Annotated in this window: 55 protein-coding genes and 1 tRNA gene (2 of these 56 running past the window's edge); 32 read left to right on the top strand and 24 right to left on the bottom strand. The window is 71.5% G+C overall.

All coding sequences use genetic code 11. The features are described from left to right. The 5 genes from IF04_RS0100245 to IF04_RS0100265 all read left to right on the top strand — a co-directional run. On the top strand, positions 1-676 hold the 3' portion of the coding sequence (locus IF04_RS0100245) for an energy-coupling factor transporter transmembrane component T (RefSeq protein WP_051830515.1). It extends 521 nt beyond the left edge of the window; only the last 676 of its 1,197 coding nucleotides appear in the window; its start codon lies beyond the left edge, outside the window; its stop codon occupies positions 674-676. Beyond that, positions 673-2,316, top strand: coding sequence for an ABC transporter ATP-binding protein (locus tag IF04_RS0100250; RefSeq protein ID WP_030248981.1), 1,644 nt, complete (start codon positions 673-675; stop codon positions 2,314-2,316). The genes IF04_RS0100245 and IF04_RS0100250 overlap by 4 nt, the downstream gene beginning before the upstream one ends. After that, positions 2,313-3,167, top strand: a complete 855-nt coding sequence (locus IF04_RS0100255; RefSeq protein ID WP_030248984.1) for an ECF transporter S component — start codon at positions 2,313-2,315, stop codon at positions 3,165-3,167. Before IF04_RS0100250 ends, IF04_RS0100255 begins: the two co-directional genes overlap by 4 nt. 314 nt (positions 3,168-3,481) lie before the next feature. Then, entirely contained in the window at positions 3,482-4,081 is a 600-nt protein-coding gene (locus IF04_RS0100260; RefSeq protein WP_030248986.1) for a CGNR zinc finger domain-containing protein, read from the top strand. A 262-nt stretch (positions 4,082-4,343) separates the two neighbouring features. After that, positions 4,344-4,790: an aggregation-promoting factor C-terminal-like domain-containing protein gene (locus IF04_RS0100265; protein WP_425428341.1), complete on the top strand. Its 447-nt coding sequence runs from the start codon at positions 4,344-4,346 to the stop codon at positions 4,788-4,790. A gap of 67 nt (positions 4,791-4,857) precedes the next feature. Here IF04_RS0100265 and IF04_RS0100270 read toward each other — a convergent pair whose 3' ends face one another. Both IF04_RS0100270 and IF04_RS0100275 read right to left on the bottom strand, forming a co-directional pair. Continuing rightward, positions 4,858-5,463 (bottom strand): DinB family protein, encoded by a 606-nt coding sequence (locus tag IF04_RS0100270; RefSeq protein WP_078599667.1) that lies wholly within the window; start codon positions 5,461-5,463, stop codon positions 4,858-4,860. Positions 5,464-5,545: 82 nt separating this feature from the next. Next, the gene (locus tag IF04_RS0100275; RefSeq protein ID WP_030248995.1) at positions 5,546-6,715 is read right to left on the bottom strand and encodes a steroid 3-ketoacyl-CoA thiolase; all 1,170 of its coding nucleotides are present in this window, start codon (positions 6,713-6,715) and stop codon (positions 5,546-5,548) included. Positions 6,716-6,973: 258 nt separating this feature from the next. On the opposite strand from IF04_RS0100275, the gene IF04_RS0100280 reads away from it, so the two are divergent. From IF04_RS0100280 to proP, 5 genes are all read left to right on the top strand, one after another. Next, positions 6,974-8,206 carry a cytochrome P450 gene (locus IF04_RS0100280; RefSeq protein ID WP_030248998.1) on the top strand — a complete coding sequence of 411 codons (1,233 nt, stop codon included), beginning with the start codon at positions 6,974-6,976 and terminating at the stop codon, positions 8,204-8,206. Between the two features lie 278 nt (positions 8,207-8,484). Further along, on the top strand, positions 8,485-9,105 hold the full coding sequence (locus IF04_RS0100285; RefSeq protein ID WP_030249000.1) for a DUF6230 family protein: 621 nt from the start codon (positions 8,485-8,487) through the stop codon (positions 9,103-9,105). Beyond that, positions 9,096-9,536, top strand: coding sequence for a DUF6114 domain-containing protein (locus tag IF04_RS35390; RefSeq protein WP_051830517.1), 441 nt, complete (start codon positions 9,096-9,098; stop codon positions 9,534-9,536). The genes IF04_RS0100285 and IF04_RS35390 overlap by 10 nt, the downstream gene beginning before the upstream one ends. 44 nt (positions 9,537-9,580) lie before the next feature. After that, entirely contained in the window at positions 9,581-10,285 is a 705-nt protein-coding gene (locus IF04_RS0100295; protein ID WP_030249005.1) for a hypothetical protein, read from the top strand. Positions 10,286-10,752: 467 nt separating this feature from the next. Continuing rightward, positions 10,753-12,093, top strand: a complete 1,341-nt coding sequence (proP, locus tag IF04_RS0100300; protein ID WP_245654250.1) for a glycine betaine/L-proline transporter ProP — start codon at positions 10,753-10,755, stop codon at positions 12,091-12,093. Positions 12,094-12,416: 323 nt separating this feature from the next. Here the strand turns inward: proP and IF04_RS0100305 are convergent, their stop codons facing one another. Then, the gene (locus tag IF04_RS0100305) at positions 12,417-12,617 is read right to left on the bottom strand and encodes a hypothetical protein (RefSeq protein ID WP_030249010.1); all 201 of its coding nucleotides are present in this window, start codon (positions 12,615-12,617) and stop codon (positions 12,417-12,419) included. 179 nt (positions 12,618-12,796) lie between these two features. Between IF04_RS0100305 and IF04_RS0100310 the strand changes: the two genes are divergently transcribed. The 5 genes from IF04_RS0100310 (at position 12,797) to IF04_RS0100325 (ending at position 15,316) form a co-directional block, all read left to right on the top strand. Continuing rightward, positions 12,797-13,051 carry a hypothetical protein gene (locus tag IF04_RS0100310; RefSeq protein WP_030249013.1) on the top strand — a complete coding sequence of 85 codons (255 nt, stop codon included), beginning with the start codon at positions 12,797-12,799 and terminating at the stop codon, positions 13,049-13,051. Continuing rightward, a complete protein-coding gene (locus tag IF04_RS0100315; RefSeq protein ID WP_030249014.1) occupies positions 13,023-13,538 on the top strand; it encodes a DUF6879 family protein in 516 nt (171 codons plus the stop codon). Before IF04_RS0100310 ends, IF04_RS0100315 begins: the two co-directional genes overlap by 29 nt. A gap of 21 nt (positions 13,539-13,559) precedes the next feature. Next, a complete protein-coding gene (locus tag IF04_RS37015) occupies positions 13,560-14,408 on the top strand; it encodes a helix-turn-helix domain-containing protein (protein ID WP_078599672.1) in 849 nt (282 codons plus the stop codon). A 67-nt stretch (positions 14,409-14,475) separates the two neighbouring features. Continuing rightward, entirely contained in the window at positions 14,476-14,802 is a 327-nt protein-coding gene (locus IF04_RS0100320) for an antibiotic biosynthesis monooxygenase family protein (protein WP_030249017.1), read from the top strand. Positions 14,803-14,806: 4 nt separating this feature from the next. Further along, positions 14,807-15,316 (top strand): GNAT family N-acetyltransferase, encoded by a 510-nt coding sequence (locus IF04_RS0100325; RefSeq protein WP_245654224.1) that lies wholly within the window; start codon positions 14,807-14,809, stop codon positions 15,314-15,316. Between the two features lie 18 nt (positions 15,317-15,334). Here IF04_RS0100325 and IF04_RS0100330 read toward each other — a convergent pair whose 3' ends face one another. Beyond that, positions 15,335-17,395 (bottom strand): MFS transporter, encoded by a 2,061-nt coding sequence (locus IF04_RS0100330; protein ID WP_030249022.1) that lies wholly within the window; start codon positions 17,393-17,395, stop codon positions 15,335-15,337. Between the two features lie 313 nt (positions 17,396-17,708). On the opposite strand from IF04_RS0100330, the gene IF04_RS37020 reads away from it, so the two are divergent. Both IF04_RS37020 and IF04_RS0100340 read left to right on the top strand, forming a co-directional pair. After that, the gene (locus tag IF04_RS37020; RefSeq protein WP_051830519.1) at positions 17,709-18,584 is read left to right on the top strand and encodes a peptidoglycan-binding domain-containing protein; all 876 of its coding nucleotides are present in this window, start codon (positions 17,709-17,711) and stop codon (positions 18,582-18,584) included. 178 nt (positions 18,585-18,762) lie between these two features. After that, positions 18,763-19,428, top strand: a complete 666-nt coding sequence (locus IF04_RS0100340) for an HAD-IA family hydrolase (protein WP_030249028.1) — start codon at positions 18,763-18,765, stop codon at positions 19,426-19,428. Between the two features lie 67 nt (positions 19,429-19,495). On the opposite strand, the gene IF04_RS0100345 is transcribed toward IF04_RS0100340, so the two are convergent. Together IF04_RS0100345 and IF04_RS0100350 are read right to left on the bottom strand one after the other, a co-directional pair. Further along, positions 19,496-20,077, bottom strand: a complete 582-nt coding sequence (locus IF04_RS0100345; RefSeq protein ID WP_030249030.1) for a TMEM165/GDT1 family protein — start codon at positions 20,075-20,077, stop codon at positions 19,496-19,498. A 183-nt stretch (positions 20,078-20,260) separates the two neighbouring features. Then, positions 20,261-21,019, bottom strand: coding sequence for an ABC transporter permease (locus IF04_RS0100350; RefSeq protein WP_030249033.1), 759 nt, complete (start codon positions 21,017-21,019; stop codon positions 20,261-20,263). A 230-nt stretch (positions 21,020-21,249) separates the two neighbouring features. Here IF04_RS0100350 and IF04_RS0100355 point away from each other — a divergent pair, with 230 nt between their 5' ends. From IF04_RS0100355 to IF04_RS0100365, 3 genes are all read left to right on the top strand, one after another. Beyond that, on the top strand, positions 21,250-21,894 hold the full coding sequence (locus IF04_RS0100355) for an HNH endonuclease family protein (protein WP_030249036.1): 645 nt from the start codon (positions 21,250-21,252) through the stop codon (positions 21,892-21,894). A gap of 210 nt (positions 21,895-22,104) precedes the next feature. After that, entirely contained in the window at positions 22,105-23,805 is a 1,701-nt protein-coding gene (locus IF04_RS0100360; protein WP_030249038.1) for an alkaline phosphatase D family protein, read from the top strand. 193 nt (positions 23,806-23,998) lie between these two features. Next, entirely contained in the window at positions 23,999-24,472 is a 474-nt protein-coding gene (locus tag IF04_RS0100365; protein WP_030249040.1) for a DoxX family protein, read from the top strand. Positions 24,473-24,552: 80 nt separating this feature from the next. Here the strand turns inward: IF04_RS0100365 and IF04_RS0100370 are convergent, their stop codons facing one another. Beyond that, on the bottom strand, positions 24,553-25,149 hold the full coding sequence (locus IF04_RS0100370; protein WP_037957900.1) for a superoxide dismutase family protein: 597 nt from the start codon (positions 25,147-25,149) through the stop codon (positions 24,553-24,555). 233 nt (positions 25,150-25,382) lie between these two features. Between IF04_RS0100370 and IF04_RS0100375 the strand changes: the two genes are divergently transcribed. Next, positions 25,383-26,021, top strand: coding sequence for a DedA family protein (locus IF04_RS0100375; protein WP_030249046.1), 639 nt, complete (start codon positions 25,383-25,385; stop codon positions 26,019-26,021). A gap of 32 nt (positions 26,022-26,053) precedes the next feature. On the opposite strand, the gene IF04_RS0100380 is transcribed toward IF04_RS0100375, so the two are convergent. Beyond that, the gene (locus IF04_RS0100380) at positions 26,054-26,998 is read right to left on the bottom strand and encodes a universal stress protein (RefSeq protein ID WP_030249049.1); all 945 of its coding nucleotides are present in this window, start codon (positions 26,996-26,998) and stop codon (positions 26,054-26,056) included. A gap of 298 nt (positions 26,999-27,296) precedes the next feature. Between IF04_RS0100380 and IF04_RS0100385 the strand changes: the two genes are divergently transcribed. After that, positions 27,297-28,511, top strand: coding sequence for a methyltransferase (locus IF04_RS0100385; RefSeq protein ID WP_051830521.1), 1,215 nt, complete (start codon positions 27,297-27,299; stop codon positions 28,509-28,511). Positions 28,512-28,552: 41 nt separating this feature from the next. Here IF04_RS0100385 and IF04_RS0100390 read toward each other — a convergent pair whose 3' ends face one another. Next, entirely contained in the window at positions 28,553-30,121 is a 1,569-nt protein-coding gene (locus tag IF04_RS0100390; protein WP_078599674.1) for a glycosyltransferase family 39 protein, read from the bottom strand. A 136-nt stretch (positions 30,122-30,257) separates the two neighbouring features. Between IF04_RS0100390 and IF04_RS0100395 the strand changes: the two genes are divergently transcribed. Then, a complete protein-coding gene (locus IF04_RS0100395; RefSeq protein ID WP_245654225.1) occupies positions 30,258-31,136 on the top strand; it encodes an alpha/beta fold hydrolase in 879 nt (292 codons plus the stop codon). 130 nt (positions 31,137-31,266) lie between these two features. Here the strand turns inward: IF04_RS0100395 and IF04_RS37025 are convergent, their stop codons facing one another. The 4 genes from IF04_RS37025 to IF04_RS0100415 form a co-directional block, all read right to left on the bottom strand. Continuing rightward, positions 31,267-31,977 carry an STAS domain-containing protein gene (locus IF04_RS37025; protein ID WP_245654226.1) on the bottom strand — a complete coding sequence of 237 codons (711 nt, stop codon included), beginning with the start codon at positions 31,975-31,977 and terminating at the stop codon, positions 31,267-31,269. A 281-nt stretch (positions 31,978-32,258) separates the two neighbouring features. Beyond that, on the bottom strand, positions 32,259-32,849 hold the full coding sequence (locus IF04_RS0100405) for a hypothetical protein (protein ID WP_157847590.1): 591 nt from the start codon (positions 32,847-32,849) through the stop codon (positions 32,259-32,261). 309 nt (positions 32,850-33,158) lie between these two features. Next, complete coding sequence (locus IF04_RS0100410) at positions 33,159-34,550, bottom strand: FAD-binding oxidoreductase (protein ID WP_030249064.1); 1,392 nt, start codon at positions 34,548-34,550, stop codon at positions 33,159-33,161. 111 nt (positions 34,551-34,661) lie between these two features. Continuing rightward, a tRNA-Val gene (locus IF04_RS0100415) sits at positions 34,662-34,733 on the bottom strand. Between the two features lie 233 nt (positions 34,734-34,966). Here IF04_RS0100415 and IF04_RS0100420 point away from each other — a divergent pair. The 5 genes from IF04_RS0100420 (at position 34,967) to IF04_RS0100440 (ending at position 38,956) form a co-directional block, all read left to right on the top strand. Then, positions 34,967-36,226: a coiled-coil domain-containing protein gene (locus IF04_RS0100420; RefSeq protein WP_051830526.1), complete on the top strand. Its 1,260-nt coding sequence runs from the start codon at positions 34,967-34,969 to the stop codon at positions 36,224-36,226. Between the two features lie 100 nt (positions 36,227-36,326). Continuing rightward, entirely contained in the window at positions 36,327-37,040 is a 714-nt protein-coding gene (locus IF04_RS0100425; RefSeq protein ID WP_078599679.1) for a DUF4383 domain-containing protein, read from the top strand. Positions 37,041-37,089: 49 nt separating this feature from the next. Next, positions 37,090-37,728: a bifunctional 4-hydroxy-2-oxoglutarate aldolase/2-dehydro-3-deoxy-phosphogluconate aldolase gene (locus IF04_RS0100430; RefSeq protein WP_030249073.1), complete on the top strand. Its 639-nt coding sequence runs from the start codon at positions 37,090-37,092 to the stop codon at positions 37,726-37,728. Next, entirely contained in the window at positions 37,725-38,699 is a 975-nt protein-coding gene (locus IF04_RS0100435) for a sugar kinase (protein WP_030249076.1), read from the top strand. Before IF04_RS0100430 ends, IF04_RS0100435 begins: the two co-directional genes overlap by 4 nt. A 47-nt stretch (positions 38,700-38,746) precedes the next feature. Further along, positions 38,747-38,956 carry an FmdB family zinc ribbon protein gene (locus IF04_RS0100440; protein WP_030249078.1) on the top strand — a complete coding sequence of 70 codons (210 nt, stop codon included), beginning with the start codon at positions 38,747-38,749 and terminating at the stop codon, positions 38,954-38,956. Positions 38,957-38,972: 16 nt separating this feature from the next. On the opposite strand, the gene IF04_RS0100445 is transcribed toward IF04_RS0100440, so the two are convergent. Genes IF04_RS0100445 through IF04_RS0100455 form a run of 3 tightly spaced genes read right to left on the bottom strand, consistent with a single transcriptional unit; the run spans position 38,973 to position 43,418 of the window. Then, complete coding sequence (locus IF04_RS0100445) at positions 38,973-39,779, bottom strand: HAD family hydrolase (protein WP_030249081.1); 807 nt, start codon at positions 39,777-39,779, stop codon at positions 38,973-38,975. Continuing rightward, complete coding sequence (locus IF04_RS0100450; protein WP_030249084.1) at positions 39,776-42,238, bottom strand: phosphoribosyltransferase; 2,463 nt, start codon at positions 42,236-42,238, stop codon at positions 39,776-39,778. Before IF04_RS0100450 ends, IF04_RS0100445 begins: the two co-directional genes overlap by 4 nt. Beyond that, complete coding sequence (locus IF04_RS0100455) at positions 42,231-43,418, bottom strand: HpcH/HpaI aldolase/citrate lyase family protein (RefSeq protein WP_030249086.1); 1,188 nt, start codon at positions 43,416-43,418, stop codon at positions 42,231-42,233. Before IF04_RS0100455 ends, IF04_RS0100450 begins: the two co-directional genes overlap by 8 nt. 239 nt (positions 43,419-43,657) lie before the next feature. Between IF04_RS0100455 and IF04_RS0100460 the strand changes: the two genes are divergently transcribed. Beyond that, complete coding sequence (locus IF04_RS0100460; RefSeq protein WP_030249090.1) at positions 43,658-44,719, top strand: TerD family protein; 1,062 nt, start codon at positions 43,658-43,660, stop codon at positions 44,717-44,719. Positions 44,720-44,786: 67 nt separating this feature from the next. Here IF04_RS0100460 and IF04_RS0100465 read toward each other — a convergent pair whose 3' ends face one another. The 6 genes from IF04_RS0100465 to IF04_RS0100490 all read right to left on the bottom strand — a co-directional run bounded on the left by IF04_RS0100465 (position 44,787) and on the right by IF04_RS0100490 (position 49,275). After that, positions 44,787-45,521 carry a TerD family protein gene (locus IF04_RS0100465; protein ID WP_030249093.1) on the bottom strand — a complete coding sequence of 245 codons (735 nt, stop codon included), beginning with the start codon at positions 45,519-45,521 and terminating at the stop codon, positions 44,787-44,789. Positions 45,522-45,624: 103 nt separating this feature from the next. Continuing rightward, positions 45,625-46,758, bottom strand: a complete 1,134-nt coding sequence (locus tag IF04_RS0100470; protein ID WP_030249097.1) for a DUF475 domain-containing protein — start codon at positions 46,756-46,758, stop codon at positions 45,625-45,627. 54 nt (positions 46,759-46,812) lie between these two features. Beyond that, positions 46,813-47,388: a TerD family protein gene (locus IF04_RS0100475; protein ID WP_030249100.1), complete on the bottom strand. Its 576-nt coding sequence runs from the start codon at positions 47,386-47,388 to the stop codon at positions 46,813-46,815. A 100-nt stretch (positions 47,389-47,488) separates the two neighbouring features. After that, entirely contained in the window at positions 47,489-48,064 is a 576-nt protein-coding gene (locus IF04_RS0100480) for a TerD family protein (RefSeq protein ID WP_030249103.1), read from the bottom strand. A 151-nt stretch (positions 48,065-48,215) separates the two neighbouring features. Continuing rightward, positions 48,216-48,674 (bottom strand): peroxiredoxin, encoded by a 459-nt coding sequence (locus IF04_RS0100485; RefSeq protein WP_030249107.1) that lies wholly within the window; start codon positions 48,672-48,674, stop codon positions 48,216-48,218. A 160-nt stretch (positions 48,675-48,834) separates the two neighbouring features. After that, entirely contained in the window at positions 48,835-49,275 is a 441-nt protein-coding gene (locus IF04_RS0100490; protein ID WP_030249110.1) for a DUF3052 domain-containing protein, read from the bottom strand. A gap of 527 nt (positions 49,276-49,802) precedes the next feature. Here IF04_RS0100490 and aceE point away from each other — a divergent pair. Further along, entirely contained in the window at positions 49,803-52,535 is a 2,733-nt protein-coding gene (gene aceE, locus IF04_RS0100495; RefSeq protein ID WP_030249113.1) for a pyruvate dehydrogenase (acetyl-transferring), homodimeric type, read from the top strand. 81 nt (positions 52,536-52,616) lie between these two features. Here the strand turns inward: aceE and IF04_RS0100500 are convergent, their stop codons facing one another. Together IF04_RS0100500 and IF04_RS0100505 are read right to left on the bottom strand one after the other, a co-directional pair. Continuing rightward, positions 52,617-52,973, bottom strand: a complete 357-nt coding sequence (locus tag IF04_RS0100500; RefSeq protein WP_030249117.1) for a peptidase inhibitor family I36 protein — start codon at positions 52,971-52,973, stop codon at positions 52,617-52,619. 192 nt (positions 52,974-53,165) lie between these two features. Continuing rightward, on the bottom strand, positions 53,166-54,767 hold the full coding sequence (locus IF04_RS0100505) for an MFS transporter (protein ID WP_030249119.1): 1,602 nt from the start codon (positions 54,765-54,767) through the stop codon (positions 53,166-53,168). A 113-nt stretch (positions 54,768-54,880) separates the two neighbouring features. Between IF04_RS0100505 and IF04_RS0100510 the strand changes: the two genes are divergently transcribed. Then, the gene (locus IF04_RS0100510; protein WP_245654227.1) at positions 54,881-55,546 is read left to right on the top strand and encodes a TetR family transcriptional regulator; all 666 of its coding nucleotides are present in this window, start codon (positions 54,881-54,883) and stop codon (positions 55,544-55,546) included. 145 nt (positions 55,547-55,691) lie between these two features. Then, positions 55,692-56,069, top strand: partial view of an alpha/beta hydrolase gene (locus tag IF04_RS0100515; RefSeq protein ID WP_030249125.1) — the 5' portion only. It continues 837 nt past the right edge of the window; 378 of the gene's 1,215 nt are visible here — the first part of the coding sequence; it begins with the start codon at positions 55,692-55,694; its stop codon lies beyond the right edge, outside the window.

Here is a 56,069-nt window from a genome sequence, read left to right on the forward strand (position 1 = left end):
GCTCTACGAGGCGGGCGTGGCCGTCGTCGTGGCGATGACCTTCGCCCCGAACCTGGTCGCGGACGTCCAGCGGCTGCGCGCGGCGCGCCGGCTGTGCGGCCGCCCCGACCGCGGCGTCAAGGCGCTGCTCCAGGTCGGACTGCCGGTACTGGAAGGTGCGTTGGAGCGTTCGGTGGCGCTCGCCGCGGCGATGGACGCCCGCGGATACGGGCGTACCGCGCAGGTCCCGCGCGCCGTCCGGCACACCACCACGGCCCTCACGCTCGGCGGCCTCCTCGGCATCTGCGCCGGTACGTACGGACTGCTCGCGGCCCAGGGCGCCGGGTACGGGCTGCCGGTGCTGGCCGCCGGGCTCGCCGCCGCGCTCGCCGGGCTGTGGCTGGGCGGCCGCCGCTCGGTCCGCACCCGCTACCGCCCCGACCGCTGGGGCCCACGTGCCTGGCTGGTCGCGGGCTCCGGCGTGGCGGTGGCCGCGCTGATGATCTGGGCGGGCTCGTACGCGCCCGCGGCCCTGCACCCGCCGGCCGTACCGCTGACGGCGCCGGAACTCCCGCTCTGGCCCGCGCTCTCGGTGCTGGCCGGACTGGTGCCGGCGTTCGTCGCTCCGGTACCGGCGAGTGCCCCGGCGGCAACCGCCGAGCGACGTACGAAGAACCCGAAGGAGAGGACGACGTGATCCGGTTCGAGCAGGTGTCGGTGACCTACGGGGACGCCGGCGCGCCCGCCGTCCAAGGGGTCGATCTGACCGTCCCCGAGGGCGAACTCTGCCTGCTGGTCGGCCCGTCCGGTGTCGGCAAGTCGACCGTGCTGAACGCCGTCTCCGGCCTCGTCCCGCACTTCACCGGCGGCACCCTGCACGGCCGGGTCACCGTCGACGGCCGTGACACCCGCACCCACCGGCCGCGCGAACTGGCCGACGTGGTCGGCACGGTGGGCCAGGACCCGCTCTCCCACTTCGTCACCGACACCGTCGAGGACGAGCTGGCGTACGGCATGGAATCGCTCGGCCTCGCCCCCGACGTGATGCGCCGCCGCGTCGAGGAGACCCTCGACCTGCTCGGCCTCGCGGGGCTGCGCGACCGGGCCATCAGCACCCTCTCCGGCGGCCAGCAGCAGCGCGTCGCCATCGGGTCCGTGCTCACCACGCACCCCAAGGTGCTCGTCCTGGACGAGCCGACCTCCGCGCTGGACCCGGCCGCCGCCGAAGAGGTACTGGCCGTGCTGCAGCGCCTGGTCCACGACCTCGGCACGACGGTGCTGCTGGCCGAGCACCGGCTGGAGCGCGTTGTCCAGTACGCGGACCAGGTCATCCTGCTGCCGGCGCCCGGCGCCGCGCCCGTCATCGGCGAGCCCGCCGAGATCATGGCCGTCTCCCCGGTCCACCCGCCGGTCGTCGCCCTCGGCCGGGCGGCGGGCTGGTCCCCGCTGCCGCTGACCGTACGGGACGCCCGCCGCAAGGCCGGCGCGCTGCGCGAGCGGCTGGCGGGACGGACCCCGGCGGCTCCGGGCGCCGCGGCCGGTGCGCCGCCCGCTCCCGGGGACGCCGCCCCGGTCGCCGAGGCCGCCGGACTCTCCGTACGCCGCGGCCGCATCGACGCGCTGCACCGCGTCGACCTGGCCGTACGCCCCGGCGAGACCGTCGCCTTGATGGGCCGCAACGGCGCGGGCAAGTCCACGCTGCTGAACACGCTGGTCGGCATGCACGAACCGGCCGCGGGCTCGGTACGGGTGGGCGGCGCCGTGCCGCACCGCACCGGGCCGCGCGAGCTGCTGCGCCGGGTCGGGCTGGTGCCGCAGGAGCCGCGCGACCTGCTGTACGCGGACACCGTCGGCGCCGAGTGCGCGGCGGCGGACGCCGACGCGGGCGCGGCACCGGGAAGCTGCCGGGCGCTGGTCACCCGGCTGCTGCCGGACGTCCCGGACGGCACCCACCCGCGCGACCTCTCCGAGGGCCAGCGGCTCGCCCTCGCGCTCGCCGTGGTCCTCACCGCGCGGCCGCCGCTGCTCCTCCTCGACGAGCCGACCCGCGGCCTGGACTACGCGGCCAAGGCCCGCCTGGTGGAGGTCTTGCGCGGGCTCGCCGCCGAGGGCCACGCGATCGTCCTCGCCACCCACGACGTCGAACTGGCCGCGGAGCTCGCCCACCGCGTCGTCATCCTCGCCGACGGCGAGATCGTCGCGGACGGCCCGACCGCCGAGGTCGTGGTCGCCTCCCCGGCCTTCGCCCCGCAGGTCGCCAAGGTCCTCGCGCCGCTCCCCTGGCTCACCGTCCCCCAGGTCACCCGCGCCCTGACCGAACTGGAGCACACGGCATGACCAGGGAACACGGCATGACCGGGGCACACGGCACAGGCCCACGGACGGGCAGGAGGGTGCGGGCCGTGCGGCTCGGGCCGCGTTCAGTGGCCGCCCTCGTACTGGTCTCCGTCCTCGGCGTGATGGCCTTCGGCTGGCCACTGCTGGCGGACTCCGCGTCCGGCCTCGCGCACTCCAAGGACGCCCCCTGGCTCTTCGCCGCGCTGCTCCCCCTCCTCCTCGCCGTGGTCGTGGCGACCATCGCGGACGTCGGCCTGGACGCCAAGGCCATCGCGATGCTCGGCGTACTCGCCGCGGCCGGTGCCGCGCTGCGCCCCCTCGGCGCGGGTACGGCCGGTATCGAGCCGATGTTCTTCCTGATGGTGCTGTCGGGCCGGGTCCTGGGCCCCGGCTTCGGCTTCGTGCTCGGCGCGGTCTCGATGTTCGCCTCCGCCCTGCTCACCGGCGGTGTCGGCCCCTGGATGCCGTTCCAGATGCTGTCGATGGGCTGGGTGTCGATGGGCGCGGGCCTGCTCCCGGGGCCCGACCGGCTCCGCGGCCGCCGCGAGATGCTGCTGCTGGCGGTCTACGGCACGCTCTCCTCCCTCCTCTACGGCCTGGTCATGAACCTCCAGGGCTGGCCCTACATCGCGGGGCTCGCCTCCGGCGTCTCCTTCGTCCCCGGCGACCCGCTCCCCGACAACCTCGCCCGCTTCGTCGCGTACTGCCTGGCCACCTCCCTCGGCTGGGACCTCCCCCGCGCCCTGGTCACGATCGTCCTCACCCTCACCGTCGGCCCCACCGTCCTGAAGGCCCTCCGCCGCGCCACCCGCCGCGCGGCCTTCGACGCCCCGGTGTCCTTCGCCCCGTAGCCGGCTGCTACGCGCGCTCCCGGCCGAAGAACTCCGCTCGCCCAGGCGGGCCACGGTCCCGCGGGTGCCTTCGAAACTGACGGCGCAGACCTGGTCGATCCAGCGCCGCCGGCCTTCGGTCCCCGCCCACGGGGCGCGATACGCCTCGGCGTACTGCAGCTGATGCTCGGTGAAGGGGGTGCCGAGGACGGCGGCGTCGAGGAGGGCGATCCCGGCGGCCGGTACGCCTTCGACGAGGTGCGCGCTCATGACGATCCCTCCGGAGCTAATGGTTATTCTCGGCGTTACCCCCTTACGCCACCATGGAGTAAGACGTGAAACTTCCTTTTTCCGATTACAGCATCGGGGCGGGTATCGCGACCGACCTGGTCAATACCTCTGCCCTGGTCCGCAGGAGCACCGGCGAGGTGCTCGTCGACCCGGCCGCGCTCGGCCGCTTCCTCGGCGAGCACCGCATCCCGGTCGAGGCCGCGGCCGCGGGCAGTCACCCGAGCGAAGCGGACCTGGAGCAGGTGCTCGCGCTCCGACGGGAGCTGCGGGCACTCCTGGAGTCCGACAGTGCGGATCAGCTCGCCGAAGGCGCGAACGCGCTGGTCAGGAAGGCGGGCGTGGGGCCGCTGCTGGCCCGGGACACGGACGGCCACTGGCAGTGGTACGTCAGCACCGGACCGCGGACCCCGCTCGCCGACGAGCTGGCGGCACTGATCGGCACCGGCCTGCTGGGCGTGCTGCGCACCCTGTCCCACGACCGCGTCCGCCACTGCGCCTCGCCCGAGTGCGACGGGATGTTCGTCGACACGAGCAAGGCGGGCCGGCGCCGGTACTGCATGCCCGACCTGTGCGGCAACCGCCTCAACGTCGCCAGGCACCGCGCCCGCCGGCTCGCGGACGCGGCGGAGGCGGACGACGCGTGAGGGCACCGCCCCTCGCCGCCCCCTCCCCTCTGTGAAGCCCCGCACAAGGACCTTGGTCACATACGAGGCCCGGTAGCAGAAACCGGCACGGGCCCCGCCCCGGCTTCCGGCCCTGTTCCCACAGCCAGGTACGAGGTGGCTACGTAACAACGGTGCTTGCCCGCACCCCGAGCCACCTCCCACGGTGAAGTGGTCGCCGGGTCCGCAAACCTCACCGCGCCCGGCGGCGCCTCCCCCGTACCCGTCGGAAGGTCCTTCCTCCGTGCTGTCCCCCGTGTCCTCGGCCGCCGGCCGTACCGCTCCCCGTTCCGTCACCCGCCGCCGGGCCGCGGGCGCCGCCGCCGTCGGTGCCGTGGCGCTCGGCGCCGCCACCGCCGCCTTCGCCGCCACCCCCGCGCAGGCCGCCGAGCGGGCCGGTACGAGCGATGCCCGGGCCGCGGCGCACCAGCAGATCCCGGACGCGCAGCAGTTCCAGTGCTTCAGCAACATCGTGGAGCGCGAGAGCGGCTGGAACCCGCAGGCCACCAACGCCTCCTCCGGTGCGTACGGCCTGGTCCAGGCGCTGCCCGCCTCGAAGATGTCCTCGGCCGGCGCGGACTGGAAGACCAATGCCGCCACCCAGGTCAAGTGGGGCCTGAACTACATGAACGAGCGCTACGGCAGCCCCTGCGGCGCCTGGTCCTTCTGGCAGTCCCACAACTGGTACTGAGCACGAGCGGCTCCCCTGACGCCGCTCTCCCCCGCTTTCCCCTCTCCCTCGACGGCACGACCCGGTCCTAGACCCCGGTCGCGCCGTCGAGGCGTTCGCGGAGCAGGTCGGCATGGCCGTTGTGCCGGGCGTACTCGGCGATGAGGTGCACCAGGATGCGGCGGAGCGAGACCGGCTGACCGCTCGCCGCATGGGTGCCGGTCGCGTCCAGGGAGGGCGCGGCGGCGACGAGCTTGCGGGAGTGCGCGCACTCGGCGCGCCAGAACGCGAGCTCTTCCTCGACGTCCCCCTCCAGCATCTCGAAGTCCTGGTCGGGATGGTCGTCGGAGTAGTACGGGAAGTCGTCCCGCTCGCCCGCGAACTGCACGCGCAGCCACCAGTGCTCGACACCGGCGAGGTGGCGGATCAGGCCGTGCAGGCTCAGCCCGGACGGCGGGACGCTCTTGTCGGAGAGGCGCTCGGGCTCCACCCCGGCGCACTTCAGCTCGAAGGTCCTGCGGTGCCAGTCCAGGAACGAGGTGAGGATCTCGCGCTCGTCGCCGACGAGGGGCGGGGCCGGACGCTCGTCCTCCCCCGCCCAGACCGGCGGCAGGGCGTCTTCAGGGATCTTCGGCGGCCCCGTCGGGCCCGGCGAGTCGGTCGAAGCTGTCGATTTCGTCGAATTCGTCGTCATGCCAGGAGTGTGACAGGCACCACTGACAGCGCCACTGACAGCGCCACTGACAACGACCGCCCGGCCGCGAGCGCGGCCCCCGTCACAGCCGCTGAATGATCGTCCCGGTCGCCAGCGCGCCGCCCGCGCACATCGTGATCAGGGCGAATTCCTTGTCCGCGCGCTCCAGTTCGTGCAGCGCGGTGGTGATGAGCCGGGCCCCGGTCGCGCCCACCGGATGGCCGAGGGCGATGGCTCCGCCGTTGACGTTCACCTTCTCCAGGTCCTGCTCGAAGACCTGCGCCCAGGACAGGACCACGGACGCGAACGCCTCGTTGATCTCGACCAGGTCGATGTCCTTGAGGGACATGCCGGCCTTGCCCAGCACGGCCCGGGTCGCGTCGACCGGCCCGTCCAGATGGAAGTGCGGGTCGGCGCCGACCAGCGCCTGGGCGACGATGCGCGCCCGGGGCTTCAGCTTGAGCGCCCGCGCCATCCGCTTGGACGCCCACATCACGGCGGCGGCCCCGTCCGAGATCTGCGAGGAGTTGCCCGCCGTGTGGACGGCGGTCGGCATGACCGCCTTGAGCGAGCCGAGCGCCTCCATACTCGTGTCGCGCAGCCCTTCGTCGTGGTCGACCAGCCGCCACATGCCCTGCCCTGCCGCCTGCTCCTCCTCCGTGGTGGGCACCTGGACCGCGTACGTCTCGCGTTTGAAGCGCTCCTCGGCCCATGCCTGCGCGGCCCGCTCCTGCGAGATCAGCCCGAGCGCGTCGACGTTCTCCCGGGTCAGGCCGCGCTTACGGGCGATGCGTTCGGCCGCCTCGAACTGGTTGGGCAGGTCGACGTGCCACTCGTCGGGGAAGGGTTTGCCGGGGCCGTGCTTGGAGCCGCTGCCGAGCGGTACCCGGGACATCGCCTCGACGCCGCAGCCGATGCCCACGTCGATGACGCCGGCCGCGATCATGTTGGCGACCATGTGGTTGGCCTGCTGGGAGGAGCCGCACTGGCAGTCCACGGTGGTCGCGGCGGTCTCGTACGGCAGGCCCACGGCCAGCCAGCCGTTCCGGGCCGGGTTCATGGACTGCTCGCCGGCATGGGTGACCGTCCCGCCGACGATCTGCTCGACGCAGTCCGGCTGTATCGCCGTTCTCGCCAGGAGTTCACGGTATGTCTCGCCCAGTAGGTAGGCGGGGTGGAGATTGGCGAGCGCGCCCCCGCGCTTGCCGATCGGCGTGCGGACGGCTTCGACGATGACGGGTTCAGCGGCCATGACTCGTCCTCTCCTGGCTGTCCGGGCGGTCCGGCACCCGGGCAGAACTAGTACGCGTTCTAGTTCCGCGCCCAGTCTCACGAGCCACACGCGCCCGCGCAAGAGTGCTGCGTCGGCCGCAGCCGCAACCATTTCCCGCGTGAGCCTTGCCACTTGTAGAACTCGTTACTACCTTCGCGGCAGATTCTGATGGCTCGTCAGCACGGGCCCGTCAGAACGAGCAGGCAAGCCGGACACAACCCGGACCTGGAGTCGCCGATGCCTTGTCCCGCGCTGCCCGACGGGTTCGACTTCACCGATCCCGACGTCTACCAGGAACGCGTACCCCTCCCCGAATTCGCCCGGCTGCGGCGGACCGCGCCCGTGTGGTGGAACGCCCAGCCGCACAACATCGCGGGCTTCGAGGACGACGGCTACTGGGTGGTGACCCGGCACGCGGACGTCAAGGAGGTCTCCACCCGGCCGGACGTCTTCTCGGCGAACCGCAACACCTCGATCATCCGCTTCAACGAGTCGATGACCCGCGACCAGATCGACGTCCAGAAGCTGATCATGCTGAACATGGACCCGCCCGAGCACACCCGGGTGCGGCAGATCGTCCAGCGCGGCTTCACGCCACGCTCCATCCGCGCCCTGGAGGACGCGCTGCGCGAGCGCGCCACCCGGATCGTCGCGGAGGCGAAGAAGAACGGCCGCGGCGACTTCGTCACGGACATCGCCTGTGAGCTGCCGCTCCAGGCCATCGCCGAGCTGATCGGCATCCCCCAGGAGGACCGGTCCCGCATCTTCGACTGGTCGAACAAGATGATCGCGTACGACGATCCCGAGCTGGCGATCACCGAAGAGGTCGGCACCAACGCGGCGATGGAGCTCATCTCGTACGCCATGAACCTCGCGGCGGCGCGCAAGGAGTGCCCGGCGCAGGACATCGTCAGCCGGCTGGTGGCCGCGGAGGACGAGGGCAATCTCGGCAGCGACGAGTTCGGCTTCTTCGTGCTGCTGCTGGCCGTGGCCGGCAACGAGACCACCCGCAACGCGATCACCCACGGCATGCACGCGTTCCTCACCCACCCCGAGCAGTGGGAGCTGTACAAGAGGGAGCGGCCCTCGACCGCGGCCGAGGAGATCGTGCGCTGGGCGACCCCGGTGGTCTCCTTCCAGCGCACCGCCACCCGCGCCACCGAGCTCGGTGGCGCGCGCATCAAGGAGGGCCAGCGGGTCGGCATCTTCTACGCGTCGGCCAACAACGACCCCGAGGTGTTCGACCGGCCCGAGGTCTTCGACATCACCCGCGACCCCAATCCGCACCTGGGCTTCGGGGGCGGCGGCCCGCACTTCTGCCTCGGCAAGTCCCTCGCGGTCCTGGAGATCGACCTGATCTTCCGCGCCATCGCCGACACCCTGCCGGACATCGCGCTGACCGGTGACCCGCGGCGGCTGCGCTCGGCATGGCTCAACGGCGTCAAGGAGCTGCGGGTCAGTTACGGGTAACTCCCGCACCCTGTCGGTACGAGTAACTCCCGTTCCCTGTAAGGGCGGTGGCCACCGGAGTCCGGCGGCCACCGCCCCTGCCTTTTGGCGGAAAACCGTCTGCCGCGCAACCTTGCCAACGCCTACTGGCGCACTTACATTCAACTCAACTCGCCGGTAACACCGGCGGTAACACCAGGCTCGCGGCTCGACCCGCCGCACTCGCCTTTCTCCCCACGCGCCTCGCTCTTCGCTCCCCCCACTCATCGATCACGCACGCATCGAAGGGGATATATGCCATGAAAGACGCACACGGCAGACCGGTCACGGGACGTGTCAGCGCGCGGAAGTTCGCCGTGCTCGCCGTCCCGGCCTTCGCGGGCACGGCGGCACTGGCCATCGCCCTGGCCAACGGGGCGCTGGCGGCGTCCTTCGCCGTATCGGGCCAGCAGTTCAAGGTCTCGGCGAGCAGCCTCGACGGGGACGGCTTCGCGCAGTACGGGGGCGTGGACACGAACGCCCGCGGCGAGCTGCTGCCGGTCGCGGTGACCGCCATCAAGAAGGCGGAACTGAACAACCTCTGCCAGTCGGTGGTCACCAAGCTGCCCGTACTGGGCAACATCTCGCTCAACCTGACCGCGGGCAAGGGCGGCAAGCCCGTCAAGGCCGAGAACCTCTACGTGGACGCCACCCAGCTCTCCGGAAACGCATCGTTCAACAACATCGAGATCGGCCGGGACGCCTCCACGCTGGACAAGGGGCCGGCCGACGCGCAGGGCATGCAGGACGCGTTCTCCCAGCAGGCCGACGACGTGCACATCACCGACCTGAAGCAGACCGCGTGGGCGACCAACGCGGGCACCTTCAAGCTCTCCGGCCTGAGCATGAAGATCAGCAAGGGCAAGAAGGAATGCTTCTGACCCGGCGACCGGCGGCCCGGCAGCCGGCCGACGACCCGGCACGTCCGCGGTCCGCCTGGTCGCGCTGGCGCAAGGGCCGCCCCTTCTGGGGCGGGCTGGCCACGGTCCTCGCAGGCGTCGAGATCTGCGTGATCCCGCTCGCCCCGCTGAAGATCATGCTCCAGCAGGGCATCGCCGGCATCCCGTCCGTGCTGCTGGGGCTGGTGATGATCGTGCTGGGCCTGACCGCCTGGTGCGCGCCCCAGTACCGCGGACTGGCAGGCGTACTGACCGTCCTGCTGGCGGCCGCCGCGCTGGTCATGTCCAACCTGGGCGGCTTCCTGATCGGCACCGTGCTCGGCATCCTCGGCGGCGCCCTGATGTTCGCGTGGCAGCCACTGCCACCGCCCGCCGCCCCCTCCGACCCACCCCCCGCACCTCCGCACCGGTAACCGCACGTCCCCCGCAACAACGGCAACCGTGAAGGAGCTCCCCGATGAGACACCACCTCAGACCCGGCACGCCCCGCCGCGCCTCCGCCCGCACCCTGCTCGCCGCCGGCACCGGCATCGCGGCCACGGGCGCGCTGTGCCTGGCCGTCACCGCCCCCGCCACCGCGGCGGCGCCCGCCGCGCCCGAGGCTGCGGCCGGCTCCACCACCGTCACCCCCGCCGGCCACGCCTTCGCCGCGAAGCTCAGCGGCAAGGCCACCTTCAAGGCCGGTTCGGTGACCGTGACCTGTACGGTCTCCAACGCCACCGGCAAGGTCCCGGACGCGCCCGCGAACCACAACGACGCGGGCCCGGTGGCCAGTACGATCACCGCCCCGACGTACAGCTCCTGCACGACGAGCATGGCGGGCGTCAGCGCCACCGTCACCACCAGCGGCAGCTGGGGCGTGGCCATGCAGAACGGCGCGCCCAGCACGGCCGCCATGAACATCCCCCAGGGCGGCGTCGTCGTGAAGACCAGCGGCCTCGCGAGCTGTACGGTCACCGCGGCGCCCGCCGGGCCCGCCACCGTGAACGGCACGTGGGCCAATGGCGCGCCGTCCACGCTCACCTTCTCGGGCGCAACGGTCCCCGTGACCGTCACCGGCGGTTTCGGCTGCCCGACCAGCGCGACCACCTCGACGTTCGGTGCCACGTACACGGTGTCGGACACGACCGACCCGGCCTCGCAGATCACCGTCACCGGCTGATGCACGTCACCGGCTGACCGGCCGGCCCGCATCCGTCCGAGTGGCGCGGCACGGCCGCCGGGCGGATGCTGGACGGGCGACGATCCGACGGCGCGGTGCTCTGCGGAGTACCGCGCCGTCCACGTGCGCCAGGCCACAGGACGGGCCCCAGTTCCGGCGGATCGCAGCGACAAGGATCACAGGAATACTTTCGCGATGTCCGGTTTGGCGCCGACGCCGCCCTTGCGATACGGCGCTTTTAACCGATTCCCTTATGCGACCGTGCACACTCCGTGACGATCCGTTCTGCCCCTATGGTCGAAGTTCGCTCGTCGGTGACCCGGCGGGCGAACGTTTTGCAGTCGTCCCAGAGAGCGCAGGCGAGCGAACACGTGCCGACGCACACTTCCGTCGCACCCGGCCCGGATACCCGTACGAAAAGTCCGTCCAGCACTTCGGTGAACGGTGCCACGGTCGTCGACCCGGCCATGGCGAAACGGGCCGTCTCGGCGGCCGCGCTCGGTAACGCGATGGAGTGGTTCGACTTCGGCGTCTACAGCTACATCGCGGTCACCCTCGGGCAGGTGTTCTTCCCTTCCGGGAACCCGACCGCGCAGTTGCTGTCGACGTTCGGAGCGTTCGCGGCGGCCTTCCTCGTGCGGCCCATCGGCGGCATGATCTTCGGCCCGCTCGGCGACCGTATCGGACGCCAGAAGGTCCTCGCCATCACCATGATCATGATGGCGATCGGCACCTTCGCGATCGGCCTGATCCCCTCGTACGCCGCCATCGGCGTCTGGGCCCCGGTGCTGCTGCTGATCGCCCGCCTGGTGCAGGGCTTCTCCACAGGCGGTGAGTACGGCGGCGCCTCCACCTTCATCGCCGAGTACTCGCCCGACAAGAAGCGCGGCTTCTTCGGCAGCTGGCTGGAGTTCGGCACGCTGGCCGGCTACATCGGCGGCGCCGGCCTGGTCACCCTGATGACCGCGCTGCTCAGCCATGACGACCTGCTCTCCTGGGGCTGGCGGATCCCGTTCCTGATCGCGGGCCCGATGGGCATCATCGGCCTGTACCTCCGGATGCGCCTGGAGGAGACCCCGGCCTTCGCGGAGATGGAGAAGGAGGCCGCGGAGCAGGAGAAGGAGCGCCGCGCCGCCGAGAAGAAGACCGGCATCCGCGAGATGATCTTCGGCCAGTGGCGCGCGATGCTGCTCTGCGTCGGCCTGGTCCTGGTCTTCAACGTCACGGACTACATGCTGCTGTCGTACATGCCGAGCTACCTGACCTCGGAGCTGAAGTACGACGAGACGCACGGTCTGCTGGTCGTGCTGGCCGTGATGGCCCTGATGATGTGCGTCCAGCCGTTCGCCGGCCGGGCCTGCGACCGCTTCGGCCGCCGCCCCGTGATCGCCGCCGGCTGCATCGGCTTCTTCGTCCTGTCGATCCCGGCGCTGCTGCTGATCCGCCAGGGCTCGCTGGCCGCGATCGGCCTGGGCATGGCCGCGCTCGGCCTGCTGCTGGTCTGCTTCACCTCGACGATGCCGTCCACGCTGCCCGCGCTCTTCCCGACGAAGGTCCGCTACGGCTCCCTCTCGATCGCCTTCAACGTCTCCGTCTCGATCTTCGGCGGCACGACCCCGCTGGTCGTCACGGCCCTGATCAGCGCGACCGGCGACAAGATGATGCCCGCGTACTACATGATGGCCGCCGGCGTCATCGGCGGTATCGCGGTGTGGAAGATGACCGAGAGCGCCGGCCGCCCGCTGCCGGGCTCCAAGCCCGCGGTGGCCAGCGAGGCCGAGGCCCGCGAGCTGAGCAAGGCGGCCTGACCCCGCCGCTCCCCGCGCCGACTGCACGACAGTGCCCCCTGCTCCGGCAGGGGGCACTGTCGTGTCCACACCCGGACGGGGAGGGACGTCCCGGAGACGGTTACTCGCCGTCTGAGGGCTTGGGCTCGGGTGATCGCGGAGCCTCGGGCGGCATCGGCCCCCGTCATGCTTGCCGCCGTCCACCATCATCAGCGGGTGCGCGAACGGCACACCACGCCAACCCTCAGAGTCAGGCGTACGCATCTCGTACGTCTCGACTGCCAAAGCGGTCATGTGATCTCTCCTTCTCCTTATTGCGGGTCCTGGCCCGGATGACAGAGCAGTCATGCGTGCCCTTCCGGGTGCCGACGCATGAAGACGTTGCAGTCGGTCACGGTCGTCATGTCGCCGCCCGCGCGGGCGCGGTCGCGCACGTTGGCGAGCTCCAAACAGCCGGGGCACCCCTCAACAGGCTTCGGCTCCACAACATCCATGAGCAGCGGCAGTTCAACCGGATCACTCGGGTAGGTCTTCGCTTCGCTCATGTCCAACCCCCTGCGTCGTTTCCCTGTCGGGTGAGCAGTCAACGACCGGGCGAGCGCCCCGCTCCACAAGCTTGCATGGGCTTGCACGTCACTTGATCCGCTGGTGGCCTTTACTGACAGCGCCGAAGCGGGAGGATGGCGTGCAAGTTCAGGCAAGTCCCGCACTGAGAGAGGCTGACATGGCGCTACGGTTCGTCGGGATTGACCCGGACACCGACCTCGAGCACTGCCCTACCGTCCGGGCTGACGAAGAGTCAGGAGAGCTGGTGATTCAGGGCTGGAAGGCCGGCCCCGAAGTTCGGGCAGCCTGCGAGTCGAACACCCCGGCGAACGGCCCGATCCCGGACAGTGAAGAAATCATCAGGATTCCGGCCCGAATGGTGCCGATGATCCGGAAAGCGTGCGATGCGGTCGAGCATTCCAACGTTCGGTGAGCTCCTGGCCGACACCCGGGAGTCTGCCGTTCATCTGGAAATGCGAGACGACTACGGCAGCAATCCCCGGCTAGAAGCCTGGCGGCGTGGGCAGCGAGTTGACTGGAACGACCGCGAATCGTGGTGGCATCCGTTCCACCAGACGATCTCGGATGCTGTATCGCGCGGCGTTTCCATTCGTCGGGCACGTGTCGTCTCGGAACCTGTCAGCGAATATATCCGCTGGGAGCACTACTCGACGGAAGCCAACATCATCGCCGGCGAAGAAGTACGCTGGTTGCCGCGCAGCCAGGCAACCGACGTCCTCCTGCCCGCCAACGACTTCTGGCTGTTCGACGGAAACCTGCTCCGCGTTCACCACTTCGCGGGGGACGGCAGCCATGTCACGGATGAACTCAGTACGGACACCGAGACGCTGAAACTGTGCGGGCAAGCGTTTGAGGCCGTCTGGCAGCGAGCGATCCCGCACAGTGAGTACAGGATCTAGGTACAACCGGGCAGCCAACTCATGCCATCTCCTTCGTCAAGAGCTCAGGAAGCCAGGGAAGCCCTGGCTTCCCGCTTGCGGGAACTACGGCTTGACGCGGGCCTTACGGGGCGCGAGCTGGCTGCCCGTTGCGGATGGAGCGAATCCAAGTCGTCTCGGGTCGAGCACGCCAGGACTCCTCCCAGCGACTCCGACATAAGGGCCTGGTGTACGGCATGCGGCGTGCCCGAGCAGGCAGCTGACCTCATTGCCGCCAACCGGCAAGCAGATTCGATGTATGTCCAGTGGAAGCGGCTGCAGCGAACAGGGCTCAGGCGGCTACAGGAGTCGGGCGTTCCACTCTACGAACAAACACGGCAGTTTCACGTGTACTGTTCCAACGTCGTGCCAGGTTTCTTCCAGACACCCGGATATGCAACAGCCTTGTTGACCTCAATCGCCAAATTCAGGGGAACACCGGACGACGTAGCAGATGCCGTCTCCGCGCGAATGAAACGATCCCACGTCATCCGCGAAGGTGACCATCAATTCGCCGTACTGATCGAGGAATCAGTCTTGCGGTATCGATTCGGCAGTACCGAGGTCATGGCCGCTCAGCTCGGACATCTACTGTCGGTCATGGCACTTCCGTCAGTCTCGCTGGGAATCATTCCATTCACAGCACCCCGCGTTTCATGGCCCTTGGAAACGTTCACCATTTTTGACCGCCGGCGCGTGCACATCGAAACGCTGTCGGCATCGATCAAGGAAACTCAACCGAGTGATGTTGGGCTGTACCTCAAGGCGTTCGGGAACTTGGCAGAGCTGGCCCAGTACGGCGCCGAGGCCCGTTCACTTGTCACAGCAGCCATCGATGCCCTGACCGACTGACCGAAGCCCCGGCCGACCGCCGTGGGGCGCCCTGGGGCCGCGCGGCGGGATGCGGCAGGATGACCGCATGAGCATCGTGAAGATCAATGTCCTGACCGTTCCCGAGGAGCAGCGGGAGGTGCTGGAGAAGCGCTTCGCTTCGCGTGCCGGCGCCGTGGAGTCCTCGGACGGCTTCGAGTGGTTCGAGCTGCTGCGCCCGGTGGAGGGCACCGACCAGTACCTCGTCTACACCCGCTGGCGCGACGAGGAGTCCTTCCAGGCGTGGATGGAGGGCCCGATGAAGGCCGCGCACCAGGGCGGCGGCGAGGGTGCCGAGCGTCCGAAGCCGGCCGCTTCCGGCTCCACCGTGTGGTCCTTCGAGGTCGTCCAGCAGGCCGCGCCGAAGAGCGCCTGAGGCCGTGGTGACGGGGGAATGCGCGACCGGCCGCCGGGTGTGGGCGGTCGGCGCCGAGCCGGTCGCCTCGCCCGAGGCGGCCGGCGTGCTGCGGGCCTACCTCGCCGAGGTGGCCGCCCGCTGGTACGGCCGCCCGGCCACCGACGAGGAGCTGGACCGGGCCGTCGCCGAGGACCCGGTCGACGACCTGACACCGCCCCGCGGAGTGTTCCTGCTGGCCCGGCACGGCGACGAGCCGGGCGGCTGCGCGGGTGTACGACTGATGGCTCCCGGCACGGCCGAGCTCAAGCGCATGTACGTCCGGCCCGAGCTGCGCGGCAGCGGGGGCAGCAGCACGCTGCTGGCCGCCGCGGAGGCCGCCGCGCGCGGCCTGGGCGCCCGGCGCGTCCGCCTCGACACGCGCCTCGACCTGGTGGAGGCCATCGCCTTCTACCGGCGGTCGGGGTTCGTGGAGATACCGGCGTACAACGAGGGTCCGTACGCGCAGATCTGGTTCGAGAAGCGGCTGGGCTGAGGGCGGGCTCCACGGGGCTCAGACGGGCCGCGCCCCCGTAGGGCGGCGCGGGAGGTGTCTGTCGTCGCCGTTGTACGGGCGTTCGCCGTTCGAACCGCCCATTTCGGCGGTGAGCTGCCGGACGAGTTCGGTCAGGTCGGTGGGACGGTCCTTGGACCACCAGTCGCCGAGGAGGTCGGACAGCGCCTCCTGGCGGGCGGCCGCGAGCCGGTGGGCGACCCGCCGCCCGGCCTCGGTGAGCACCATCGGCATCCCCTCCCGCTCCGCGAGCCCCCGCTCCTCCAGCTGCCGGGTCGCGGCGGAGATCACGGCGAGCGGTACGGCGCTGCGCTCGGCGAGCACCGCGGGCTCCACCGAGCCGTACCGGTTCATCCGCAGCACCATCCAGCTCGCCGCCGGTTTCAGGTCGAGGCCGGCGCGCGCGGTGATCGACTGGTACAGCTTCTTGCGGCCCTCCAGGGAGCCGAGCTTGCTCAGCGCGCGGGCGCACTCGTCGTGCGAGGACCGTTCGACGGGGTTGGAGGAGAGGACTTCCGTGGTGTCCGGGGCGGTGACCGAGCCCCGCAGCGGCTCCTCCTTGAGGAGCCAGGCCAGCGCGAAGGCGAGCAGCACGACGGGCACCGCGTACAGGAAGACGTTGGTGATCGACGTCGAGTAGGCGTCCAGCACGCCGGACGCCTCGCCGGGCGGCAGCTTGGCCACCGCGCGCGGGTCCTCGGCGAGGGTGCCCGGGTCCACGCCGGGCGGCAGCCGGCGGCCGGCGAGCGCGTCGGCGATGCGCGGGCCCAGCATGTTCGCGAAGATCGTGCCGAAGATCGAGACGCCGAAGGACGCGCCGATCGAGCGGAAGAAGGTCGCCCCCGAGGTGGCCACGCCCAGGTCGGCGTACGGGACGGAGTTCTGCACGATGAGCACCAGGACCTGCATGACCAGGCCGAGGCCGAGGCCGAAGACGAAGAAGTACCCGCTCATCTCGGCGACGCTGCTGGCGCGGTCGAGGTTGTGCAAAAGCAGCAGGCCCACGGCGGTGACCGCGGTGCCGGCGATCGGGAAGACCTTGTAGCGCCCGGTACGGCTGACCAGCTGGCCCGAGACCGTGGAGGAGAGCAGCATCCCGACCACCATCGGCAGCATGTGCACGCCGGACATGGTCGGTGTGACACCGTGCACGACCTGCAGGAACGTCGGCAGGTACGTCATCGCGCCGAACATCGCGAAGCCGATGACGAAGCCGATGGCGGAGGTGAGCGCGAAGGTGCGGAGCCGGAAGAGGCGCAGCGGCAGGACGGGCTCGGCGGCCCGCCGTTCGACCAGTACGAAGGCGCCGAGGAGCAGCACGCCGAGCACGCCGAGGCCGATGATCTGCCAGGAGCCCCACGGGTAGCTGACCCCGCCGAGCGAGGTCATCAGGACGAAGCAGGCGGCGACCGCGGCGATCAGGGCGGTGCCGAGGTAGTCGATGCGGTGCGGGGTGCGGCTCGACGGGATGTGCAGCACGGCGGCGATGACGATCAGGGCGACCGCGCCGATGGGCAGGTTGATGTAGAAGACCCAGCGCCAGCTCAGGTGGTCGACGAAGAGCCCGCCGAGCAGCGGCCCCAGCACGCTCGTCCCGCCGAAGACCGCGCCGAACAGGCCCTGGTACTTGCCGCGCTCGCGGGGCGGCACGATGTCGCCGACGATCGCCATCGACAGCACCATGAGCCCGCCGCCGCCCAGGCCCTGGACGGCGCGGAAGGCGATGAGCTGCGGCATGTTCTGGGCGATGCCGCACAGCACGGAGCCGATCAGGAAGATCACGATGGCGGCCTGGAAGAGTTTCTTGCGGCCGTACTGGTCGCCGAGCTTGCCCCACAGCGGGGTGGCCGCCGTGGAGGCCAGGAGGTAGGCGGTGACCACCCAGGAGAGGTGGTCCAGGCCGCCGAGCTCGCTGACGATCGTGGGCAGCGCGGTGGCGACGATGGTCTGGTCGAGCGCCGCGATCAGCATGCCGAGCAGCAGCGCGCCGATCGCCACCAGGACGGTCCGCTGCGGCCGCTCCTCGGCGGGGACGGCGGGAGCGCTGGTGTCCTGCGCCATGGACGTCTCCTTACGTCGGAACCGCGGCGGGGAGCGCGTTACGGGCGCCGGGCAGCGGCCGGGGAGCGGAGCCGCACTCCCCGTCCGATCATTTTGCCCCGCTATGGCCGGTCGGGCGACGTGTCGGTCTCCGGTTGTTCACGTCCGGGGGCCCTGTGCAGGAGGCGGCGGCGTCTGGATAATCGCAGCCGACGACGAGGGAGGGGACCCGTACGTGGAGGCCAGGAACTGCCCGACCTGCTTAGCCCCCGCTCGGACCGACGGCCGTCCCGGCTGCCGGTGCGAGCAGGCGGCAGCGCCGGATTTCGACCCCTTGCACATCCGGCCGTACATCTCGCTGCCGGACGCGCCCGACCCGGACGATCACCCGGACCCGCCCCGCAGGCCCCGCGCGTTCACGGTGCGGGCCTACAGTCCGCCGGCGTTCCCGCCGCCTTCGTACGTCCGGGTGGAGCGGCCGCCGTACGCGCCGCCGCCGTACACCCCGCCGCCGGCCCCCGAGCCGTACGCCGCGCGGGCCGACGAGCCGGTCCCCGAGCCGTACACCGGGGAAGCCCCCGCGCCGCACTCCGCGGAGTTACCCGGCCGGCGGGCCGGGCTCCCGGTCGCGGGCCCGGTGGCCTTCATGGACCCGCCGCCGGAGGCCGCTCCCACGGCCGCACCGGCCCCGCCCGCGCCCCGGCGGCGCGGCCGGCCCGTGCTGCTGGCCGGGCTCATGGTCACCGCGGCGGCCGGTTCGGTCTGTGCCGTGCTCTTCGGCGGTGAGCTGCGCACCGTGGACGGCACGGGTCAGGCGCTGCCCGACCTCGGCGGGCGCTCCAGCGCCGACCTGCCCACCGAGGAGACCGGAGAAGCCGGAACAGCCGGGGAGGCCGCGCAGGCCGGGGAAGCCGCGCAGCCCCGGCCCACCGGCCCCGCACCGGCCTCCCGCTCGGCGGCCCGGCTGTCCGGCCCGCAGACGGTGGGCACGGACCTGCTCTCCGAGGGCGCGAGCGGCCCGGAGGTCGTGGAGCTGCAGCGACGGCTGGCGCAGCTGCAGCTGTACACCGGCGCCGCGGACGGCCGGTACGACACCGAGGTAACCGCTTCCGTAGCGCGGTACCAGCGGACATACGGCGAGACGGCCGACCCGCACGGCGTCTACGGACCCGCGACCCGCGAATCCCTGGAGTTCCTCACCCGGCCCTGACCGGCCCTTTTGCCGCCCTACCAGCAAGCCCCCCTGGCCCGCTGACCAGGGGGGCTTGGCGTGTGGCGGAAGCGCTTTGTATCGTGGATGAACAAAGTGGTTCCGCCCGCTTCCCCTGACCGGCGGGCGGAGCCGCTCTGTCTCGCACCACTCAGCCCTCCAGCCGAGGAGCCCGCCGATGACGGCATCCCGCACGCTCACCGCCCGCGCGCTGCTGCTCGACATGGACAGCACCATCGTGAACTCCGAGGCCGTCGTCGAGCGCTGCTGGCGCCGCTGGGCCGCCGAGCAGGGCATGGACGCCGAAGAGGTGCTGAAGGTCGTACACGGCCGCCAGGGCTGGGCCACCATGGCCGCGCTGCTCCCCGACCGTCCCATGGAGCTGAACCACGAGGACAACCGGCGGATGCTGGCGCAGGAGACCGCGGACACCGACGGCGTCGTACCGGTACCGGGCGCGCCCGCCTTCATGGCCGCGCTCGACGGCGTACCGCACGCCCTGGTCACCTCCGCGAGCGTCCCGCTGGCCGAGGCCCGGATGGGCGCCGCCGGGCTGGCGATGCCGGCCGTACGGATCACCGCGGAGTCGGTGAGCGCCAGCAAGCCGGACCCGGAGGGCTTCCTGAAGGGCGCCGCCGAGCTGGGCTTCGCCCCCGAGGACTGCCTCGTCTTCGAGGACTCCGAGGCGGGCATCCGGGCCGGCCAGGCCGCCGGGATGCGCGTCGTGGGCGTCGGCGAGCGCGCCGCGGCCTTTGCGCCTACGGCGCTGGTGACCGACCTGACGCTGGTCCGGGTCGAGGTGCTCGCCGACGACGCGGGCGTACGGCTGCACATCGACGGCTGAGCGCTGCCGCCAAGGAAACGGCGCCCCAAGGGGCGCCGTTCGCCCTCAATCGCCGGGCGGGCTTGATTTAGCCCACGATCGCCTCGTACAGGCTGAAGCCCGCGAGCACGATCATCACGCAGGCCGCGATCTTCGTGATGAGCTTCAGGGGGACGAACTTCATCAGCGTGCGGCCGCCCAGGATGCCGAGCGCGGCCACCGCCCACAGGGCGAGCACGGCGCCGATACCGACGGAGACGGGGTCGCCGTAACGGGCCGCGAGGTTCGCCGTCATGATCTGGGTCAGGTCGCCGAACTCCGCGACCAGGATCATCATGAAGCCCGCCCCGGAGACCTTCCAGAAGCTCTGGTCGGCGGGCTTCTTGACCTCTTCCTCGTCGTCGTCCTTCTTGAAGAGCAGCACGGCGGCGCCGGCCAGGAAGAGCACGCCGACGATCGCCTGGACCAGGCGGTGCGGCAGCAGCGTGAGCACGCTGCCTGCGGCGATGGCGAGCGCGACATGCACCAGGAAGGCCGCCGCGACGCCGACGAACACGTACGACGCGCGGTAGCGGGTGCCGAGCATCAGCCCGGCCAGTGCGGTCTTGTCGGGCAGCTCGGCGAGGAAGACGACGCCGAAGACGACGGCTGCGACGGTGAAGCTGAACACGGGGTGGGATACCTCGTTCGATAGGGCCGCACCGAAAGGGGCCCGGGAAAGGGGTCGCTTCGGCACGGCAGCGTCGGACACTGCGGCCGAAGGTCTCGCTGGCGTACGGACAGGATCTGTCCCTACGCTCCGGGCGCCGGCGCGCCACGAGGGCGAGCAGTATGTCGACGGTCCGGCGGAGAGCTACTCCCCTTCTGCTGGGATCAAGGGTACGCGGTGCAACCGGCCGCACGCGACCAGCTCCAGTACCACCGATACCGCGACCGCCTGCACGGCCAGCAGCGCCACCAGGACGAACAGCTGCACCGCACCGGCCTGAACGGGTGAAGCGCCGCCCAACAGCATGCCGACGAACGCGCCCGGCAGTGTGACCAGCCCCACCGTCCGGGTCTGGTCCAGCCCCGGCAGCATCGCCTCGGAGGCGACCGGCCGCGCCACCTCCAGCCGCGCCTCCCGGTCCAGCAGTCCCAGCGCGAGGCCCGCCTCCACCTCCCCGCGCCGGGTCTCCAGCTCGTCCAGCACGCGCCGCCCGCTCAGTACCGTCGCGGTGAGCGCGCCGCCCATGAGGATGCCGGTCACGGGGATGAGGGTGATCCCGCGCGGCGGCACCAGGCCGGTCAGCAGCAGCGCGGCGACCACCGGCGCCACCCCGGCGGCGATCGGCGCGGCCGCCCACCACCACGTGCGATTACGGGTGATGCGGCGGCCCGCCGTCCGCACCGCCACCGCGAACATCAGCAGCAGGAAGCAGACCAGCAGCGGGACCGCGCGCACCACCCAGCCGATGAGGAAGGAGACGGCGGCGAGCTGGGCGGCGGCGCGCAGGCCCGCGACGGCGATGTCCCGGGCGTGGTCCAGCCGGCACAGCGCGGCGACCGTCACGGCGGCGACGAGCAGCACCGCGAGCACGACCGCGAGGGTGGTGTTGACGGGCAGCAGCACACGATCACCTTAAGGACTCCGGGTCGGCTCGCGGGGCCAACGAACGTGCGTTCGGCGCGTGCTGGCGGCGCGTCACCTCTTGATCTGACGTGAGCATGTCGTCACTCTGTTACCTGGAGACCGCACGGCGGAAACCCCCACTCGCCATCGTGTGGCCCGACCGATCGCACCACCGACCGATCGACCGATCGCTCGCGACTTCCCTTCCCCCCACATCAACGGGAGTTCCGATGTCCAAGGTCTACGCGCGTCGTGCGTCCCTGGCCGCCGGCTCGGCCGCCGCGCTCGTCTGCACGCTGCTGCTCAGCGGCCAGTCCGCCCAGGCCGCGCCGCCCTCGCCGCCCGATGCCGCCACCGCCCGTACGTACCTCTCCGAGATCAAGGAAGCGGCCGAGGGCCCGCAGGACGGCTACAGCCGCGACAAGTTCCCGCACTGGAGCGACCAGGGCGACAGCTGCAACACCCGCGAGGTCGTCCTCAAGCGCGACGGCAAGGACGTCGAGACCGACGGGAGCTGCGCCGCGACCAGCGGCTCGTGGACCTCCCCGTACGACGGCGCCACGTGGACGCAGTCCTCCGATGTCGACATCGACCACATGGTGCCGCTCTCCGAGGCGTGGAAGTCCGGCGCCGCCGACTGGACCACCGACCGCCGCGAGCAGCTCGCCAACGACCTCACGCACGCCCAGCTCCTCGCGGTCACCGACAACGTGAACCAGGAGAAGGGCGACCAGGACCCCGCCGAGTGGCTGCCGCCGACGGCCTCGTACCACTGCGAGTACGCGCGCATGTGGGTATGGGTCAAGCACGAGTACGGCATGACCGCCGACGCCGCCGAGAAGGGCGCGCTGAAGAAGATCCTCGACGGCTGCTGACCGCCGTCGCCGACCGGCTGCCGACGGGCAGCCACCACCGACCGGGCGGCTCCGCCTGCCATCCCCATGCCCCCGCGGAGCCGCCCGACCTCCCTCCCGGCCGTCCGGCCACCGCCCCACAGCGCGGAGTGCTCCTATCCTCGGACCCGAGGCGCGGGCAGCCGCCCGTACGAGGTGCGGCCACACCGGCCCGCACGAGGGAGGACCGCGATGACCGGACTGCGGCTCGGACCGCTGCTGCGCTACGTGGACGAGGACAGCGCGACGGTGTGGGTGGAGACCGAGGCGCCCTGCGAGGTGACCGTGGCGTGCGGCAGCGGCGTCATCGGCACCGACCGCACCTGGCAGGTCGCCGGGCACCACTACGCGCTGATCCCCGTCGAGGGCCTGACGCCCGGCGAGGAGACGCCGTACCGGGTCCTGCTGGACGGGGAGCAGGTCTGGCCGCTGCCGGACAGCCCGTACCCGCCCTCCGTCCTCCGCACGCTGCCGCCCGAGGGGCACGGCCCGCTCTCCGTGGCGTTCGGCTCCTGCCGCTGGGCCGCGCCGCCCTCCGGGAGCAGGAGCCACCTGTCCGCGGTGCCGGGCGTGCCGGGCGAGCACCACGACCCGGCGGGCCCGGACGCGCTGGACACCCTCGCCGCCACGCTGGCCCGCGACCCGGCCCGGCCCCGCCCCGACGTGCTGCTCCTCCTCGGCGACCAGGTCTACGCCGACCAGACCTCCGAGGCGACCGCTGCCCTGCTGGCCCGCCGCCGCGACACCTCACGGCCACCGTGGACGCAGGTGGCGGACTACGAGGAGTACACCCACCTCTACGAGGAGTCCTGGCTGGACCCGGAGGTGCGCTGGCTGCTCTCCACGGTCCCCAGCTGCATGATCTTCGACGACCACGACGTGATCGACGACTGGAACACCTCGGCCGCCTGGCAGACCCGGATGCGCGCGACCCCGTGGTGGCGCGAGCGGATCCTCGGCGGCCTGATGTCGTACTGGGTCCACCAGCACCTGGGGAACCTCTCCCCCGCCGACCTGGCGCGCGACGAGCTGTACGCCCGGGTGCGGGCGGCGGCGGACGGTACGGAGCTCGTACGGGACTTCGCCACGGCGGCGGACGCCGATCCGACGTGCGCGCGCTGGAGCTACCGGCGCGACTTCGGCCGGGTACGCCTGGTCATGATCGACACGCGCGCCACCCGCGTCCTGGAGGAGGGCAGCCGGGCGATGCTCGACGCGGCGGAGGCGAAGTGGCTGCGGCAGGAGGTGCTGGACGGCCCCGGCGGCTACGACCACCTGCTGATCGGGAGTTCACTGCCGTGGCTGCTGCCCCATCTGGTGCACGACGCGGAGGTCTGGAACGCGGCGCTGTGCCGCGGCGCGCGCGGCCCGGGGTGGGCGCGCCGCGGTGAGGCGCTGCGCCAGCGGGCCGATCTGGAGCACTGGGCCGCCTTCCCGGAGTCCTTCGCGGCGCTGGCCGACCTGATCTCGGAGGCCGCCGACGGGCCGGGCGCGCCCGCCACGGTGTGCGTCCTGTCCGGCGACGTGCACCACGCGTACGTGGCCGAGCCGCACTGGCCCGAGGGCGCGGAGCCGTCGGGCCGCGTCCTGCAGCTGACCTGCTCGCCGGTGCACAACAGCATCCCGGCGGCCCTGCGGACCGGCTTCCGCTTCGGCTGGAGCCGGGTTGGCCGGTGGCTGGGGCGCGCGCTGTCCCGGCATGTGCGGGCCGGCCGGCCGCCGGTGTCCTGGCGCCGCACGGGCGGCCCGTGGTTCGGCAACCAGCTCATGACCCTCACCCTGCACGGCCGCGACGCCCGGCTGAGCCTGGACCAGGCCCGTGAGGCGAAGGACCCCGGAACCGGACGGCGGTCGGCCCGCCTGGAGCGCGTACTGGAGCGGTCGTTGACGTGATCGGGAGTGATCGGGGGCGCAATAACCGGTGCTGCGCATCCTCTTGACGAGTTTATTGGTCTGGACCACAGTGACGGTCACGCAAAGGTTCAGACCAACTACTCACCCGAACACTTGAACTTGCAAGTACCAATAAGGCACACCTAACCTTCAGGCCTCTCGGTTACCGTCCCCAACCGCAGGAGTCCCTGTCATGCCCACACCCCTCCCCGCGTTCACCGAACGCGCCCGCCCCCACGCGACGGCCCTCTTCCGCATCGTCACCGGCCTGCTCTTCGCCTGCCACGGCGCCTCCTCGCTCTTCGGCGTCCTCGGCGGCGCGATGGGCCAGGGCGGCACCGTCCCGACCGGCACCTGGCCCGGCTGGTACGCCGCGGTCATCCAGCTCGTCGGCGGCCTCCTGGTGCTGCTCGGCCTCGGCACCCGCACCGCGGCCCTGATCAGCTCCGGCTCCATGGCGTACGCGTACTTCTCCGTCCACCAGGGCGAGGCGCTGTGGCCGATCCAGAACGGAGGAGAGCCCTCCGCACTGTTCTGCTGGGCCTTCCTCCTGCTGGTCTTCACCGGCCCCGGCACCTGGGCGCTGGACCGCGTCTTCTTCGGCTCCCGCAACCGGGGCGAGAGCGCCGCTCCGGCCGCGCCCCGGCGCGAGCCCAGCGCCGCCTGAGCCGCAGCACAGCAGCACCGCTCTCCGCTCGAGCCTGAGGGCCGCCCGTCCCGGCGGCCCTCAGGCCGTTTCCGGTCCCGTTACCTCGCCGCGTGCTTGAACGGCACCGAGAGGCAGCCCAGCCGGTCGCCCGCCATGCCGGCATGGCCGTGCCCGGTGTGCGTCTTGTGGTCGTGGATCACCACGGACCGGGCCTCACCCGGACGGAACCACCAGGAGTGCTTCGACGACACCGAGGCGTCGCCATCGGAGTCCGTGGTGAAGTCCAGCCACACCTCGTTCCGCGGGTTGGCGTACCTGGGGTCGACGGACGGCTGCTTCGGGTCCTTCCGGTTCTGGTAGTGCGGCCCGGAGGAGTCCGGCTTCTCACCACACGGCTTGGTGTGGACGTGCGAACCGTAGGTGCGGTGCGGCTGGAGCCCCTTCACCTTCAGCCGGATGGTCATCCCGTGGTCGTTCTTCCACTGCGCCACCACGATCCGCGCCTTGGCCGGCACCTTCTTCGTGTCGTACGTCACCGCGTCGGACGGGTCGAACTCCGACACCGGGGTGAACCGGCTCTCCTTGCCCACCGCCAGGTCCCCGCCCCCGGGCGTGCCGCCGTGCGCGGGCGCCGCCACGGCCGGCGCCGCCAGCAGCAGCGCCGCCACCGCACCCGTCACCATTCCTGCCGCCATCCCACTTCCTCCTCGTGACTCCCCGTACCGGAGGCGCGCGGGTGCGCGCCGGATCCACGGTGTAGCCCAGCAGGCGAGCCCACCGGCAGGAAACGCGTGATTCGGACAACACCTGCGGCCCCGGGCTCCGATCTCCGGACATCCCAGGCGTACGCTGTACAGCTGTACGAGCGACAAGCCGCCCCTGCCGCTGCCATGCGACGTCGCGGCCGGGGACGACTTGGAGTGACGAGGTGCTGGAAAGTCTGGGGGCGCTGGCCGATCCCCCATGGATTTATCTGATCGTCGGGCTGTGCGTACTGCTCGACGTCTTCGTGCCCTTCCTGCCGAGCGGCGTGCTGCTGATCGCCGCCGCGACGGCCGCCGGCACCCGGTCCGCCGCTGCGGGCGTCTCGCCGGTACGCGGCGACTCGGGTCTGATGGACCTGCTCGCGCTCGCCCTGTGCGCCGCGACCGCATCGGTACTGGGTGACCTGGCCGCCTACCGGGTGGCCTGGCGCGGCGGCGACCGCTTCGACCGCGCCATCGCCCGCTCGCGCCGCCTGACCGCCGCGCAGGAACGTCTCGGCACCGCGCTCACCCGGGGCGGCGGGACCATCGTGGTACTGGCCCGCTTCGCGCCCGCCGGGCGCTCCGTGGTCAGCCTCGGCGCGGGCGTCGCCCACCGTACGGTCCGCGAGTTCCTGCCCTGGTCGATGGTGGCCGGCGTGGCCTGGGCGGCGTACAGCGTGGCCCTGGGCTACTTCGGGGGCCATCTGCTGGGCGCCACGTGGTTCAGTACCGCGGTCTCGTTCCTCGCCCTCGTCGCCGCCGGCTCCGCCGCGCTCTACGTGATGCGCCGCCCGGAGCGCCGGCCCGCGCACTCGGGCTGACGACCGCCACTCCGTACAGCTGAAGACGCGCCCTAGTCGTCCTCCTCCCGCGCCGCCTCCGGCACCACCGCGATCGGGCAGAGCGCGTGCAGCAGCACGGCGTGCGCGACCGAGCCCAGCCGGCGGCCGATCCGCAGCCTCCGGCGGTGCCGCCCGACCACCACCAGGTCGCTCTGCTCGGACGCCTCGACCAGCTGCCCGGCCGCGTCCGCGGGGCGCAGCGCGGCCTCCACCGCGACCTCCGGGTACCGCTCCCGGTATCCGGCGAGGACCTCCGTCACCTGGCTGACCAGCGCCTGCTCGTACTCCCGCTGCGTCGTGTCGTACGCGACCACATAGTCAAAAGCGTTCGGCACGACCATCGGCCACATGTACGCGGCGATCACCTGGAGGGCCGCTCCGCGCCGGGCCGCCTCCTGGAAGGCAAAGCCGATCGCGCTGCTCTCCCGCGTCTCCTCCGCCGTCGGGTCGATGCCCAGGGTGACCCGGCCGTGCGCCGGTCCCTGCCGGTGACCGACGCCGGGCCGGGCGGCACCGCCGTCCGCTGCCGCCGTCTGCGCACCACCCCGATCCGGACGCGGCACGACCACGACGGGGCAGGCGGCGTGCGCGGCGCAAGCCATGCCGTTGGAGCCGAGCAGCAGGCTGGCGAAGCCGCCCCGGCCGCGCGAGCCGAGCACCAGCAGCTGCGCCTCGTCGCCGAGCGCGGGGAGGATGGCGTCGGTGAGGCCGTTGAGGCTGCGGAACTCGACCTCCGGCAGCCCGGCGTCCCCGGCCAGCCGCTGCCGCAGCTCTTCCAGTACGGGGTCGCCGGTGCCCGCCTCGGCGTCGGCGGCGCGGGCGGCGGTGACGTACGGCCAGACGTGCACGACCTGCAGTGGCGCGGCGCGAAGCCGGGCCGCCTCCGCCGCCCAGTGCACCGCGCGCTCGCTGTCCGGGGACCCGTCCGCTCCGACGATGACCGGCCTGCTGTCCATGGCTGCCTCCCTGCGTTCACCCGGCCGGCCGTTTTTGGCGGCCGCGCGGCCCGCCGTTCCCGCGACCGCCACGGCCACGGCCGCTGCACTGCGATCGTTACCACTCCCGGGAAGGATGCGGAAGTACGCATTACAAGCGATATAGCCGTGTATTACGGACAGGCACGGGCACGATCAGCAACAGGCCGGGTGTCCCGGAGCCGGTAAAGTCGAACGTCCTCGCACCGCCCCGCTCCTGGGGCGTGCCCCTCCTCCGGGACGCGCCCTCAGCCGGCCGTGCCGCCTGATCCGGGACGTCATGAACGCACACCGGCCGACCGCCTCCACCACCGCCACCGACTCCTCGCACCCCGTCCTCACCTGGGAGGAGTCCGGGGTACTGCGCTCCGCCCGCTGGCGTTCGGAGAACGGCGCGGCGCCGCCGCGGCGGGTCGAGATCGCCGACGACCGGACCAAGGCCGACGCGGCGTACAAACTGGTCTGCGAGGGCACCGCGCTGCTCTGGCGCGGCGACTTCCACAACGCCCGCCAGCTGCTGGCCGCGCTGGCCCGGCGGATCGACCGCCGCCCCCGCAAGCCGGCCCCCGCCGACGACCCGGCCCGCGCCTTCCACCTGCACCGCGCCGCGCAGAGCCAGCGCGCCCGCATCCTCGGCATGCTGCTGGTGCCACTCGACTCCGAGTACGGCGTCCCGCTGCACCGCGCCCCCGACGTCCGCGCGGCCTGCGCGCTGGCGTACGGTCCCGCCGGTCCCGCGCCCGAGGACGGCGGCGCGGCGGACGGTACGGACTCGGTCGTCTCCCTGCGCGAGCTCCTCGGGCTCGTCGGCGCGTACGAATGGCACCGCAAGGGCGTCGAGATCCCGGCCCTCGGCGGTGAGCGGGTCCACCCGGACTACGGCGTCTTCTCGCCCCAGCGCGGCGAGTACGTCGACCTGGTCGCGCAGGCGCCGCTGCCGGAGCAGCCGCCGGCGCTGGCCTTCGACATCGGCACGGGCACCGGCGTACTGGCGGCGGTACTGGCCCGGCGCGGCGTCCCGCGCGTCATCGGTACCGACCAGGACCCGCGCGCGCTGGCGTGCGCGCGGCAGAACGCCGAACGGCTGGGCGTCGCCGACCGGGTGGAAATCGTAGCGGCCGACCTCTTTCCTTCCGGGCGCGCGCCGCTGGTCGTCTGCAACCCGCCCTGGGTACCGGCCAAGCCGACCTCCTCCGTGGAGTACGCCGTCTACGACCCCAACAGCCGGATGCTGCGCGGCTTCCTCGCGGGGCTCCCGGAGCACCTGACGCCGGGCGGCGAGGGCTGGCTGATCCTCTCCGATCTCGCCGAGCACCTCGGCCTGCGCACCCGTGCCGACCTGCTCGCCCTCTTCGAAGCGGCCGGCCTGACGGTCCTCGACCGGTTGGACATCGCGCCCCGGCACCCGCGCGCCCGCGACACCACCGACCCGCTGCACGCGGCCCGCGCGGCGGAGGTCACGTCCCTGTGGCGGCTGAGGGTCGCGGCGGGCTGAGCCGTTTCGTACGGGGTCGGAGGCTTCCGTACACAGCCAGTTCAGGAACGCTTCCGTACGTACACGTCGACGCGGCGGCCGCGCGTCTCGGTGGTGCCGACGCGGGCGAAGTGCCGTGCCAGTACCCGCTTCTTCATGGCCTCGCGCGCGGGTACCGGCCGGGACGTGGCCGGTGCGGCGTCCGTGACCAGCACGATCCGCCGGTGCGCGAGCATCTCGGCGCGTATTCGTGCGGACGGCTGCTCGGTCCCCTTGAGCGTTCCGCCCGCCACCGGCCCCTGCCGCAGGGCGAGATCGTCAAGTCCCTTGAAGGCGGCCGGACTCACCAGCGCCGTGTCCCGCCGCGCCGCGGGCAGGAAGAGCACCCCGTCGCCGTCGTGGCCCTGCGCGGCGACCACCCCGGCAGCTCCGAGGACGTCGTCCACCCTGCTCTGCGGGCTCCGCAGCCCGGTCTCGACGGGCAGCAGCGCGAGAAAGCCGAGGGCCGTCACCCCGGCCAGCAGTGCCCGCGCCGGTATGCGTACGCGCATGGCGACGGCGTGTACGGCCGCCGCGAGGGCCGGGCCGGCCGCCAGCGCGAAACCGATGTTGGTGAAGAGCACATAGCGGTCGATGTAGAGCGGCTGCACCAAGGAGGCCAGCAGCAGGCCGGCCTGCGGGACGGCGAGGAGGGGGAGCGCGACGGAAGCGGGGGTCAGCGCGCTCCGCCCGTACGCGCCGCTGCCTTCGTACGCACCGCTCCGGCCGTAGCGGGCACAGGCGCAGACGGCGCCCGCGAGCACAAGCGCGGCAATACCGAGCAGCGTGGTCCAGGCGACCGGCTTGATCCATGACACCTGTTCGGCCTGTGAGCGGCTGGCCAGTACGAGGGGCAGGGCCCCGGCCACCGCGACCGCCGCCGAACCGGACCAGCGCACGAGGACGCCGCGCAGACCGCGGCGGCGGGCCAGCAGCACCGTCACTGCGTGGGCGGGCAGCACCAGCAGCGAGAACCAGTTCAGCAGCGCGGCGCACAGCACGGCCGCCGCGTAACCGGCCCACCGGCCAAGGCCCTTGCGGGGCGCGGTGACACCGCGGACCAGGAACCAGGTGGCGGCCGCGACGCACGCGGTCACCAGGGCGTAGGAGCGGCCCTCCTGGGCGTAGTGCTGGATGTTGGGGATCAGCGCGAGGACGAGGCCCGCGGCCAGCCCGGCCCATGGCCCGGCCAGCCGGCGCCCGATGACCGCCGTCATCGCGGCGGCGGCCGCCATGGCCAGTACCGACGGCAGCCGCAGCGCGATCAGGCTCGGCCCGCCGAGCGCGAAGACGACGTGCATCAGCACGTAGTAGAGGCCGTGCACGAGGTCGACCTGCCCCACCAACTGCCAGATCTCCGGCAGGGAACGCCGGGCCGCCTGCCAGGTCGCCGCCTCGTCCCGCCACAGGCTGTGCCCGCGGGTGATGCCCCAGCAGCCGAGCGCCAGCGCGAGCAGCGCGGGGACCACGGCGACCAGCGCGGCGCGCGGCGCCGTCCACCGGTCCGCCGGCCCGGCGCGGCGAACGGTGCGCCGGGGAACCAACTGGACCGGAGAGCGGTCTATGGGGGCAGAGTCGGCATCTACGGACATGGGCGCACAGTACACCGTGTGTATACATGCAGTGTATAGGTCTCGGTCACATGCCTGCCGGGCAGGCGAAGTGACCGACTCTGTCCGATCCCTCCCTCCCTTCCCTTATCCGCGGCAAAAGTGTGATCATGACACCATGAGCAGCGATATGAGGATGCCCGCAGGCATCGAGCCGGAGTTGTTCCCCGAGCCGGGCGTCGAGTCGGGCACCGCCCCCGTGGCGGGCGGCGAGCTGTACTACGAGGCGGCGGGGTCGGGCCCGGCGGTGGTGCTGCTGCACGAGGGCATGCTCGATCTGTCCATGTGGGACGAGCAGTTCGGGTGGCTCGCGCGGTCCGGGTACCGGGTCGTCCGGTACGACGCGCGGGGCCACGGCCGCTCCTCCGTCGTCGACGGGGACTACGCCCACCACGAGGACCTCCGGGCGCTGCTCGCCCATCTCGGCATCGCCCGCGCGACGTTGGTCGGGCATTCGCACGGCGCGCGCGTCGCGCTGGACAGCGCACTGGCGTACCCGGACGCCGTCGCCGCTCTGGCACTGGCCGCGCCCGGCATCAGCGGCCGCGCGTTCTCCGACCCGTTCCTGCTGCAGCACATCAGGGAGCAGGTGGCGGCGGTGAGCGCTCCGGGCGGCGTGACGCTCTTCATCGAGCACTTCCTGCGGATGTGGGTGGACGGCCCGCACCGCGAACCGGCGTCGGTCGACCCCGATTTGCGCGAGCGGATACGCGCGACGGCCAAGGCCACCGTGCGGGCGCACGCCGAGGGGATGGGGCGCGGCACGGCACTGGAGGTCGGCGCGGCGGGCCGGCTGGCGGAGATCAGGGTGCCGACCCTCGTCATGGACGGCGACCTCGACAGCACCGACATCTCGGCCAACGCCCATGCGGTCGCCCTCGAGGTACCGGGCGCCCGACGTGCCCGTATCCCGGCCGCCGGCCACATGGTGAACCTGGAGAACGCCGCCCGGTTCGACCGCGAACTGGCCGAATTCCTGCGAGGCGCCGCGTACTAGCGGAGCGGCGCGTACTAGCGGGCGCCCCGTACTGGCGGAGCGCCGCGTACCGGCGCGCGCCCGGCGCCCCGCGGGCAGTCACTGCTCCCGCGGGGAGCCGGGGTCGCGTGCCGCCCGGCGCCGGGCGGCGTCAGATGCCGGGAAACACGTCGTCGTCCACCTGCTCGACCAGCTCGAAGGGCTCGCGCAGGGCGGCCAGTTTGAGCAGGCGGAGCACGATGGGCCGGAGATTCATCAACGCCAGCCGGCCGCCCCGGGCCGTCACCTGGTCCCGCAGCCGGCAGAGCAGGTCCAGGCCGCTGCAGTCCATGAACGTGACGTGCCGCAGATCGACCACTATGGCCTTCTCGCCGGGCCCGGCGTTCCTCCCGTCGGCCTCGCGGCAGCCCGCGAACACGCCGGGCACCCCGCCGAACCGCACTTCGGGATGAAATCCGGGAAGGGAAACCGGAAGGCCGCTCGTCAACGGAATTATTTCCGCGGGCGATTCGGGACGGAGTTCGGGTCGGAGTTCGGGATGAACGTCCGGATGGCCTTCGGTCCGGACTTCCGACTGGACTTCCGGGTGGGCTTCGGTCCGGACTTCGGGACGGACCTCCGGAAGGGTCTTCACGCGCGGCAGTATCCGCGGAATCACCCTCGGCGGCCTCGGCGCCACCCGGGCCCGAGGAGCGGGAAATATCGCCGACCGCCGCAGCGCGTACAGCGCATGGAGCGCCAGCAGAACGTCGGCTTCGATGCGCAGCGCCATGGCCAGGTCGAGTTCGCCATGAAGTGCAAGAACGACCATGTCGCCACCACGGCGAACGGTCACCTGCACATCGGCGTCGCTTCCCCCCACGTCACCCCCAGTTGTACTTCAGGCCGTATCACGAACACGGCGACGGGCCGGTACGCACCAGGGTCTGGGATGCACAGGCACCGTAACCGCGCCCTGCAACGCAGAATCGATCAGGCATGACAGAACGCCACTGACGGGTGAATTTTATCCATATCGCTTGACGGCAGCCAGGCTCAAAAGTGACCGAATGGCGCCGTAAAACACCGCGAGAAGGAGCAGAACTCTGCATTTATGCAGAGAACCCCCGGCCATCGCAAAGCATAAAGCAGAACGATGAACGGTCAACCCTCGGCGGCCATGTCCGTGGCGACGGCCTCGGGCCTGCCGCAGGCCCCGGACGCGAGCGGAGCAACCGGCAGCGGAACGACATCCGCCGAGCCCTCCCGCTCCGCACGGCCCGGCCCCTCCGGACCGCCCGACCCCTCCGGTCCGTTCGGCGCCAGCTCGGCGATCACCGGGAACGGCCGGCGGAAGAACACCGCGAGCGAGCCGTCCGTACGGTGGTGCACGCACAGCCGCCCCGCGCCCGCGTCCCCGGCGCCCTGCTGCTGCGCGGCGCCCGCGCCCCCGGACTCCTCGTCCGCCTCCCGGTCGTCGACCCGTACCGCGCACTGCCCGTCGTCGATCTCGATCGTGAGGCGGTACGCGTCCGCGCTGCCGTGGGTCAGTACGTACGCCGTCGCCCGGGCCAGGTCCGAGACCAGCGAAGCGCTCCCCTCCCCCGGCACACCGAGCGCGTCCAGCACCGCGCAAGCCAGCACGGTGGCCTCCTTGTCGCTACCGGGTCGTCGTCGTGCGCTGAGCGCCCAGCGGAACGCGGGGGCTCGGCCGGCGGCCGGGGACATACGGGAGGCGGCCGTACTCTGCTCCATGGCCGGACCCTGCTCTCCTTCGGAAGTGGACTCGGGGGCCTGCTGCCGGGGAATCCCACCGGCACTCCGCCACTGAAAGGGCGCGCTGAACAGGCGCGACCGGGGTCCGGGGCCACTCCGCTTCACCATAGAACTCACGATCGACGCGGAACCCGCCAATTCCGGCCACTTCGCCCCTCGGCCACCTCACGCGCATGCTGCTCCCTCCCCCCGTCACATGCGCCTCTTCCCTCGCAGTTCCGGCGCAGGAAGTCACCACGCCTGCATAACCGACAGAAAGGACACCCGAGGGTCGCCGTGTCCCGACGGCTACGCCGCCCGCTCCGGCCTGATGTTGTGGTTGGCACGGAAGACGTTGTCCGGGTCGTACGCGGCCTTCACCGCCGCGAGCCGCGCGTGGTTGTCCGCGCCCACCCCCGCGACGACCCGTTCGCCGCCCTCGTCCCCGATGAAATTGAGGTTCACGGCGCCGATCGACCACGGCCGCATGTCGGCGCGCAGGTCACGCGCCCACTGCCGGGCGCGCACGTCGTCGGCCGGGTCCTCCCAGAGGCCGAGCGGATGCACCGCCCACGACGCCGCCCGCCACGGCACCGGATAGTCCGCCGCGCCCCGCGCGAGCGCGCCGCCCTGCGGCAGCAGCAGATGCTGGGACGGCGAGGGCACGACCATGTCACCGGCGCGTCCGCAGAAGACCTCGACGGCCCGGTCGGGCAGCTCCGCCAAGTACTCCGCCGACCAGTAGTTCCGGTAGCCGGGCGGGTCGTCGAGCATGCACTGGAAGTCCGCGTACGGGATGTCCGCGATCTGCTCGCCCTCGTGCCCGAGGCGCAGCATCGGCGCCATCGCCTCGCGCGCCTGCGCCACCGGCCCCGCGTACGTGATCAGGCATACGCACGCCATCCGGCCCCGCAGCTGCGCGGGCACGAACTCCTCGGGCGGGCCGGTGAGGTAGAGCAGCCCGCCGCCTACCTCGTCGGGCGCCGCCGCCATGAAGTCGCGGTACGCGCGCAGTACCTCGGGGCCGGCCTCCGGACGCCACACCAGCAATCCGAAGCTGAACGCGGGCAGTTCGTGCAGCCGGAACGTGAAGGACGTCACCACCCCGAAGTTGCCGCCGCCCCCGTGCAGCGCCCAGAACAGCTCCGGATTCTCGGTACCGCTCGCCCGCACCGCCTCCCCGGCCGCCGTGACCAGCTCGACCTCCAGCAGGTTCTCGCAGGTCAGGCCGTACTTCCGTTCCAGCCAGCCGGATCCGCCGCCCAGCGTGAAGCCGCCCACGCCGGTGGTCGAGACCCGCCCGCCGGTCGTCGCCAGCCCGTGCGCGCCGGCCGCCCGGTCGAGATCGCCCATGGTCGCGCCGCCGCCGACGCGTGCCGTACGGCTCTCCGGATCGACCGTCGCCCCGTTCATCCGCCGCAGGTCGACGACGAGACCGCCGTCGTTCACCGCCGTCCCGGCGACGCTGTGCCCGCCGCCGCGCACCGCGATCTCCAGCCCCTCCTCGCGCGCCCAGCGGACCGCCCGGCCGATGTCCTCGGCGGTCGCACAGCACGCGATGACGGCGGGCCGCCGGTCGATCATCGCGTTGAAGACACTGCGGTGCTCGTCGTACGAGGGATCACCGGGCGTGATCAGTTCCCCGGCGAACCCGGCCCGAAGACCGCCCAGTACCGCACCGTTCAGCTCACGGGATGCCATCAGATACCCCCCTGGTACCCAGCTGGTCCGCTCCCCCGGTTCCCCGAGCGTAGCGCCGCCCCCGAAACGCCGAAGCCCCCCAGTCGAACCGACTGGGGGGCTTCGCACACGTGGGCACAACAGGATTTGAACCTGTGACATCTGCTTTGTAAGAGCAGCGCTCTACCGCTGAGCTATGCGCCCGGATGAACCGACAGACTACCTTGCCTGCGGGGATGGTCCGCAAACCCGTAGGGGGAAGCGTCCGGATACTGAACCTACCGGCCGGTGTGTTCGTCCGTACTGGGTGGGAGAATGGCTTCGGGCCTGGGGCGACGCGAGCGGGAGAGGGCTGTGACGGCGACACACACGCGGCTGTACGGGCAGCGAGCACGTCGTCGGTGCCCGCGCCGGCCGCGACGGCAGTCGGTGGGGGGATGATGGCGTTCGCCGGTGGCGGTACCAGACGGTGGTTCGGGCGCGGGGAGAGTCAGCGGGCGGAGGCGCAGGCGGCGAAGGATGCCGCGGCGGCCGCGTTCTACGAGCTGGACACCGCCCAGCGGGACCTGCGGATCTCGATCGAGACGATCACGGCGGTGGACGATTCGCCGGGCGCGCGGCGGGCCGCCGAGGGGTATGCGGAGCTGGGGCGGCGGATCGACGAGGTCAGCCGGACCTACATCGCGGCCGTGGACGCCCATGATCTGGACCGGGACGATCTCGACGGTGCCGGTGCCTCCCGGGCGCGCGCCGATCTGATCCGGGCCAAGGACGAGCTGACGGCGGTCGGCAAGGAGCTGGAGCGGTTCGCGCAGGGCCTCGGGCCGCTGCTGCAGACCGCGGAGACGCAGCTCGCGCGGCTGGCGCCGGCGGTGGAGCGGGCCCGGCAGGCGCTGCTGGCGGCGACCCGGGCGCTGGACGCGGTGCGCGCGCACGGGCTGAAGGCCGATGATCTCGCGGCCCGGCTGGCGGCGCTCTCGCCCGAGCTGACCAAGCTGAACCAGGGGGCGGGGCAGCACGGCGTGCAGGAGACGATCCAGCGCGCCGATGACGTCCTGCGCCGGGCCGAGGCCATCCGTACGGAGGCGGAGCGGCTGCCGGAGAAGGCCGCCGACATCGGCAAACGGCTGGTGTCGCTGCGGACCCGGGCGCAGGCGATCACGACGCGCGCGGGGAACGTCGATCCGGTACTGAGCGAGCTGCGGCGGCGGTACAGCGCGGCGTGCTGGCAGGACCTCCAGGTGGTGCCGCAGCAGGCGGCGGATGCCGTACGGCAGGCGGAAGTGAAGCTGCGGGAGGCGCAGGCCGCCAGGGACGAGCAGCGGTGGGCGGACGCGACGAGTCTGCTGGCGACCGTACGGGCGCTGCTGAACACGACGGACGAGGCGGTGTCGGCGGCCGGGGACCGGCTGCGGCGGCTGGACGAGGTGTCCTTCGACCGGCAGAAGGAGGTCGAGCGGACACGGTTCGCGATCCGGGACGCGCAGCGGCTGGCGATGGCCGGACGCAGTACGCCCGATCCGCGGCACGCGCGTCCGCTGGACGAGGCGGTGGCCCGGCTGGAGCGGGCCGAGGCCGGGCTGGAGGGCAGCCGGCACCCGGACTGGTGGCACTTCCTGACCGAGACGGACGCGGTACGGGAGACCGCGGCGCGGGTCGTCCAGGCGATCCGCGAGGAGCGGGGCGGCGGGAGCTGACCGCCCTCGTGGGATGGCGTTGTCCGGCGCGGGGGCGGAAGCTGGAGGGAGGTACGGCGGTACGGCCCCTGGCGGTCACTCTGTGCAAAGGAGGCCGGACATGACTGCTGGCCACGCCCTTCACGGGCCCTCCCACACCCCGCGGCGGCACGCTCCCCGGCGGCACACCAAGCTCGACGAGCATCTGCCCGTCGACCACCGGCTGAGCACGGTCTACCGGGTCGGCGCCGGGCTGATGGGACTGGTGCTCCTCGCCTTCGGCATCCTCGGCCTGATCGACCGGATCGGCTTCTTCGACACCGGCGGCGACACGGTCGCGGGCCTGAACACCAACGGCGCGCTGAGCGTGCTGTCCATCCTCATCGGCCTGCTGCTCTTCGTGGGGATGGTGATCGGCGGGAACTTCGCCTCCACCCTCAACACCGTGCTCGGCCTCGCCTTCCTGCTGAGCGGCTTCGTCAATCTGGCGGTCCTGGAGACCGGCTTCAATTACCTCGCCTTCCGCCTCCAGAACGTCCTGTTCAGCTTTGTGGTCGGGCTGATGCTGCTGGTCTTCGGCATGTACGGCCGGGTCAGCGGCGGCCTGCCGCACAACAACCCGTACTGGCTCGCCCGGCATCCGGATGCGGTGCCCCGCTCCTCCCGGCTGAACCCGCAGCAGGCCGCGCTGCTGCGCAGGACGGAGCGCGAGGCGCGGGAGCGGGAGGCGCTGAGCGGGGAGCACCGCAGCGGCACGGCACAGCGGTACAGCCGCGAAGTCGGACTCCGGCGGAAGCTGGGACGCGCGCGGAAGGGAAACCGGGGGCCCGGGTGATTCAGAATGGGCGGCAAGGACCGCTCACGCCGCACCCACCGGGAGAACCATGGACTTCAGCGCAGCGCTCCGGGCCGGACGGCTCGTCGCCATCATCCGCGGCAAGGACCCCGAGGCGTCCTTCCGTACGGTCATGACCCTCGCCGAGGAGGGCGTGCGGCTCGTCGAGGTCTCGCTCAGCGGTACGGACGCGCTCGGCGTCATCCGGCGGGCCCGGCAGGAGCTGGGGCCGGACGCGTGGCTGGGCGCGGGCACGGTCACCACCGCGGAGGACGTCGAGCGGGCCGCCGAGGCCGGCGCGAACCTGGCGGTCACGCCGGGGCTGGGCGCCGGCGTGGACGAGTGCGTGCGCCGCGGGCTGCCGGTGGCGGCCGGGGTGCTGACGCCGACCGAGGTGATCGCGGCCCAGGCGGCGGGCGCGACGGCGCTGAAGCTCTTCCCGGCGTCGTTCGGCGGCCCCGCGTATCTCAAGGCACTGCGGGCGCCCTTCCCGGAGCTGCCGTTCGTGCCGGTGGGCGGCGTGGACGCGGCGGCGGCCCGCGCGTACCTGGCCGCGGGCGCGGTGGCGGTGGGCGTCGGCTCGCCGCTCATCGGGGACGCGGCGGACGGCGGCGACCTGAGCGCGCTGCGCCGGCGGACCGCCGACTTCCTGGAGGTCTGCGCCGAGGGCGCGGAGGGGCTGGCGTGAGCGGTACGGACGCGGCCGGGGCGGAGATACTCACCCTCGGCGAGACCATGGTCGCGCTGCGCGGCAGCGGGCCGCTGAAGCTGGGCGGCACGATGCAGGTGTCCGTCGCGGGCGCCGAGAGCAACGTCGCCATCGGCCTGGCCCGGCTCGGGCACCCGGTGCGCTGGGCGGGCGCGGTCGGCGACGACGAGGCCGGACAGCTCGTGCTGCGGACGCTGCGGGCCGAGGGCGTGGACGTCTCGGGCGCGTCGACGGACGACGGCGGCGCGCCGACGGGGCTGCTCATGTTCGAGCCGCGGCTGCCCGAGGTGACGCGGGTGCACTACTACCGGGCGGGCTCGGCCGGTTCTCGGCTGCGCGCGGACGCTGTGGAGCGGGCGTTCGCGGCCGCACCGCCGCGCGTACTGCACCTCACCGGCATCACCCCCGCACTGGGCCCCGACGCGCGTGGAGCGGCCGAACGCGCCCTGCGGCTGGCCCGCGCGCACGGCAGCACTGTCTGCCTCGACGTGAACTTCCGGTCCCGGCTGTGGAGCGCGGAGGCGGCGGCCGAGGTGCTGAGCGCCTGGGTGCCGTCCGTGGACGTACTGATCGCTTCGGAGGACGAGCTGCCGCTGTGCCTGCCGGACAGCCCTTCCGCGACGGCCTCGCAGGCCGAGCTGCTCCTGAAGGCGGGCGTCAGCGAGGTGGTGGTGAAGCTCGGCGCCGCGGGGGCCACGGCGTACACGGCCGACGGGCCGCTGCACGCGCCCGCGAAGGCCGTACGTGCCGTGGACGCGGTCGGCGCGGGCGACGCCTTCGTGGCCGGTTACCTCTCGGCCCTGCTGGACGGCGAGCCGGTGGCCGGGCGGCTGGAGCGCGCGGTCACCACGGGCGCGTTCGCGGTCGCCTCGCCCGGTGACTGGGAGGGCGCCCCGACCCGCGCCGAGCTGGGCATGCTGGGCGCGGCGCCGGGCACGGTCGTGCGCTGAGGCCGGTGTCCGGGCGGGGCCCCGGCCGCTCGCCGTATTCTTTGGCCATGCCCCGATACGAGTACCGCTGCCGTTCCTGCGAGACGACCTTCGAGGTCAGCCGCCCGATGGCCGAGTCCGCCGCGCCCGCGCCCTGCCCCGAGGGCCACGCCGACACGGTGAAGCTGCTGTCGGCCGTGGCGGTCGGCGGTACGGCCGCGGCACCGGCCCCGAGCGGGGGCGGCGGCGGCTGCTGCGGGGGCGGCTGCTGCGGCTGACGCCGCCGCGGCGCGCTCAGCCGCCCAGGCCCGCCAGGAACGCCCGTACGATCTCCTCCCCCGCCGCCACGCCGCGCTCCTCCAGCGCCGTGACGTGCGGGGCCGCCCACCCCGCGTCCGCCAGCTCGCCGTGGCCCGGACGCCAGCCGTGGTCGGCGGCCAGCAGCAGATCGGCGTCCAGGAGCGAGTCGCCGGCCGCCAGGATCGTTTCGGCACTCGTACGGCGGGCGATTTCCCGGACCGCCGCGCTCTTGGTCAGCGGCTTCGGTACGGCGTAGATCTTGCGACCCTGGAGGGACACCGCCCAGCCGCGGCCGTCCGCCCAGTCCGCGAGATCCTTCACCCAGGTCTCGGGCAGGCGCTCCCGGTCGACGACGAGATACGCGAACAGATCCTCGGCGATACGCTCCTTCAGCAGCCAGGACGGGTCGGCGGCGGCCAGCAGATGAGCGCGTACCTCCGTCAGCGATGCGCATTCGGCGGCCAGCCGGGCGGCGACCGTCCGCTGCCAGTCGCGGTCCGACTCGCCGTCGACGAGCAGATGCCCACCGTTGGCACACACCGCGAACTCGGGGGCAGGGCCCGGCAGATGGATGCGCCCGTACTGCTCGCGGGTGCGGGTGGTGGCCGGTACGAAGGTCCCGGACCGCGCCAGGTCCTCCAGCAGCCCGGCCGCGGTCTCGGTCATGTACGACAGCGGCTTCTGCCCGTACACCTCGACACACAGCAGGCGCGGCGCCCGCGCATCGGGCATGGTCAGCGCGAGCGCGGCCGCGGAGTAGATCAGCGTACGGTCGAGATCACTGGCTATCAGGGTGTTCACTGCGCGGCCACCGCCCTGCCGTCGGCGCCGGTCGCGCCGCGGGTGTAGCGCGGGTGGATCAGTCCGACGCAGCTGTACGGCAGGCCGTCGGTCTCCTCCACCGGGACGCCGCGCTGCTCGGCCAGCAGCCGTATGTGTTCCAGGTCCGCGCCCGCGCCCTTGCGCGCGAGGATCTTCCAGGGCACGCGGCGCAGCAGGACGCGGGTGGTCTCGCCGACGCCCGGCTTCACGAGGTTGACGTCGTGGATGCCGTACTCCTCGCTGATCCGCTCCACCGCTGCCCAGCCCTCCCAGGTGGGCGCGCGGTCGGCGGCGAGCAGCGCCGCGGCGTCGGCGCGGGCGTCCGCCGCGACCTCGTCGAAGCGGGCCGCAATCGTGTCGAGGAAGTGCCGCGAGACGTCCGTGTCCGCCAGCTCGCGGTAGAACTTCGCGCCGTGGAAGTCGTCCGGGCCCACCAGGTCGGCGCGGAGCACCGTACGGGATATCAGGCCGGAGACCGTGGAGTTCAGGCAGGCGGAGGGGATGAGGAAGTCGTCGCGGGTGCCGTAGGTGTCCACGCAGCCGCCGGGGTCGGCGAGCACCGCGATCCGCGGGTCGAAGGCCGCGCCGGGGAAGTCCCGGAGCGCCTGCGCCAGTTCGCGGGTGATCGCGCCCTTGCCGGTCCAGCCGTCGACGAAGACCACGTCGGCCGGGTCGTGGTGGGCGGCGAGCCAGCGCAGCGCGGTGGTGTCGATGCCGCGGCCGCGGACGATCGATATGGCGTAATGCGGCAGGTCGAGGCCGTGTGCGTGCTGTGCCCAGCGGCGCATCAGGACGCCGACGGGGGTGCCGGCGCGGGCGAGGGAGACCAGGACCGGGCGGGGTGACCGCTCGGCGAGCACCGTTTCGGTGACGGCGCCGACGGCCCGCGCGATGCGGGCCGCCGAGGTCTCCAGCGCGGCGCGGAAGAGCGCTTGGTACTCCGCGCTGGGCTGGTACTCCACCGGCAGCGACTCGGCGTAGTGCGCGCCGCCGCGCTGGATCGCCTCCTCGCGCTCCTCGGTGGGGGCTTCGAGGGTGACGTCGGAGAGGTCCTGGAGCAGCCAGCCGACGTCCTCGGGGGCGTACGAGGAGAAGGCGGGACCGCGCAGCGGTCCGGCGCCCGGTCTGTACGCGGGGACGACGCCGAGCAGGACCTGGTCCGTGTGCGCGGCGAGGGAGGCCAGCAGGCCGCCCGGCGCGTGCAGTTCGGGGGTGTCGCCGGCCGAGTCGACCAGCGCGACGACCGCGTCGAAGCGGCGGCCGGGGTCCGTGCCGGGCGCGACGTTGTACGCGTACCGCTCGCCCGGGCCGTCCGCCGGGCGGTCGTGCGCCGGGAAGGCGAGCTTCGTACGGATCGCGTACCCGGGGTCGTCCACGGCGAGCACCGGGGAGCGCGTCGTGGTGGAGAAGCGGACCTCGGCGGGCAGCGCCTCGTCCAGCGCGCAGGCCAGCCGCAGCGGCGCGTACATCAGCTCTTCGTTGCCGAGGACGAGAACGCGGGCCTCCTCGCGGAGCCCGCGCTCGCCCAGCGCGGCGGCGATCCGGGCCGCCATGCCGGGCAGTGCGGCCTCCAGCCGGGCGCGGTGCTCCGGGGTGAAGCCGTGCCGTCCGCCGTCCGGGAGATCTGCGGGCCACTCCAGGGCGACCCGGGCAGCCCCGGACCGGGCGGCGGGGACAGTGGGAGCGGGCTCCGTGCCGTACTCCGCCACCAGCGCCTGGCCGCGCTCCAGTACGTCCGCCGGGAGCGCGGCCGTGCCGGCGGCCAGCGCGACCAGGTCGACGCGCGCCCCCAGCTCGGCGGCGAACTTCTCCAGGTGGGCGCGGTCCGCCGCGGAGCGCATGTCGGTCAGGGCCACGATCACGTACCGCGGGCGGGGGTAACGGGCGTGCAGGGCCGCGATGGTGTTGAGGACCGTGCGCCCGGTGGAGAACTCGTCGTCGACCAGGACCAGCGGGCCGTCCCCGGTGAGCAGGGCGCGGTCCTCGGGGAGCAGCAGATGCGAGGTGGCGTGGCTGTGCTCCTCCTCGAAGCCGCCGGCCTGCTCGACACCGGGCACGGGGCGCCGGGTGGAGTGGATGTACGTCGCGAGCGCCAGGCCGTCGGCGACGCTGTGCCCGAGTCCGGTGGCGGTCTCGGCGTACCCGAGGACCACGGCCCGCGCGGCGGCCTCGTCGCCCAGCAGCGCGCGGACCCGGCGGCCGAGGCCGTGCCCCGCTTCGTACACCACGGCGGGCCGCTGCGGCACGTGCTTGCCGAGCACCTGCGACACGAGCAGATGGGCCCGCTTGGGGTTGCGCCGCAGCGCGAGCCCCAGCAGCTCGGACAGCCCGTCCGCGCCGTTCAGTTCGACCCCTAGCCGCTCCGCGACCCATGTGCCGGTCCACACCACTGTGCTGTTCCTCTTCTCAGGCGTGTTCTCAGGCGTGCTCTCAGGCATGCGGCACGCTCGCCGCCAGCAGTTCCACGAAGCTGACGCCCTCGCGCGCCACGCCGAAGACCTCGGCGCGCAGCAGCGTGCGCTCCGCCCAGGCGCGGTGCGGCTTCACCTCGTTCATCTTGTTCGTGTAGGCGGAGCGCAGGACGCCGCCGCCGTCGCGCTCGGGGCGCAGGATGTCGGCCGCGTCGCTGAACTCCTCGTGGCTGACGACCGACAGGGCGTGCACCGGAGGGACGTGCGAGGGGTGGATGCAGGTCTTGCCCTGCAGGCCGTTCGCCCGGTCCAGCTCGATCTCGCGCAGCAGGCCGTCCATGGCGTGCTCGATGAGGGACGTGCGCAGCTCCTCGGCGCGGCCCCGGAAGGGGCTCTGCCGCAGCTGCGGCTTGAACATCCGCTCGTGCAGCCGGAAGTACTCCCAGACCGGCCCGGTGACCGTGAAGCCGCTGCCGTCCGCACGCCCCAGGACGTTGACGACATCGGCGATCACGGACGCGACGATCCGTACGTCGTACGCGGTCATGTCCGGCGCGCGGCGCAGGCCGTACGCCGAGCAGAAGTCCGTGACGCCGAGGCGCAGCGCGAGGACGCGGTCGCGGTAGGCGTCGACGGTGCGGGCGATGCCCTGCAGGGTCTCCGTACGGCTCTCCAGGTGGAGCAGCTCGGGGGACTCCAGCACCGGCATCGCGAACAGCCGCCGACCGCAGGCCGCTTCGGCGGTGGCGAGGGCCTCCAGGAACGGCACGCCGCGCAGCGCGGTGAACTTCGGCAGCACGAATCCGGAGAGCAGCCGGACGGCCGGGCCGAGCCGCCGGACCAGGTCCGGTATCTGGTCGGGGGTGCGGACGCGGACGAAGAGAAGGGGAAGCGGACTTTCAGCTTCTTTGGTGTTCTTGGCTGTCATTTCGGCCAGCTCGGTGAACTGCCGTACGAGATTCTCCTCGCCGGCCGCCACGTCGCCGTCGCCGATGGAGTCCTCCAGGCACAGCACCATCGACACGACGCCGCGCGCGGCCTGCTTGAGCACGTCGGCGGCGAGCTGTGGCCTGGTCGCGGGGCTGTAGAGGGTGGCGCCGAGCGCGACGGCGAGCAGCCGCTGCGGGGAGTCGGCGGTGAACTCCGTGGGCTCTTGGTGGAACAGCGTCGCGCGGAGGCCCGGCGGCAGGTGTCCGAAATGACGCATACAACTCCCCGAGTGCGGGCGGGATTCGGCCACCCCTGCGGTGCTTTCCCCGGCTTCCGGTGTCTGGATCCGGTCGGTAATCGTACGTGTGGACCCCTATGGAAAGTTCCCACGCAGGTGAAATTCACGTGTCACGCGCCCGGCGGGAGGGGGCCGCGCGCCGGGCCGGAGCCGCCGTTTCGCCGCGCAGGCGCGCCCCCGCGTTGTCCGTCGCCCCGCTCAGCAGGCAGGATGACGTCATGACGCACGCCATGCAGAAGGGGTCGAACGTACCCCTGGACGCCACTGCCGTACGCGCCGTCCTGCGCTGGACGCCGGGCACGGGAGTGCCCGACGTGGACGCCTCCGCACTGCTGCTGGGCGCCGACGGACGGGTGCGCTCGGACGCGGACTTCGTGTTCTACAACCAGCCGCGGCACCCCAGCGGGGCGGTGCGTCATCTCCCCAAGAAGCGGCTGCCCGACGCGCTGACCGACACCGTCGAGGCGGATCTCGCGGCGCTGGACCCGTCGGTGGACCGGGTGGTGGTGGCCGCGTCCTCGGACGGCGACCCGTTCGGGCAGGTACCGGATCTACGAGTGGTGCTGTACGACGCGACCGGGAGCGACGGGGAACCACTGGCAGTGTTCGAGGTGGAGCCGGAGACCGGCGACGAGACCGCGCTGATCTGCGGCGAGCTGTACCGGCGGGCGGACGCCTGGAAGTTCCGCGCGCTGGGCCAGGGGTACGACAGCGGCCTGGTGGGGCTGGCGACCGAGTTCGGGATCTCGGTGGACGACGGCGAGGACGCGGCGGACGACGCCGCTGAGCCCCTCGGCGCCGCACAGGGGACCGACGGGGCGACGGTGGCGCGGGGAGCCGTGCCGGGCGCCGACGACGCGACGCAGGCGGTGCCCGGGCCGCCGTCGGCCGGCTCCGAGGACGTCACGCGTGCCGTGCCGGAGCCGGTGCCGTTCCCCGAACCGGCCGCCGGGGTCACGGAGCCCGTCGCCGCGGCGTTCGCGCCGCCGACGCAGCCCACCGGCGCTCCGGCGCCCGGCCCGGGCGGCTACGGCTACCCGGAGAACGTGCCCCCGCCGCCGCCCATGCCGCCCGGCCCGCCCGCGTACGGCTATCCGGGCCCGCAGCCGGGCCCCGGCCAGGCACAGCCCGGCTACGGCTACCCGCAGCAGCAGACCGCGGCCACCGGCTACGGCTACCCGCCGCCCGCGCCCGCACCCGGTGGACAGCCCACCGGTCCGGTGCCGGAGCACGGGCCGCTGGTACTGCCGCCGCAGGGACCCCAGTTCCAGCGCCGCTGAGGCAGGGCGGACGCGGCACGGCGCGCGCCGCCCGCCCGCTTCACGTGCGGGCGGGCGCGCCCGGCGTTCACACCTGGCTCTTGTAGCCGCGCCCCCACTGCAGGCCCCAGCCGTACAGCCGGTCCAGCTCGGCCTGGAAGCCGTAGACGTACTTCACCTCGCGGCGCACGGTCAGCTCGCCCTTGACGTTCTCCAGCATGAAGACCGCGCACGAACGGGCCTGCGGCGCCCGCTCGTCCAGGCCGATCTCCACCCGCGGCCCGCTGCTCGGGTAGAGCGTGATGATGGCGTGCGTGCGGTCGAAGGCGGGAGTGCCGTCGTAGATGTAGACGAAGATCAGCAGGCGCTTGAACTCGTCCTGGTGGTCGAGGTTGATGTAGAGCGTCTCGCCCGACCCCGAGCCGAACCGGTCGTCGCCGCTGAGCTGGACGTACGGCGGGCTGTTGAGCTCGCCGAGGAAGTTGCCCAGCGGCTGTACGACACCCTTCGTGCCGTCCTTGAGCTCGTACATGCACGCCAGGTCGAGGTCGATCTTCACGACCGCCGGCCCCTGCGCCTGCACCACTTCGGGCTTGAAGATCCGGCCCGGATGCCGCCACAGGCTCTGCCGCTTGTTGGCGTACTCCGCGAAGTCCGTGGTGCGCATCTGCCAGGAGAGGTTGACCCGGAGGTTACCGCTGGCGGCGCCCTGTTTGGTCAGCGAGACCACGGGATCGCGTTTGGTCAGTTTGACGACGTACGACGCCCCGCCGTTGTCGAACTGCGGCGCTCCGCCGCGTCGCCAGTTCCCCAAGAACGACACTTCGCCCCACCCCATAGATCACACCGGATACAGCCGCGGGGCGGCCGGAGGCATCGTGCCTCGTGGCCGCCCCGCAGAGAAGCGTTCCTCAATCAGACCGGGGTCACACCCCCGAGCTGACCTCGGGTTTCGAAGAAGATCCCGCACTCGGCGGCCCTTCGGTCCGATTCTTGCGTACCGAGGAGAAGAAGGACAGCGCGATCAGGAGGACGCCGATCCCGCCCGTGATGACCTCGTTGATCTCGTACTTGATGGTGACGAGGAGGAGCACCGCCAGCGCGCCGATGGCGTAGTGCGCGCCGTGCTCCAGGTAGACGTACTCGTCCAGGGTGCCCCTGTTGACGAGGAAGACGGTCAGCGACCGGATGTACATCGCGCCGATGCCCAGACCCAGCGCCATCTCGAAGATGTCGTTGGTGATGGCGAAGGCGCCGATGACGCCGTCGAAGGAGAAGGACGCGTCGATGACCTCGAGGTAGAGGAACATGAAGAACGCAGCCTTGCCGGCCAGGCCGACGACCGCGCCGTTGCCGCTCTTCTTGGCGGGCGCGGTCTCCGCGCCCTCGTCCGCGTCTTCCTCGGCGTCCTCCAGCTTGTTCTCGAAGTAGCCGGAGATGCCGCCGACGAGGAGGTACGTGAGCAGGCCTGCGACGCCGGAGAGCAGCACCGTGGCGCTCTTGTCACCGGCACCGTGCGCCGCGTTGGTGGCCACGGTCATGGCCGTGACCAGCAGCACGACCAGCGCGACGATGATCGAGAGGGTCTCGAGCCTGCCGAGCTTGGCCAGCGGCTTCTCCAGCCAGGTCAGCCACTTGTGCTCCCGCTCCTCGAAGATGAAGTCGAGGAAGATCATGAGCAGGAACATGCCGCCGAAGGACGCGATGGCCGGGTGGGCGGCGGTGACGAGATGCTCGTACTGCGCCTTGTCGTTGATGGCGAGGTTGACGGCCTCGATCGGGCCCAGCTTGGCCGTGACGGCCACGATGACGACCGGGAAGACCAGCCGCATGCCGAACACGGCGATCAGGATGCCGATGGTCAGGAAGATCTTCTGCCAGAAGGCATTCATCTTCCGCAGGATGCCCGCATTGATGACGGCGTTGTCGAACGAGAGCGAGATCTCCAGGATCGAGAGGATCCCGACGATCGCGAGCCCCCGCCACCCCCAGAGGACGCCGGCCAAGGCCAAGCCCGCCACCGTGACGGCGAATGACCAGCCAAAGGTTTTCAGGAGCACTTCCTACCCAATCCCTTGTTGTATGGGGTCCCCCGCGCACGGGCGGACGGCGCTTTACGAAACGTTGACCCCGAAGTCTAGAGCGATGCCTCGCAAGCCCGACGCGTACCCCTGCCCGACTGCCCTGAACTTCCACTCCCCGCCGTACCGGTAAACCTCACCGAAGATCATCGCGGTCTCCGTGGAGGCGTCCTCGCTGAGGTCGTAGCGCGCCAGCTCGGTGCCGTCGGCCTGGTTCACCACCCGGATGAAAGCGTTGCTGACCTGCCCGAAGCTCTGGCCGCGCGCATCGGCGTCATGGATCGAGACCGGGAAGACGATCTTTTCCACCCGGTCCGGGACCTTGGAGAGGTCCACGAGCAGCGACTCGTCGTCGCCCTCACCCTCGCCGGTGAGGTTGTCGCCAGTGTGCTCGACGGAGCCGTCCGGGCTCTTGAGGTTGTTGTAGAAGACGAAGTACTCGTCCCCGAGCACCCGGCCGCTGGTGCACAGCAGGGCGCTGGCGTCCAGGTCGAACGGCGCGCCGGTCGTGGAACGCGCGTCCCAGCCGAGGCCGACCATGACCTGCGTGAGATTGGGAGCGGCCTTCGAGAGGGAGACGTTTCCCCCCTTGGCGAGTGTGACGCTCATGTTCTTCGCTTCCTCCCCGGTGTCGGTGCTCTGCTCTCAAGCGCGCCCGGCGCCGCACTCCCCAGGGGGCGTACGGCGCCGGGCAAATGTGCGTCCTCGGTCAGACGTTCACGCCGAAGTCCTGCGCGATGCCGCGCAGGCCGGAGGCGTAACCCTGGCCGATGGCCCGGAACTTCCACTCCGCGCCGTTGCGGTACAGCTCGCCGAAGACCATGGCGGTCTCGGTCGAGGCGTCCTCGCTCAGGTCGTAGCGCGCAAGCTCGGTGCCGTCGGCCTGGTTCACCACGCGGATGAAGGCGTTGCGCACCTGGCCGAAGCTCTGCTGCCGGGTCTCGGCGTCGTAGATCGACACCGGGAACACGATCTTGGCGACATCGGCCGGCACACCGGCCAGATTCACCTTGATCTGCTCGTCGTCACCCTCGCCCTCACCGGTGATGTTGTCCCCGGTGTGCTCGACCGACCCGTCCGGGCTCTTCAGGTTGTTGAAGAACACGAAGTTCTGGTCGTTGCCGACCTTGCCCTGGTCGTTGGCCAGCAGCGCGCTGGCGTCGAGGTCGAAGTCGGTACCGGTGGTGGTACGCGCGTCCCAGCCCAGACCGACGATGACCGCGGTCAGATTGGGGGCTTCCTTCGTCAGCGAGACGTTGCCGCCCTTGCTGAGGCTGACTCCCACGAGTCCTCCCATAGTTCGAGGGGTACGCATTCGCCCCCGTCGTGCATGGCATCAGAACAACGAATTGATCCTAGTGACCGGTTCCCGCCGATGACGCGTTGTCGGCCCGGAGGGGTGTCGAATCAGCAGATGCCGGCTCGCAGGTGCCGATTCAGAGGGCGCCGAGTGCCTTGGCGTACTCGTTCAGGTCACGCGCGTCGGGCAGGCCGTTGACGACCGTCCAGCGGACCACGCCCTCCTTGTCGATGATGAAGGTGCCGCGCACCGCGCAGCCCTTCTCCTCGTCGAAGACGCCGTACGCGCGGGAAACCTCGCCGTGCGGCCAGAAGTCCGACAGCAGCGGGTACTCCAGGCCCTCCTGCTCGGCGAAGACGCGCAGCGAGAACGGGGAGTCATTCGAAACGGCGAGCAGCTGCACGTCGTCGTTGACGAACGTGGGCAGCTCGTCGCGCAGGGCGCACAGCTCGCCGGTGCACACGCCGGTGAAGGCGAAGGGGTAGAAGAGCAGCACGACGTTCTTCTCGCCGCGGAAGTCGGAGAGCTTGACGGTCTCCCCGTGCTGGTTCTTCAGCTCGAACTCCGGAGCCTTCGCGCCGACCTCGATCGCCATGGGTTCTGTTTCCCTTCGCAGGTGCTGGACAGATACCCGCCAACCCTACGTGGCGACCCTCGTCCGGAGACGCGTCGAGCCCCCTTCCGGACGGCCTTCCCGGGGCACGGGGGCCGGGGGAAAGCTGCGGAAGGGGGCTCGGGACGTGCCGGCGGACGGCTCAGCGCTTGCCGGACTTGGCGGTCTTCGGCGTGACCAGCCGGCTGCCGCTCCAGTCCTTGCCCGCGTTGATGCTCCTGGTCTGAGACAGACCCGCTGTTTGCGCGGCCTCGTTGATGTCGCTCGGCTCGATGTAGCCGTCACGGCCGGTCTTGGGCGTCATCAACCAGATCTCGCCGCCCTCATCGATCAGACCGATGGCATCCACCAGCGCGTCCGTGAGGTCGCCGTCGTCATCGCGGAACCACAGCACGACGACGTCGGCGACGTCGTCGTAGTCCTCGTCAACGATCTCCTGGCCGATCACGGCCTCAATGGCTTCACGGAGCTCCTGCTCGACGTCATCGTCGTAGCCGATCTCCTGGACCACCTGTCCGGGCTCGAACCCCAGCCTGACGGCCGGGTTGGTCCGCTCCTCCGCGTGGTCCGCGGTCGCGCTCACGGATTGCCTCCTGTCATGTCTTGTGGATATGCCATACCCCTCGCGCGTGCGCGGGGCATTGGGCGTAGTCCACACGGGCGGGGCGAATCGCGCAAGTACCCGGCCCTCCGGACCGCCAAAACGGTGACGGATACGGCCGTCTCGCCGCAACTGCGACCTCTTCTACCCCGTGCTGCGGTGATTCACGCCACAGCGTCGTGCCTGCCTTGTGGGGTACACGCGCGCGACCGGGCCCGGCGAGGGGCACGGACAGCCCGCATGCGGGTGTTCGATAACCGTACGGCCGGACGCCGGGGGCGCGCGACATGGGCGTATGGTTGCGATTTGGTCTCCCCGGGGGCGCGCCCGCGGGCGGCCGTCCACCAGGGGCGGTTACCAGCAGGTAGAGATGACGTATCCGCGTGCCTCGGTACACGATGGAAGACGGCGCGACACCAGCAGAGACAGAAATCTGACCTCGTACTCGGCACTGCATGGACCTCACATGCGCGCAAAGTACGACACGACCAGAACAGTGAAGGAACAGCGTGGCTTCCGGATCCGATCGCAACCCGATCATCATTGGCGGCCTTCCCAGCCAGGTCCCGGACTTCGATCCTGAAGAGACCCAGGAATGGCTCGACTCGCTCGACGCAGCCGTCGATGAGCGAGGCCGGGAACGTGCCCGCTACCTCATGCTCCGCCTCATCGAGCGGGCCCGCGAGAAGCGCGTGGCCGTGCCGGAGATGCGCAGCACGGACTACGTCAACACCATCGCGACCAAGGACGAGCCGTTCTTCCCCGGCAACGAGGAGATCGAGCGCAAGGTCCTGAACGCGACCCGCTGGAACGCGGCCGTCATGGTCTCCCGGGCCCAGCGTCCCGGTATCGGTGTCGGCGGCCACATCGCCACCTTCGCCTCCTCCGCCTCCCTGTACGACGTGGGCTTCAACCACTTCTTCCGGGGCAAGGACGACGGCAAGGGCGGCGACCAGATCTTCTTCCAGGGCCACGCCTCCCCCGGCGTGTACGCCCGCGCGTACCTCCTGGACCGGCTCAGCTCCGACCAGCTCGACGCCTTCCGCCAGGAGAAGTCCAAGGCCCCCAACGGCCTGTCCAGCTACCCGCACCCGCGGCTGATGCCGGACTTCTGGGAGTTCCCGACCGTCTCGATGGGCCTCGGCCCGCTCGGCGCGATCTACCAGGCCCGGATGAACCGCTACATGGAGGCGCGCGGCATCGCCGACACCTCCGACAGCCATGTGTGGGCGTTCCTCGGCGACGGCGAGATGGACGAGCCGGAGTCGCTCGGCCAGCTGTCCATCGCCGCGCGTGAGGGCCTGGACAACCTCACCTTCGTCGTCAACTGCAACCTGCAGCGCCTGGACGGTCCGGTCCGCGGCAACGGCAAGATCATGCAGGAGCTGGAGTCGCAGTTCCGCGGCGCCGGCTGGAACGTGATCAAGCTGGTCTGGGACCGCTCCTGGGACCCGCTGCTCGCCCAGGACCGCGACGGCGTGCTGGTCAACAAGCTGAACACCACGCCGGACGGCCAGTTCCAGACGTACGCCACCGAGACCGGTGCGTACATCCGCGAGCACTTCTTCGGTGACGACCACCGGCTGCGCAAGATGGTCGAGAACATGACCGACGACCAGATCCTGCACCTGGGCCGCGGCGGTCACGACCACAAGAAGATCTACGCGGCGTACGCGGCGGCCAAGGCGCACAAGGGCCAGCCGACCGTGATCCTCGCGCAGACCGTCAAGGGCTGGACGCTCGGCCCGAACTTCGAGGGCCGCAACGCGACCCACCAGATGAAGAAGCTGACGGTCGACGACCTGAAGATGTTCCGCGACCGGCTGCACCTGCCGATCCCGGACAAGGACCTGGAGGACGGCAACCCGCCGTACTACCACCCGGGCCGGGACTCCGAAGAGATCCAGTACATGCACGACCGCCGCAAGGCGAACGGCGGGTACGTCCCGACCCGTGTCGTGCGCGCGAAGCCGCTGCAGCTCCCGGGCGACAAGGCCTACGCGACCGCCAAGAAGGGCTCGGGCCAGCAGAAGATCGCCACGACCATGGCGTTCGTCCGCGTCCTGAAGGACCTGATGCGGGACAAGGAGATCGGCAAGCGCTTCGTGCCGATCGCGCCGGACGAGTACCGCACCTTCGGCATGGACGCGTTCTTCCCGACCTCGAAGATCTACAACCCGCTGGGCCAGATCTACGAGTCGGTCGACCGCGAGCTGCTGCTGGCGTACAAGGAGTCACCGACCGGCCAGATGCTGCACGACGGCATCACCGAGGCCGGCTGCACGGCGTCGCTGATCGCGGCGGGCTCGGCCTACGCCACGCACGGCGAGCCGCTGATCCCGGTGTACGTCTTCTACTCGATGTTCGGTTTCCAGCGGACCGGCGACCAGTTCTGGCAGATGGCCGACCAGCTGGCGCGCGGTTTCGTCCTGGGTGCGACCGCCGGCCGTACGACCCTGACCGGTGAGGGTCTGCAGCACGCCGACGGCCACTCCCAGCTGCTCGCCTCGACCAACCCGGCGTGCGTCGCCTACGACCCGGCCTACGGGTTCGAGATCGCGCACATCGTCCGGGACGGTCTGCGCCGCATGTACGGCGAGAACAGCGAGGACATCTTCTACTACCTCACGGTCTACAACGAGCCGATCGTCCACCCGGCCGAGCCGGAGGACGTGGACGTCGAGGGCATCCTCGCCGGTATCCACAAGGTCGCGACCGGCTCCGAGGGCTCCATCCCGGCGCAGATCATGGCGTCCGGCGTGGCCGTGCCGTGGGCGATCGAGGCCCAGAAGATCCTCGCCGAGGAGTGGAACGTCAAGGCGGACGTCTGGTCGGCGACCTCCTGGAACGAGCTGCGCCGCGAGGCCGTCGAGGTGGAGGAGCACAACCTCCTGCACCCGGAGGAGGAGCAGCGCGTCCCGTACGTGACGCGGAAGCTCTCCGGCTCCGAGGGTCCGTTCGTGGCCGTGTCCGACTGGATGCGTGCGGTTCCGGACCAGATCGCGCGCTGGGTGCCCGGTACGTACCAGTCGCTGGGTGCGGACGGCTTCGGCTTCGCCGACACCCGTGGCGCGGCGCGCCGCTTCTTCCACATCGACGCGCAGTCGATCGTGCTGGGCGTGCTCACCGAGCTCGCCAAGGAAGGCAAGATCGACCGCTCGGACCTGAAGAAGGCCGTGGACCGGTACCAGCTGCTGGACGTCTCGGCGGCGGAGGCCGGCGAGGCGGGCGGCGACGCGTAACCGCTCCGCGGTGGTTTTTCCGGTGTAAAGGGCCCGGGCAGCATGGCTGCCCGGGCCCTTCACCGTTCCGGCGGGCCGGACTCAGCGCTCCGCGATCTTGAACGCCCGTACCGCGTACGGCGAGTCCGGTACATACGTCCCGCCGCCCGGATACGTGTCGAACTCACCGGTCTCGGCGCACTCGGCGCTCTGGAAGGCGGTCACGGGCCGTCCCGTGCGGTTCACGAAGGAGCGCGCGGGGCGGCCGTCCGGCAGCGGCACACAGCTCTCGATGTCGGTGTCCGAGAGCTCATGGGTCTCGCGCGGCCCTTCGTACCCCGTCTTCGGCCAGAGACAGAGCTGCCCGGCGGCACAGCCCCCTGAGGCCGCGTCCGCGGCGAAGGGCGTGCTGAACAGTGCGGCCGTACCGAGCGCGGCCACGAGAAGTGTCGTACGCATGAGGGTCCCCCCGAATCGTGATCGTGTGACGATCGTTCCGGGGCCAAGCTGTCGGTCCCACCAGTACGTGGCGAACGCATCCGGGCCCCGCCCACCCGGATGAGGGAAGACGAGACCCGGAGATTGCCGCCCCTTCAGGGGCGCGGGGAACTGCGCGAGCAACCACAACGGCGCCGCACACGGGGCACCGGCCTAGATGTGTCCGACCCCCGCGCCCTCAGGCGCATTCGCACCGCGCTTGGTCAGGACCGCCACCGCCGCCGCGACAATCGCGACACCACAGGCGACCGTGAACGCGAGCCCCATGCCGGAGATGAACGTGTCGTGCGCGACCGCGGTGATCTTCTCGGCGAAGGGTGCCGGGGTGCCCTTGGGGACCGGCGCCATGCCGACGGCGACCGCGTCGGCGGCCTTGTCCAGCTGGGTCGCCGGGATGGGCGGCAGGTGCGCGGCGTTCCAGTTGTCCGGCAGTTCGCCGGTCACCCGGGAGGACATCACCGCGCCCAGTACGGCCGTACCGAGGCTGCCGCCGACCTGCATAGCGGCCTGCTGGAGGCCGCCCGCGACGCCGGAGAGCTCCATGGGCGCGTTGCCGACGATGACCTCGGTGGCACCGACCATGACGGGCGCGAGGCCGAGGCCCAGCAGGGCGAACCAGAGCGACATCGCGCCGGTACCGGTGCCGGTGTCCAGCGTGGACATGCCGTACATCGCGACGGCGGTGAGGACCATGCCGCCGACCAGCGGCACCCGCGGCCCGAACTTGGTGATCATGGCGCCGGCGAGCGGGGAGCCGACGATCATCATGCCGGTGAGCGGGAGCAGGTGCAGACCGCTGTCCACCGGGCTCATCCCGTGGACGTTCTGCAGGTAGAAGGTGACGAAGAACAGGCCGCCCATGAAGGCGAAGGCCATCAGCACCATCAGGACCGTGCCGGCGGTGAGCGGTACGGAGCGGAACATCCGCAGCGGGATGAGCGGCTCGCGGACCTTGGACTCCAGCACGGCGAAGAGCGCGAAGAGCACGATCGAGCCGATCAGGAAGCCCCAGGTCCTGGTGTCTCCCCAGCCCCACTCGCCCGCCTTGATGAGCGCCCAGATCAGGCAGAACATCGCGCCGGACAGCAGCACGATGCCGGGGATGTCGAACGAGCGCGGGGCGTTCTTCGCGCGGTGGTCCTTGAGAATCACCAGGCCGAGGAGGAGGGCCACGACGCCGACGGGCACGTTGATGAAGAAGACGGACTGCCAGTTGACGTGCTCGACGAGCAGGCCGCCGACGATCGGGCCGCCGGCGGTGGACGCGCCGATGACCATGCCCCAGATGCCGATGGCCATGTTGAGCTTCTCGGCCGGGAAGGTCGCGCGCAGCAGGCCGAGCGCGGCCGGCATCAGCAGCGCGCCGAAGAGGCCCTGCAGTACGCGGAAGACGATGACCAGCGACACCTCGCTGGACAGGCCGATGGCTCCGGAGGCGAGCGCGAAGCCGACCACGCCGATGAGGAAGGTCTGCCGGTGGCCGAAGCGGTCACCGAGCTTGCCGGCCGTGATCAGCGCGACGGCGAGCGCGAGGAGGTACCCGTTGGTGATCCATTGGACGTCGGCGAGCGAGGCGCCGAGGTCCTGCTGGATGGCGGGGTTGGCGATGGCGACGATGGTGCCGTCGAGCGCCACCATCATCACGCCGATCGCGACGGAGAAGAGGGTCAGCCAGGGATGGCCACGCAGGCCCCTGCGCGGTTCCGGGGTCGGTATGTCCGGTATCGCCTCGACTACCGGGGTCTGTGAGCTCATGCCCCGACAATAATGTCAGCCACTGACAGTTGACAAAGCGTTTCGTTCGTCAGTAACTGTCAGTTAGCTCACAGGTATCGTGAGCAGCAGTGATCCACCAAGGAGGGCGGCGCATGAGGGCCGAGATGACGCCGCGTGAGGGGCTGCGGTGCGGGCTGCGCGAGCGGAAGAAGCGGCGTACGCACGACGCGCTGATCCGCGCGGCGCTGGAGCTGTGCACGCAGCAGGGGTACGACCGCACGACGATCGACGAGATCGCCGAGGCGGTCGACGTCTCCCAGCGGACGTTCTTCCGGTACTTCACCACCAAGGAAGACGTGGTCTTCGCCGTCCAGGAGATAGTGGAGGCGCGCTTCCTGGAGGCCCTGCGGGCCCGCCCGGCCGCCGAGGCCCCGCTGGAGGCACTCCGCAACGCCGTCCTGCTGGCCTGGGACGACCTCGGTCAGGTGATCGAGTCGATCATCCCGGTCGAGCTGCACATGCGGACGTACCAGATGATCGAGTCGACACCCGCGCTGGTCGCCGCGCATCTGCGGCGCAGCTCCGACCTGGAGGAGCTGATCGCCACGGTCATCGCCCGGCGCGAGGGCCTGGACGTGGAGACCGACCCGCGGCCGCGCATCGTGGTGGCGGCGTTCAGCGGCGTGATGCGGCTGGCCGGGCGGCTGTGGGGCGAGGCCGGGGAGTGCAGCGTGGAGTCCATCCGCGCGACCACCGAGCAGCATCTGGACGGCATCGTTCCGGCGATCGCGGGCGAGTGGCGGAAAACCGCCCCTTAGCACGACCAGCTGAGCATGTCACCGCACGCGTGAGCAGGACAAATGGGCGCCAAGTGTCCGTTGTGACCCTAATGACCCACACTGAAACGTGAGTTGCCTCACCCAATCCACGGCCGCCGCACGCCGTCTCCTAGGCTGTCCCGCGGTGACTTCCTTCTCCGAGCTCGGCGCTCCCCCCGGTTTTCTGCAGTCCTCCGCCTGGCGTGCGGCACTCGCCCTGGTGGTGGTGTTCGTGATGCTCGCGGTGACCGGCTGGACGGGCATCAGAGGCACCAAGGGAGACACCAATCCGCTGGCCAGCTCGCGGGCCGCCTGGGCGGGGGCCACCTTCCACGGCCACCGGCTGCCCGACCCGGCCGCGGGACCGCACCGCATCGCCAAGTTCTTCGCCGGGCTGCGCAAGGCCGACCGGCTGCGGCTGGCCGACCGCTATCCGCTCGCCGTCGGCAACATGGCCGGCGCCCCCGCCACGCTGCGCTACCAGGCCAACCGCAAGGCCATGGACCAGGCGCGCGACGAGGCC

The sequence above is a fragment of the Streptomyces violens genome, from assembly GCF_000717745.1.
GTDB lineage: Bacteria > Actinomycetota > Actinomycetes > Streptomycetales > Streptomycetaceae > Streptomyces > Streptomyces violens.

Coding starts and splice junctions, on each gene's coding strand:
- IF04_RS0100420 (WP_051830526.1), top strand. CDS start 34,967: ATGATGGCGTTCGCCGGTGGCGGTACCAGACGGTGGTTCGGGCGCGGG.
- proP (WP_245654250.1), top strand. CDS start 10,753: ATGGCGAAACGGGCCGTCTCGGCGGCCGCGCTCGGTAACGCGATGGAG.
- IF04_RS0100255 (WP_030248984.1), top strand. CDS start 2,313: ATGACCAGGGAACACGGCATGACCGGGGCACACGGCACAGGCCCACGG.
- IF04_RS0100440 (WP_030249078.1), top strand. CDS start 38,747: ATGCCCCGATACGAGTACCGCTGCCGTTCCTGCGAGACGACCTTCGAG.
- IF04_RS0100500 (WP_030249117.1), bottom strand. CDS start 52,973: ATGCGTACGACACTTCTCGTGGCCGCGCTCGGTACGGCCGCACTGTTC.
- IF04_RS0100450 (WP_030249084.1), bottom strand. CDS start 42,238: ATGCCTGAGAGCACGCCTGAGAACACGCCTGAGAAGAGGAACAGCACA.
- IF04_RS0100485 (WP_030249107.1), bottom strand. CDS start 48,674: ATGGCGATCGAGGTCGGCGCGAAGGCTCCGGAGTTCGAGCTGAAGAAC.
- IF04_RS0100310 (WP_030249013.1), top strand. CDS start 12,797: ATGGCGCTACGGTTCGTCGGGATTGACCCGGACACCGACCTCGAGCAC.
- IF04_RS0100270 (WP_078599667.1), bottom strand. CDS start 5,463: ATGACGACGAATTCGACGAAATCGACAGCTTCGACCGACTCGCCGGGC.
- IF04_RS0100285 (WP_030249000.1), top strand. CDS start 8,485: ATGAAAGACGCACACGGCAGACCGGTCACGGGACGTGTCAGCGCGCGG.
- IF04_RS0100505 (WP_030249119.1), bottom strand. CDS start 54,767: ATGAGCTCACAGACCCCGGTAGTCGAGGCGATACCGGACATACCGACC.
- IF04_RS0100370 (WP_037957900.1), bottom strand. CDS start 25,149: ATGGCGGCAGGAATGGTGACGGGTGCGGTGGCGGCGCTGCTGCTGGCG.
- IF04_RS0100405 (WP_157847590.1), bottom strand. CDS start 32,849: ATGGAGCAGAGTACGGCCGCCTCCCGTATGTCCCCGGCCGCCGGCCGA.
- IF04_RS35390 (WP_051830517.1), top strand. CDS start 9,096: ATGCTTCTGACCCGGCGACCGGCGGCCCGGCAGCCGGCCGACGACCCG.
- IF04_RS0100410 (WP_030249064.1), bottom strand. CDS start 34,550: ATGGCATCCCGTGAGCTGAACGGTGCGGTACTGGGCGGTCTTCGGGCC.
- IF04_RS0100320 (WP_030249017.1), top strand. CDS start 14,476: ATGAGCATCGTGAAGATCAATGTCCTGACCGTTCCCGAGGAGCAGCGG.
- IF04_RS0100460 (WP_030249090.1), top strand. CDS start 43,658: ATGACGCACGCCATGCAGAAGGGGTCGAACGTACCCCTGGACGCCACT.
- IF04_RS0100455 (WP_030249086.1), bottom strand. CDS start 43,418: ATGCGTCATTTCGGACACCTGCCGCCGGGCCTCCGCGCGACGCTGTTC.
- IF04_RS0100380 (WP_030249049.1), bottom strand. CDS start 26,998: ATGGACAGCAGGCCGGTCATCGTCGGAGCGGACGGGTCCCCGGACAGC.
- IF04_RS0100280 (WP_030248998.1), top strand. CDS start 6,974: ATGCCTTGTCCCGCGCTGCCCGACGGGTTCGACTTCACCGATCCCGAC.
- IF04_RS0100395 (WP_245654225.1), top strand. CDS start 30,258: ATGAGCAGCGATATGAGGATGCCCGCAGGCATCGAGCCGGAGTTGTTC.
- IF04_RS0100510 (WP_245654227.1), top strand. CDS start 54,881: ATGAGGGCCGAGATGACGCCGCGTGAGGGGCTGCGGTGCGGGCTGCGC.
- IF04_RS0100425 (WP_078599679.1), top strand. CDS start 36,327: ATGACTGCTGGCCACGCCCTTCACGGGCCCTCCCACACCCCGCGGCGG.
- IF04_RS0100365 (WP_030249040.1), top strand. CDS start 23,999: ATGCCCACACCCCTCCCCGCGTTCACCGAACGCGCCCGCCCCCACGCG.
- IF04_RS0100340 (WP_030249028.1), top strand. CDS start 18,763: ATGACGGCATCCCGCACGCTCACCGCCCGCGCGCTGCTGCTCGACATG.
- IF04_RS0100330 (WP_030249022.1), bottom strand. CDS start 17,395: ATGGCGCAGGACACCAGCGCTCCCGCCGTCCCCGCCGAGGAGCGGCCG.
- IF04_RS37015 (WP_078599672.1), top strand. CDS start 13,560: ATGCCATCTCCTTCGTCAAGAGCTCAGGAAGCCAGGGAAGCCCTGGCT.
- IF04_RS0100475 (WP_030249100.1), bottom strand. CDS start 47,388: ATGAGCGTCACACTCGCCAAGGGGGGAAACGTCTCCCTCTCGAAGGCC.
- IF04_RS0100275 (WP_030248995.1), bottom strand. CDS start 6,715: ATGGCCGCTGAACCCGTCATCGTCGAAGCCGTCCGCACGCCGATCGGC.
- IF04_RS0100385 (WP_051830521.1), top strand. CDS start 27,297: ATGAACGCACACCGGCCGACCGCCTCCACCACCGCCACCGACTCCTCG.
- IF04_RS0100430 (WP_030249073.1), top strand. CDS start 37,090: ATGGACTTCAGCGCAGCGCTCCGGGCCGGACGGCTCGTCGCCATCATC.
- IF04_RS0100305 (WP_030249010.1), bottom strand. CDS start 12,617: ATGAGCGAAGCGAAGACCTACCCGAGTGATCCGGTTGAACTGCCGCTG.
- IF04_RS0100360 (WP_030249038.1), top strand. CDS start 22,105: ATGACCGGACTGCGGCTCGGACCGCTGCTGCGCTACGTGGACGAGGAC.
- IF04_RS0100390 (WP_078599674.1), bottom strand. CDS start 30,121: ATGTCCGTAGATGCCGACTCTGCCCCCATAGACCGCTCTCCGGTCCAG.
- IF04_RS0100355 (WP_030249036.1), top strand. CDS start 21,250: ATGTCCAAGGTCTACGCGCGTCGTGCGTCCCTGGCCGCCGGCTCGGCC.
- IF04_RS0100295 (WP_030249005.1), top strand. CDS start 9,581: ATGAGACACCACCTCAGACCCGGCACGCCCCGCCGCGCCTCCGCCCGC.
- IF04_RS0100315 (WP_030249014.1), top strand. CDS start 13,023: ATGCGGTCGAGCATTCCAACGTTCGGTGAGCTCCTGGCCGACACCCGG.